60 protein-coding genes (1 of these 60 running past the window's edge) are annotated in these 57,671 nt (G+C 44.4%); 24 read left to right on the top strand and 36 right to left on the bottom strand.

What is annotated here, in order from left to right:
* The 8 genes from LN893_RS06265 to LN893_RS06230 form a co-directional block, all read right to left on the bottom strand.
* Window positions 1–80, bottom strand: the 5' end (the start) of a protein-coding gene (locus LN893_RS06265) for a hypothetical protein (protein ID WP_229968946.1). It extends 397 nt beyond the left edge of the window; 80 of the gene's 477 nt are visible here — the first part of the coding sequence; it begins with the start codon at window positions 78–80; its stop codon lies beyond the left edge, outside the window.
* 542 nt (window positions 81–622) lie between these two features.
* Complete coding sequence (locus tag LN893_RS06260) at window positions 623–850, bottom strand: hypothetical protein (protein WP_229968945.1); 228 nt, start codon at window positions 848–850, stop codon at window positions 623–625.
* Between the two features lie 119 nt (window positions 851–969).
* Window positions 970–1,161, bottom strand: coding sequence for a cold-shock protein (locus LN893_RS06255; RefSeq protein WP_229968944.1), 192 nt, complete (start codon window positions 1,159–1,161; stop codon window positions 970–972).
* Window positions 1,162–1,507: 346 nt separating this feature from the next.
* Window positions 1,508–3,517, bottom strand: coding sequence for an OmpA family protein (locus LN893_RS06250; RefSeq protein WP_229968943.1), 2,010 nt, complete (start codon window positions 3,515–3,517; stop codon window positions 1,508–1,510).
* An 11-nt stretch (window positions 3,518–3,528) separates the two neighbouring features.
* Complete coding sequence (locus LN893_RS20685; RefSeq protein WP_229968942.1) at window positions 3,529–5,250, bottom strand: Ig-like domain-containing protein; 1,722 nt, start codon at window positions 5,248–5,250, stop codon at window positions 3,529–3,531.
* Between the two features lie 290 nt (window positions 5,251–5,540).
* The gene (locus tag LN893_RS06240) at window positions 5,541–5,822 is read right to left on the bottom strand and encodes a circadian clock KaiB family protein (RefSeq protein WP_229968941.1); all 282 of its coding nucleotides are present in this window, start codon (window positions 5,820–5,822) and stop codon (window positions 5,541–5,543) included.
* 57 nt (window positions 5,823–5,879) lie between these two features.
* Entirely contained in the window at window positions 5,880–7,343 is a 1,464-nt protein-coding gene (gene kaiC / locus LN893_RS06235; protein WP_229968940.1) for a circadian clock protein KaiC, read from the bottom strand.
* 288 nt (window positions 7,344–7,631) lie between these two features.
* The gene (locus LN893_RS06230; RefSeq protein ID WP_229968939.1) at window positions 7,632–8,198 is read right to left on the bottom strand and encodes a helix-turn-helix domain-containing protein; all 567 of its coding nucleotides are present in this window, start codon (window positions 8,196–8,198) and stop codon (window positions 7,632–7,634) included.
* A 1,085-nt stretch (window positions 8,199–9,283) separates the two neighbouring features.
* Here LN893_RS06230 and LN893_RS06225 point away from each other — a divergent pair.
* On the top strand, window positions 9,284–9,517 hold the full coding sequence (locus tag LN893_RS06225; RefSeq protein WP_229968938.1) for a hypothetical protein: 234 nt from the start codon (window positions 9,284–9,286) through the stop codon (window positions 9,515–9,517).
* 211 nt (window positions 9,518–9,728) lie between these two features.
* Here the strand turns inward: LN893_RS06225 and LN893_RS06220 are convergent, their stop codons facing one another.
* Window positions 9,729–10,148, bottom strand: a complete 420-nt coding sequence (locus LN893_RS06220; protein WP_229968937.1) for a phosphoribosyltransferase — start codon at window positions 10,146–10,148, stop codon at window positions 9,729–9,731.
* A 247-nt stretch (window positions 10,149–10,395) separates the two neighbouring features.
* Between LN893_RS06220 and LN893_RS06215 the strand changes: the two genes are divergently transcribed.
* Window positions 10,396–10,569 carry a hypothetical protein gene (locus LN893_RS06215; protein ID WP_229968936.1) on the top strand — a complete coding sequence of 58 codons (174 nt, stop codon included), beginning with the start codon at window positions 10,396–10,398 and terminating at the stop codon, window positions 10,567–10,569.
* Between the two features lie 54 nt (window positions 10,570–10,623).
* On the opposite strand, the gene LN893_RS06210 is transcribed toward LN893_RS06215, so the two are convergent.
* The 4 genes from LN893_RS06210 to LN893_RS06195 all read right to left on the bottom strand — a co-directional run bounded on the left by LN893_RS06210 (window position 10,624) and on the right by LN893_RS06195 (window position 13,747).
* Window positions 10,624–11,232, bottom strand: a complete 609-nt coding sequence (locus LN893_RS06210; RefSeq protein WP_229968935.1) for a sterol desaturase family protein — start codon at window positions 11,230–11,232, stop codon at window positions 10,624–10,626.
* A gap of 103 nt (window positions 11,233–11,335) precedes the next feature.
* Window positions 11,336–11,839: a shikimate kinase gene (locus LN893_RS06205; RefSeq protein ID WP_229968934.1), complete on the bottom strand. Its 504-nt coding sequence runs from the start codon at window positions 11,837–11,839 to the stop codon at window positions 11,336–11,338.
* Between the two features lie 121 nt (window positions 11,840–11,960).
* Window positions 11,961–13,052, bottom strand: a complete 1,092-nt coding sequence (locus LN893_RS06200) for a BT_3928 family protein (RefSeq protein ID WP_229968933.1) — start codon at window positions 13,050–13,052, stop codon at window positions 11,961–11,963.
* A 149-nt stretch (window positions 13,053–13,201) separates the two neighbouring features.
* Complete coding sequence (locus LN893_RS06195; RefSeq protein WP_229968932.1) at window positions 13,202–13,747, bottom strand: DUF1599 domain-containing protein; 546 nt, start codon at window positions 13,745–13,747, stop codon at window positions 13,202–13,204.
* Between the two features lie 44 nt (window positions 13,748–13,791).
* Between LN893_RS06195 and folP the strand changes: the two genes are divergently transcribed.
* Together folP and cdaA are read left to right on the top strand one after the other, a co-directional pair.
* Window positions 13,792–14,649, top strand: coding sequence for a dihydropteroate synthase (gene folP / locus LN893_RS06190; RefSeq protein ID WP_229968931.1), 858 nt, complete (start codon window positions 13,792–13,794; stop codon window positions 14,647–14,649).
* On the top strand, window positions 14,646–15,491 hold the full coding sequence (gene cdaA / locus LN893_RS06185; protein ID WP_229968930.1) for a diadenylate cyclase CdaA: 846 nt from the start codon (window positions 14,646–14,648) through the stop codon (window positions 15,489–15,491). The genes folP and cdaA overlap by 4 nt, the downstream gene beginning before the upstream one ends.
* Before the next feature lie 314 nt (window positions 15,492–15,805).
* Here the strand turns inward: cdaA and LN893_RS06180 are convergent, their stop codons facing one another.
* From LN893_RS06180 to LN893_RS06160, 5 genes are all read right to left on the bottom strand, one after another.
* Complete coding sequence (locus LN893_RS06180; protein WP_229968929.1) at window positions 15,806–16,534, bottom strand: NIPSNAP family protein; 729 nt, start codon at window positions 16,532–16,534, stop codon at window positions 15,806–15,808.
* Between the two features lie 115 nt (window positions 16,535–16,649).
* Window positions 16,650–16,871, bottom strand: a complete 222-nt coding sequence (locus LN893_RS06175) for a PLDc N-terminal domain-containing protein (protein ID WP_229968928.1) — start codon at window positions 16,869–16,871, stop codon at window positions 16,650–16,652.
* Window positions 16,872–16,919: 48 nt separating this feature from the next.
* A complete protein-coding gene (locus LN893_RS06170) occupies window positions 16,920–17,207 on the bottom strand; it encodes a hypothetical protein (RefSeq protein WP_229968927.1) in 288 nt (95 codons plus the stop codon).
* Window positions 17,208–17,308: 101 nt separating this feature from the next.
* Entirely contained in the window at window positions 17,309–18,499 is a 1,191-nt protein-coding gene (gene kbl, locus LN893_RS06165; RefSeq protein WP_229968926.1) for a glycine C-acetyltransferase, read from the bottom strand.
* Between the two features lie 38 nt (window positions 18,500–18,537).
* Entirely contained in the window at window positions 18,538–19,731 is a 1,194-nt protein-coding gene (locus LN893_RS06160; protein ID WP_229968925.1) for a hypothetical protein, read from the bottom strand.
* A 409-nt stretch (window positions 19,732–20,140) separates the two neighbouring features.
* Here LN893_RS06160 and LN893_RS06155 point away from each other — a divergent pair, with 409 nt between their 5' ends.
* The 6 genes from LN893_RS06155 (at window position 20,141) to LN893_RS06130 (ending at window position 25,911) form a co-directional block, all read left to right on the top strand.
* Complete coding sequence (locus LN893_RS06155; RefSeq protein ID WP_229968924.1) at window positions 20,141–21,118, top strand: NAD-dependent epimerase/dehydratase family protein; 978 nt, start codon at window positions 20,141–20,143, stop codon at window positions 21,116–21,118.
* A gap of 101 nt (window positions 21,119–21,219) precedes the next feature.
* Window positions 21,220–21,861 carry a hypothetical protein gene (locus LN893_RS06150; protein ID WP_229968923.1) on the top strand — a complete coding sequence of 214 codons (642 nt, stop codon included), beginning with the start codon at window positions 21,220–21,222 and terminating at the stop codon, window positions 21,859–21,861.
* Window positions 21,862–21,976: 115 nt separating this feature from the next.
* Window positions 21,977–22,705, top strand: a complete 729-nt coding sequence (locus LN893_RS06145; protein ID WP_229968922.1) for a DUF3891 family protein — start codon at window positions 21,977–21,979, stop codon at window positions 22,703–22,705.
* 157 nt (window positions 22,706–22,862) lie between these two features.
* Entirely contained in the window at window positions 22,863–23,180 is a 318-nt protein-coding gene (locus LN893_RS06140; RefSeq protein WP_229968921.1) for a thioredoxin family protein, read from the top strand.
* Window positions 23,181–23,279: 99 nt separating this feature from the next.
* Window positions 23,280–24,734: a DUF4403 family protein gene (locus tag LN893_RS06135; RefSeq protein ID WP_229968920.1), complete on the top strand. Its 1,455-nt coding sequence runs from the start codon at window positions 23,280–23,282 to the stop codon at window positions 24,732–24,734.
* A gap of 196 nt (window positions 24,735–24,930) precedes the next feature.
* Window positions 24,931–25,911, top strand: a complete 981-nt coding sequence (locus LN893_RS06130; RefSeq protein WP_229968919.1) for a YihY/virulence factor BrkB family protein — start codon at window positions 24,931–24,933, stop codon at window positions 25,909–25,911.
* A gap of 206 nt (window positions 25,912–26,117) precedes the next feature.
* Here the strand turns inward: LN893_RS06130 and rlmN are convergent, their stop codons facing one another.
* Together rlmN and LN893_RS06120 are read right to left on the bottom strand one after the other, a co-directional pair.
* Window positions 26,118–27,191 (bottom strand): dual-specificity RNA methyltransferase RlmN, encoded by a 1,074-nt coding sequence (rlmN, locus tag LN893_RS06125; protein WP_229968918.1) that lies wholly within the window; start codon window positions 27,189–27,191, stop codon window positions 26,118–26,120.
* Between the two features lie 21 nt (window positions 27,192–27,212).
* Window positions 27,213–27,641: an acyl-CoA thioesterase gene (locus LN893_RS06120; protein WP_229968917.1), complete on the bottom strand. Its 429-nt coding sequence runs from the start codon at window positions 27,639–27,641 to the stop codon at window positions 27,213–27,215.
* A gap of 136 nt (window positions 27,642–27,777) precedes the next feature.
* Between LN893_RS06120 and mnmC2 the strand changes: the two genes are divergently transcribed.
* The 6 genes from mnmC2 to LN893_RS06090 all read left to right on the top strand — a co-directional run bounded on the left by mnmC2 (window position 27,778) and on the right by LN893_RS06090 (window position 33,526).
* Window positions 27,778–28,458, top strand: a complete 681-nt coding sequence (gene mnmC2, locus LN893_RS06115; protein WP_229968916.1) for a tRNA (5-methylaminomethyl-2-thiouridine)(34)-methyltransferase MnmC2 — start codon at window positions 27,778–27,780, stop codon at window positions 28,456–28,458.
* Between the two features lie 123 nt (window positions 28,459–28,581).
* A complete protein-coding gene (locus LN893_RS06110) occupies window positions 28,582–29,076 on the top strand; it encodes a glutathione peroxidase (RefSeq protein WP_229968915.1) in 495 nt (164 codons plus the stop codon).
* Between the two features lie 141 nt (window positions 29,077–29,217).
* Complete coding sequence (locus LN893_RS06105; protein ID WP_229968914.1) at window positions 29,218–30,291, top strand: DUF748 domain-containing protein; 1,074 nt, start codon at window positions 29,218–29,220, stop codon at window positions 30,289–30,291.
* Window positions 30,292–30,642: 351 nt separating this feature from the next.
* Window positions 30,643–30,942, top strand: a complete 300-nt coding sequence (locus LN893_RS06100; RefSeq protein ID WP_229968913.1) for a hypothetical protein — start codon at window positions 30,643–30,645, stop codon at window positions 30,940–30,942.
* 250 nt (window positions 30,943–31,192) lie between these two features.
* Window positions 31,193–32,191, top strand: coding sequence for an aldo/keto reductase (locus LN893_RS06095; protein ID WP_229968912.1), 999 nt, complete (start codon window positions 31,193–31,195; stop codon window positions 32,189–32,191).
* 261 nt (window positions 32,192–32,452) lie between these two features.
* Entirely contained in the window at window positions 32,453–33,526 is a 1,074-nt protein-coding gene (locus LN893_RS06090; protein WP_229968911.1) for an endonuclease/exonuclease/phosphatase family protein, read from the top strand.
* 11 nt (window positions 33,527–33,537) lie between these two features.
* On the opposite strand, the gene LN893_RS06085 is transcribed toward LN893_RS06090, so the two are convergent.
* Window positions 33,538–34,110, bottom strand: a complete 573-nt coding sequence (locus LN893_RS06085; protein ID WP_229968910.1) for a 5-formyltetrahydrofolate cyclo-ligase — start codon at window positions 34,108–34,110, stop codon at window positions 33,538–33,540.
* The gene (gene bshC, locus LN893_RS06080; protein ID WP_229968909.1) at window positions 34,110–35,687 is read right to left on the bottom strand and encodes a bacillithiol biosynthesis cysteine-adding enzyme BshC; all 1,578 of its coding nucleotides are present in this window, start codon (window positions 35,685–35,687) and stop codon (window positions 34,110–34,112) included. The genes LN893_RS06085 and bshC overlap by 1 nt, the downstream gene beginning before the upstream one ends.
* Window positions 35,688–36,085: 398 nt before the next feature.
* Here bshC and LN893_RS06075 point away from each other — a divergent pair, with 398 nt between their 5' ends.
* Complete coding sequence (locus LN893_RS06075) at window positions 36,086–36,466, top strand: PH domain-containing protein (protein ID WP_229968908.1); 381 nt, start codon at window positions 36,086–36,088, stop codon at window positions 36,464–36,466.
* Between the two features lie 329 nt (window positions 36,467–36,795).
* On the opposite strand, the gene rimO is transcribed toward LN893_RS06075, so the two are convergent.
* The 8 genes from rimO to LN893_RS06035 form a co-directional block, all read right to left on the bottom strand.
* Window positions 36,796–38,109, bottom strand: coding sequence for a 30S ribosomal protein S12 methylthiotransferase RimO (gene rimO, locus LN893_RS06070; protein ID WP_229968907.1), 1,314 nt, complete (start codon window positions 38,107–38,109; stop codon window positions 36,796–36,798).
* Window positions 38,110–38,266: 157 nt separating this feature from the next.
* Window positions 38,267–38,701, bottom strand: coding sequence for a hypothetical protein (locus tag LN893_RS06065; protein ID WP_229968906.1), 435 nt, complete (start codon window positions 38,699–38,701; stop codon window positions 38,267–38,269).
* 140 nt (window positions 38,702–38,841) lie between these two features.
* Complete coding sequence (locus tag LN893_RS06060; RefSeq protein WP_229968905.1) at window positions 38,842–39,363, bottom strand: carboxypeptidase regulatory-like domain-containing protein; 522 nt, start codon at window positions 39,361–39,363, stop codon at window positions 38,842–38,844.
* Between the two features lie 11 nt (window positions 39,364–39,374).
* Window positions 39,375–40,334 carry a signal recognition particle-docking protein FtsY gene (ftsY, locus tag LN893_RS06055; protein ID WP_229968904.1) on the bottom strand — a complete coding sequence of 320 codons (960 nt, stop codon included), beginning with the start codon at window positions 40,332–40,334 and terminating at the stop codon, window positions 39,375–39,377.
* Window positions 40,335–40,450: 116 nt separating this feature from the next.
* Window positions 40,451–40,603, bottom strand: coding sequence for a DUF4295 domain-containing protein (locus LN893_RS06050; protein WP_229968903.1), 153 nt, complete (start codon window positions 40,601–40,603; stop codon window positions 40,451–40,453).
* Between the two features lie 2 nt (window positions 40,604–40,605).
* A complete protein-coding gene (gene rpmG, locus LN893_RS06045) occupies window positions 40,606–40,794 on the bottom strand; it encodes a 50S ribosomal protein L33 (protein WP_115566930.1) in 189 nt (62 codons plus the stop codon).
* 390 nt (window positions 40,795–41,184) lie between these two features.
* Window positions 41,185–41,424: a 50S ribosomal protein L28 gene (rpmB, locus tag LN893_RS06040; RefSeq protein ID WP_187032041.1), complete on the bottom strand. Its 240-nt coding sequence runs from the start codon at window positions 41,422–41,424 to the stop codon at window positions 41,185–41,187.
* Window positions 41,425–41,549: 125 nt separating this feature from the next.
* A complete protein-coding gene (locus tag LN893_RS06035) occupies window positions 41,550–41,723 on the bottom strand; it encodes a C1orf53 family protein (protein WP_369427658.1) in 174 nt (57 codons plus the stop codon).
* A 100-nt stretch (window positions 41,724–41,823) separates the two neighbouring features.
* Here LN893_RS06035 and LN893_RS06030 point away from each other — a divergent pair, with 100 nt between their 5' ends.
* The 5 genes from LN893_RS06030 (at window position 41,824) to LN893_RS06010 (ending at window position 50,718) form a co-directional block, all read left to right on the top strand.
* Window positions 41,824–42,147, top strand: coding sequence for a hypothetical protein (locus LN893_RS06030; protein WP_229968902.1), 324 nt, complete (start codon window positions 41,824–41,826; stop codon window positions 42,145–42,147).
* A 149-nt stretch (window positions 42,148–42,296) separates the two neighbouring features.
* On the top strand, window positions 42,297–43,538 hold the full coding sequence (rocD, locus tag LN893_RS06025) for an ornithine--oxo-acid transaminase (RefSeq protein ID WP_229968901.1): 1,242 nt from the start codon (window positions 42,297–42,299) through the stop codon (window positions 43,536–43,538).
* 145 nt (window positions 43,539–43,683) lie between these two features.
* Window positions 43,684–45,285, top strand: a complete 1,602-nt coding sequence (locus LN893_RS06020) for a rhomboid family intramembrane serine protease (RefSeq protein ID WP_229968900.1) — start codon at window positions 43,684–43,686, stop codon at window positions 45,283–45,285.
* A gap of 114 nt (window positions 45,286–45,399) precedes the next feature.
* Entirely contained in the window at window positions 45,400–46,374 is a 975-nt protein-coding gene (gene hemB / locus LN893_RS06015; protein ID WP_229968899.1) for a porphobilinogen synthase, read from the top strand.
* 570 nt (window positions 46,375–46,944) lie between these two features.
* A complete protein-coding gene (locus LN893_RS06010; protein ID WP_229968898.1) occupies window positions 46,945–50,718 on the top strand; it encodes a S8 family serine peptidase in 3,774 nt (1,257 codons plus the stop codon).
* Window positions 50,719–51,313: 595 nt separating this feature from the next.
* Here LN893_RS06010 and LN893_RS06005 read toward each other — a convergent pair.
* The 3 genes from LN893_RS06005 to LN893_RS05995 all read right to left on the bottom strand — a co-directional run bounded on the left by LN893_RS06005 (window position 51,314) and on the right by LN893_RS05995 (window position 54,124).
* Window positions 51,314–51,691, bottom strand: coding sequence for a co-chaperone GroES (locus LN893_RS06005; RefSeq protein ID WP_229968897.1), 378 nt, complete (start codon window positions 51,689–51,691; stop codon window positions 51,314–51,316).
* Between the two features lie 17 nt (window positions 51,692–51,708).
* Entirely contained in the window at window positions 51,709–52,239 is a 531-nt protein-coding gene (locus LN893_RS06000) for a hypothetical protein (RefSeq protein ID WP_229968896.1), read from the bottom strand.
* 226 nt (window positions 52,240–52,465) lie between these two features.
* Window positions 52,466–54,124: a S41 family peptidase gene (locus LN893_RS05995; protein ID WP_229968895.1), complete on the bottom strand. Its 1,659-nt coding sequence runs from the start codon at window positions 54,122–54,124 to the stop codon at window positions 52,466–52,468.
* Between the two features lie 448 nt (window positions 54,125–54,572).
* On the opposite strand from LN893_RS05995, the gene ruvX reads away from it, so the two are divergent.
* On the top strand, window positions 54,573–54,992 hold the full coding sequence (gene ruvX / locus LN893_RS05990) for a Holliday junction resolvase RuvX (RefSeq protein ID WP_229968894.1): 420 nt from the start codon (window positions 54,573–54,575) through the stop codon (window positions 54,990–54,992).
* On the top strand, window positions 54,989–55,558 hold the full coding sequence (gene def, locus LN893_RS05985) for a peptide deformylase (RefSeq protein WP_229968893.1): 570 nt from the start codon (window positions 54,989–54,991) through the stop codon (window positions 55,556–55,558). The genes ruvX and def overlap by 4 nt, the downstream gene beginning before the upstream one ends.
* A 204-nt stretch (window positions 55,559–55,762) precedes the next feature.
* On the opposite strand, the gene LN893_RS05980 is transcribed toward def, so the two are convergent.
* The 3 genes from LN893_RS05980 to LN893_RS05970 all read right to left on the bottom strand — a co-directional run bounded on the left by LN893_RS05980 (window position 55,763) and on the right by LN893_RS05970 (window position 57,564).
* Complete coding sequence (locus LN893_RS05980) at window positions 55,763–56,251, bottom strand: GNAT family N-acetyltransferase (RefSeq protein WP_229968892.1); 489 nt, start codon at window positions 56,249–56,251, stop codon at window positions 55,763–55,765.
* A 43-nt stretch (window positions 56,252–56,294) separates the two neighbouring features.
* Window positions 56,295–57,035 (bottom strand): hypothetical protein, encoded by a 741-nt coding sequence (locus LN893_RS05975; RefSeq protein WP_229968891.1) that lies wholly within the window; start codon window positions 57,033–57,035, stop codon window positions 56,295–56,297.
* Between the two features lie 88 nt (window positions 57,036–57,123).
* Window positions 57,124–57,564 carry a hypothetical protein gene (locus LN893_RS05970; RefSeq protein ID WP_229968890.1) on the bottom strand — a complete coding sequence of 147 codons (441 nt, stop codon included), beginning with the start codon at window positions 57,562–57,564 and terminating at the stop codon, window positions 57,124–57,126.
* Between the last annotated feature and the right edge of the window lie 107 nt (window positions 57,565–57,671).

Here is a 57,671-nt window from a genome sequence, read left to right as displayed (position 1 = left end):
AACTGCTCCAAGTCTAGCCAGTTGTGCTGCTCTATGGAGGATACCGTCTGGTTTTCTTGCTGAATAATCTTTTTGCGCATAAAATGTTTTAAAAGTAGCTCCAGGTGAAACTCATCACCGGCAACTGCCTTGTATAATGTCTCGGTATTGCCAACTAAAAAGCGGGCGAAGGAAAAGGAATATCCCTACTATATGTATACGTGAATGTCGATTTTTCAACTGCAATTTTCAGGATATCAATAATTTGTATTCAATCAATATTGCAGGCTACTTGCATGCGCTTTAAGTTTTCGGAAGCGCATGCAAAACATGTTACGTAATGCGCATTTTCCTAGAGCGGTGGTACTCACTTTCAGTGTATATGGTAGCGCTACAAAAAGCAGCGGAATAATCGTGTTTCAGAAATAGTTTTCCAGCTCATCATTCACGCTTCAAACTGTTTCTGATGCTCTTATTCGTTAGCACCTGCTCTCTTACTTCAGATGATCTGATCAGGCCTTCCTCATGTTACTTTCAAAAGAACCTAAAAATAAAAGCTTGTAAGAATAAAGACTCAGGTTTACTCCTGAATACTTATTCTTACAAGCTTTTATTTGGTGCAGCTTAGTATTAAAGGTTACTGCTAATACTGGAACAAAACATTTGTCCCGTTTCGTATCCACTTTTCAAAAAATACATTGTCATTGAATTCACCTGTAAGTAACACCGAGTCGCTTTCTGTTACAGGAGTGCGGGTGCTCATAAAGTTTGGAAGAATATTTTGATTATTAGGAACCCAATCCTGACCTTTTTTAAGGGCTATGCATAGGTACTCATGTGTAGTAGTATCAACAAGGTATTTTCTATTCATCTTTAGCGTAATTAAGATTTACAGTTATTTAAGTGCAGTTATAGGCATGTATAGCTGTAACTACCATAAAAAAAGCCTTACCGTGGAGATAAGGCTTTTTCTGTGACTATAGTTTAAAACTAAGCGCGTTGTACGTTTACCGCGTTCAGTCCTTTTCTTCCTTCTTGTAGGTCAAAAGTAACTTCGTCATTTTCTCTGATTTCATTTACCAAGCCAGATACGTGTACGAAATACTCCTGATCTGAATTTGTTTCTTTGATGAACCCGAACCCTTTCAGGTCATTGAAGAATTTTACTGTTCCGTTATTCATATTGTGTTTGTTATTATACACCTACTACATATCTGCAGGCATATACGTTCATTATTTTCTACAATATACCATAAATAAATTACAAAAGCGACTTTATTTCTTCCATCCTTACCTTATTTTCTCGGGCAAACCACTAACTGCACGGGCATCTAACGCTACTATAAACCTACCTAATATAAGGATGTAGCAGCATAGAGCATGTTTATCACTTATACATCGAGCTACAAATACGGAAATTCTCTCCTTCAAAAATAAAATTCAAATAGGCTGTTATCATCAGGTTCCAAAAGCAAAAAGCTGCCTGAAATAAATTAGGCAGCTTTTAAACCATTGAGTTTACAGGGTCTTATTTTCCTGGGATAATATCGATTATAACTGTTCTGTTATAAAAACGCTCTTCTGGGAATTTATTCTCAAATGGTGCTAGTGTCTGATCTTCACCAAAACCTTGCACTTCAAATGTCACATCATTTCTGCCTGCTTTAGCCAGGCTGCTTTCGATGATTCTTTTCACGTCATTAGCCCGTGCCAGAGACAGGTTCCTGTTCTTCTCCTCATCACCAATTGTATCTGTATGACCATGAATAATGACCTTGCCACCATTGGGGATTTTAGGCGTAACGATTTCGGTTAGGTATTTCTCATAACTGGTTATAGCCTTAGAGTCGTTAAATTCATAAAGCACACTGTAACGCTGACCTTCTTCGTCTTTGGCTGGAGTCCAGAGCACCATGTTTACAGTAGCTTCCTTCTTCTCGATAGAGCCATCTTCTTTCGTTCCCAGCATCGTTACGAGGTAAGTGCCTTTAGGACGATCTCCCAAAATAGATTTGCCTGGTATACTTACACTTTCCTGCATGTAAGGTCCAAAGTTCTGAACGATACCTCTATCATCTGTTATGTTCATAGACCATGATGTATAAGCCTTCTCAGAACCAGCCGACGTAAAGGTAACGTAGCTGTCAAGCGGTGCCTCCTGTATGGCCGTAATTTCCACTGGTTTCAAGGCAGCTTCTGGGCCACTCTGGAATTCCATCAACAAAGCTGGTGAGTTGCTTTCAATAGACACACGACGGTCGCCTTCACGAAGCAACTCCAGCTCTTTTGTGCCACCTGGCTGTTCCGAAGGCAGCTTTGGTTTGTTACGTCCCTCAACTAAGATGCGTGAAGCATCAATGCTGAACGTATTGACAAGGTAGCTCTTTACAGTTTCAGCCATTACAGTACCTTCCTGCGGGCCATTTTCAGACGAACCCACCAATGTTATACTTGCTGCTGGATTTTTGCCCAGACGGTCTCCCAAAATATTGAGTACATTATAGTACACTGTCATTTCGCGTTCCGAACGGCCAGCCATTGTTTTAGGAGTAAACACCTCCAGTTGATCTTCTTTAAAATCTTTTACCTGGTCCTGCTCTAACAGCACATAACGATTTGGAATGGCAGTAGAACCCTGGTTAAAGAACACATAATTACGCAGCGGGAATGTTTCTCTTATCCTGCGATCGGCCGTAATGTTGGTTGGCGAATCAACGGAGAACTGCACATCGTTGGCAGCTATCGTAGCGTTCGGCTTTCCGCGTCCAAATTTAAGGGCAGCTCCAAGTCTCAGTGTGTTTACCGTCATCGTCTCGATGCTGCGTGGCGACTGACCAAAGTATGGCTGGTACGTCACGAAAGGAGAAAATATGAGCTGGTTACGGTTATTTTGTGAGTTAAGCGGGATATCATATCCTGCGCCAACCTGCATCGAAAGAAGCCTTTGCTTTACATCACTCAGATCACCATTAACCACAGGGTTCATTTCCTGATCTGGGTAAGCTGGGTTAACGCCTAGTTGGTACCTAAACTCCTTCTTCACATTAAAAGCCAGTCTCGGGCCACCCATCAGGTATAAACCCGATGATTTGAAAGGAGTGAAACGTAGGCTTGGCTCCACTATGATATAGCTAAGCTTCGTGCTTAGATCTGTAGGGCAATCACACGCGGTTGTTTGTTGATCAAAGGCACCTCTGCGGCTGTCATAGCCTGTTTGCAGCATAAGCCCCCATCTAGATTCTGGACGTCGGTATTCTATAAGCGGTGCCGCGAAAAGACCAACGCCATTGCCTTCATGAAACGCTACTGACGGTGTTAGCTGCCCATTCAGTTTTTGAGTAGAACCGTTGTAGAAGTTAAAGTTTGCACCAGCTACTGCACCAAACCACCACGATGGCTTCGTAAACGGCGTATCCTGCGCCTGTGTTTGTGCCTGTATTCCCGTGATAAGTAAAGTACTTAACGCTAAACTTGAGAGCGTAATCTTAGAGGCAGACCACGCTTGGCGCGATCTGGTATTGTTATTTTTAATGGTCATTTTCGTATTGATTAAGGCTTCTCGATGATGTTGGTGTTGGTCATTACTACCGCGCCATTCAGCGCCAGCATTCTACCTACTGCTTTGGCACCTGAGTTCATGGTGATAGAAGTCAGGGCAAGCACATTTCCTTTAAAGGATGTGCCGTCGCCGATGGTAGCAGAGCTGCCTGTTTGCCAGAAGATGTTTTTGGCTTGTGCGCCGCCCGTAAGTATAATGTTACCGCCTGCTCCACCAACTGTGGTAAAGTCTGAAGCTATCCGGAAGATCCATACTGCATTCGGATCGCCTTTTGCATCCAGTGTTAAGTCACCAGCTTGTATCAACAGTGTTGAGGTTGATTTGTAGATACCTGGAGCAAGTGTTTTACCACCCTGATCGCCTGCTACTGTGGCTGGTGCAGGAGAAGATGCGCCTTCAGCATAAAGATAAGCTTCTAGTAAATCCTGCTTCGCCTGTAGCAACATGGCTGCAGTGCCTGGAGGTGCAATATCATCGGAGGCATAAATGGCACCGTTCACAATGATAGCTGGCGGAAATCCCGTTACAGAAGAGCGAACACCTGGTGTTATTCCTACATCCAAGTTTCTGATCTCACTAAACCCTGCATTATTACTGATGCCAACGCCTGCAAAGATGCCGAAGCGAGCCGCCGTTTTTAAATCTACCCCCATAGCTGGAGTACCTGGTTGGGTAGTAGTGTTGGCTACCGTAGTAAAAATCCATGCGTAGTTGTCTGCTAAGGCTACACCGTTGGTGCTCTTGGCTGCCGTAGTAATGGTAGCCGTATAGGTTGTGTTAGCAGCCAGGTTGTTGACAGGTGTAAAGCTTGCAGTAGTGCCAGTGTAGCTAATGTCGCCAGCCACTGTTGTTGTACCTGTTTTTAAAGTAAAGGAAGTTGCCGTGATCGTTGAAGGATTCATCCCTTCGCTGAAGCTTGCAGTGATCACTTTCGTAAGAGCCACACCAGTAGCCTGGCTAGCAGGGTCCGTAGCGGTAACGGTAGGTGTTGTATGCGGTATGGTTGTAAAGGTCCATTCGTAGTTGCTCACCAATGGGTTACCTTCCGTGTTTTTGGCACCAGTTGTGATAGTTCCAGTATAAACAGTGTTTGCAGTCAGGTTGGCAGTTGGCGTAAAGACAGCCGTTGTGCCAGAATAAGTTATTGTTCCTGCAACTGCTGTTGCACCTTGCTTTAGGGTAAAAGTCGTGGAGTTAAGCGTCTGCGGATCCATGGGAACACTAAAGGAAGCAGCTATTGCCTTACTCAGCATGACACCCGTTGCACTGTTGGCTGGGTCAGTAGAAACAACCACAGGCGATACAAGTGCACCGGTACTGAATGTCCAGACGTAATCTCTTTGCAGGGCATTGCCCAGCATGTCTTTTACGGACGTAGTTACTCTGCCGGTATACGTTGTGGCGTATGCCAGTTTTGTTTCAGGCACAAAGGTTAGTGTGTTGGTTTTTGTATCAAAAGATATCTGTCCTTGTACTCTTTCCGTTCCTGATAAGGTGAAGGATGTTTGGGTGATAGTCTCAGGGTTCATCTCCTCGTTAAAAGTAACAGTAACCTGAGATTCGCGAGGCACGTCAGTGGCTCCGTCTATAGGAGTGGTACTTAAAACAACGGGACAAACCCCAAATTTTTCTATGAATGTATCTTCCTTACATCCGGTAATCACGACAACCGATGCGAACGCAAGGGAAGTCACTAGTTTTCTTAAATTCACTGGGTCTTTGTTAATTCTCCGTTACTGGCGGGTGCGTGCATCTTATATTAAGCACGGCAGTATTTGATGTTACAAAGATGAGGGTTTACAGATCGTGAAGTGTTACATACTTAATATAGTATGTTATATATATCACATGTTTTGAAAACAACTTTGGTTTATACTTGGCTTGCCCTAAAGCGAAAGAAGGCACAGAAACAAAGAAGTTTAGATCTTTGTTTCTGTGCCTTCTGTATATATTACAGGCAATGTTATACTTTAAAACTGTATGTATGCTTAAAGTAGAACCTTTAAGAATACATGCTCGGAATTCCTAGTCCGGCTAACACACGGCTTCTAACATTTAAGGCGCCTATAATACGGTTAACTGGCTCTGGATACATTCTGATCAGGGTAGGTATAGCTATAATCCCTGCTTTCTCCGCCTTATCAGGATCTTTCTGAATATCAATTATTTCAAGATTGTAATTGTCATTTAGATTTTCCTTGCAGATCTTAAGTAGAGTGTCCACGGCCTCTATCGAGTTTGGGCTGTGTCCATTAATAAAGAGCTGAAATTCATGCTTGCTCATCTGTTAGTTTGGCTAAAAGTTCCAGTATATACCGGTATGGTGTGCTACTACTAAATGCTACTTATGCTTAATAAGCATTGGGTTGCCTGTCATTATGCCGCTAATGCCAGCGAAGTGGCTTCCTATCTCGGCCCCCTCATCTGAGATAGAAAACTTTCGAATAGAAAAATCGTGTTTGGAACCGCGCATTTTAAGCACAGCTATACTGCGTTGCATTTCCCCATTCATTTCTACATAGCGCAGCAGTATAATCGAATCTGTGATGGGTGAAATATTGCCTTCCGTATCAGATGTGCCGCCTGCAAGAAGGGGCGTGTTAGACGTAAACATGCCTGTAATTTCCAGGTGCTTGAGGTACGAAGTAAAGGCAATGATAAATTCCCTAAATCCTTTGTCAGAGGATGTGCGCGACAGAGCAGATAAACTATCGATAGCAATCCTGTCGGGTTTGAAAGTTTTTACAAGTTCCTGAATGTTTATAAAATGATCTTCCAGCGAAGAAATCTCAGGATAAACACATAACACCTTCAAGAGCCCTTCTTCTTCCAGTTGCTTAAAATCTATGCCCCAGTTTGCAGCGTTACGGTAAAGCTGCTCGCTGCTTTCTTCAAAAGCCATGAGCAGGCAACGTTCCTTGTTCTGCCGTATACCGTTTATAAAGTTGGCTACAAGCAATGTTTTACCAGCCCCGATTGCCCCAGAAATAAGGTTAATGGAGCCTTTGTAAAAACCTCCGTCAATCATTTTGTCCAGTGCTGGTATACCAGATGTTACCCGTTCGTTCAAAGAGGCATGCTTCAGGCTCATAGCCGAAAGCGGAATAATAACAATGGCCTTTTCAGGGTTTATGGTAAACGGGTTTTCGCCTTTCTCGTGGTTGCTTCCCCTGAACTTCAGAATCTCGATGGTTCTTCGGCGCTTCTCGTTCTGTAGCACGTTACGAAGTATGACCACGTTATCCGTCAGAAACTCTTCTACTCCAAAGCGTGTGATCCTACCATATTCTTCCAGGCGTTCAGCCGTAATGATAGAGGTTGCACCTAATCGCGACAGGGTCAGGGCTACCTGTATCAGCTCCCGACGAATGGCATGCATCTCTTCGTGAAATTGCATAAAGATGCTGCCTATCGAATCTATAACCACCCGTTGCGCCTTGCTTTTCTGCACCGCTCTCTCTAGCCTAATCCTAAAAGCGCTCAGATCGAAATCTCCAACAGCTATTATGTTTTCCTCTTTGGGGGCGGCATCTACAAATACCCATTTGCCTTCTTTTTCCCAGGTATCAATATCCCAATTAAAGCTTTTAAGGTTTCTCCGGATATCGTCTATCTGTTCTTCAAAGGTGACAAATACTCCAGGCTGATCGAACAACTGAATGCCCATTGCTAAAAATTGTGCGCCAAACAGCGTTTTGGCACTGCCAGAACTGCCTGCCACAAGTGTTGTCCGGCCTAATGGTAATCCGCCATGTGAAATATGATCAAAGGAAGTGTTTCCTGTTTCTAGTTTTTGAAGGTTCATAGGCAAACGTAAGCGGTTTTGGAAGTGGAAGTATGGTTTTGGACTTATAGGTAGAGGTACTCTGGCGGCAGGCTTTTTTAATGAGCTTTATGAAGCATGCTTGCAAACCTCTATTTAAAAATTCAGGCCAAGGCCTCTATACACCTGTGGGGATAATGAATGATGAATTAAAACTTATACATAATAAAAGCACACTTTAAGCATGAAATACTTATACCTTAAGAGTGCACAAAATTGAGGCAAACAAGAGAGAAAACTTTACATACTTATTCAAGTATGTTTCAAATTTTACAGGTTCTCGAGTACGCCTTCGCGCTTATCTTTTATCTGCTTGTAAAACGAAGGCGAAAGCCCCGTTACCTTTTTGAACTGGCTGGATAAATGGGCGACACTGCTATAATGCAGGCGATGGGCAATTTCGGTCAGATTAAGTTCATCATAAAACAGCAGCTCTTTTGCTTTCTCTATCTTATGGATGATGATGAATTGCTGAATGGTAATGCCTTTGACTTCGGAGAAGAGATTGGCCAGGTAATTATAGTTGTAGCCAAGCTTTTCGCTGATGTAAACGGAGTAATTCACCTTCGGCTGTTCTTCCGAAGAGTGGATCATATCTGTGATAAGCGCCTTTATTTTATCAACTAGTTTGCTCTTGCTGTCATCAAGTAACACCAGACCGACTTTGCTCAGGTTTTCATTTAGCTGTTCGAGTTGTATGTCGGTAATATCTTTGTGTATTTCCACCATACCCAAATCCACCACAACATATTCCGATTGCAGTCCGAGACTTATGAGTTCTTCCTGCACCAGTGTCTTGCAGCGGTTACTGACCATGTACTTAATGTATAGTTTCATTTGTGTTCGTAAAGTGCATACTCAAATCCGGGAGTATGATACGGCGCTGCTGCTAGCAAAGTGATTAGAACCTGGTGCGAGTGATGAGCAATGAGATCAGGGGTTTTACAAGTAAGTGTAAAACAGGTTCTGTTATTTATACTTACGACGTTTGGGATAGAATATTAATTCATTAAGCCGTAAAGTATAAATTCATAAAGAAGCCTATGCCGCGTTAAAAACAGTAATACCAGTTAGTTAAAACAAAAAAATCCATCCTGTTACTAACAGCCCAAGTTTAATCTGGAAAATTAGTAACAGGACAGATTATAACTTACCTGTTAAGCTTGACCTATAGTAGATACACCTGTAGAAAGATTGAGGAAGGCACTGGCCAAACAGCAGGAGATTGTTTTTCAGTAATGTACGTTGTTTCAGTGTTATGTTTTCAAGCATCTCAACGGTGCCCAAATCAACCATCACATACTGCGAGCCCAGGTTGTCAGTTCTTTCTTCACCATCATTTTGCTGCGCAAGCTAACCATGTATTTGATGTACAGCATCATACCAATCCATTATAACTCGTAAATATACCTGTTAGCCTTTCAAAACAAACCTATATCTTCAGCTTTTACCTCTTTCGATACGCTGTCATCTCAAAGAACTCACCCCCAGATTGTTCCATAGCTACAGCGGCTCATTGTCCCGGCAATAGACAGAATTGAAGAAAGTCGTTAAGGCCTATAGCCATCAATGTCTATCCTGTGGAAAGAGGTTGTGATGGCGTGACTACACCATGCGCAGCATCATTAGGCGCTGCTGTAGAATATTGGATTCGTACATTTTAAAACTTTCTTATTTCTAAAAATACTATTTCCTTAAAAAGAACACGCTATATATAGCTATAAAACAATCTTATCACCATAGGGCTATCACTGCCGAAAACAAGAGGTTTTGGTAATCTTGCCAGGAGAGAAAAGAAAGACTTGCAGGAGGCTGGCAAATTCCATAACCTAAAAAATATGCAAAAAACTTTAACGTTTAAACAGATGTTTTAAAAAAAGCTATTAAGTTTGCATTCCCATTACATATTTATAGTGCTTGAGATGAATACATTAACTGATTTTTATGATAAGCTCGATAACTGTGATGTTATCGCTTTAACACTGATTAGCTCAGACAGACTATATTGCCGCTTTTTTAAAGATAATCTATACAAGTCTAGAGTTTTTGTTTCTGACCCAACCTTAATAGCTGAGCTTTCTCAGTTATGCGGTAAAGGCGAAATTGTAGACACGAAAGGAGTTGCCAAACTAAAACAAGCCGCTCTTACTGTATAAAACAAAAGCCGCTCACCCAAACCAGGTGAGCGGCTTTTTTAAATGTACAAGCTAGAAGTCGATTTGCTCTTTTGCAGCTCCTTAAATTTTCAACTGGCACACGGTATTAAAAAGCCCCTGAAATCATAAAAAGATCTCTTATTTCAGACAACAAGCTTACATAGCCCCGCTACTACCACTCCTCTTTAGCAGCCTGATTTTCACACCTATTTTAGCGACCATCGCTCACCTCCCATGGCATTTTGGGACACTCGCCTGCATAACTACAACCTACAAAATCTGGCTTGTTCCCCTGGCTGTCTTCTGCACAGAAAAGCACAGCTACCATAGCAGCGTTACCATAACGTGTTCTGACAAAGTCCATCGTGCCACCAGTTTCCGTTGCATCATCAATAAACAACACATCATCAAACTGTAAGCGCCCCGTAAGGCTATCACCCAAGAAACCATTTTCTCGGTTATAGTTAACATAGTCTACCACATCAATACCTAGCTTATGAGCTACCAGCGCTGCTGGTATGCAACCTCCACGGCCTACAGCTGCTACACAGGTAATTCCCTTGTCCTGCAGAGCCTTAGATAACTGATCAACAGCAAACTCTACCTCATCCCAAGTATACTTATCCTTCATCTTTTTCCTCCTCAAACTTATAATACCTTACCTATAAGCGGCCAAGCTAATGAAAGTTACAAAGCTATCACAAATCTCTCCTCCATAGCTTTAACTAATACATTTACAGGGCCATCCATATTAACCTTTTCGTTTGAAAGCGAGTATCAGATTATACATGGCAATACTTTCATATTAACGAAAGCGGATGCTTGTTTATCTAAAAGTGCCATGCATAAACACGCCGCGAAACAGACAAGATAAAACTATGAACAACTTCAGACTATACCTATCGATGCTTTTTGTGCTACTGGCCTTTACGATGAGCAGTTGTGAGCTGGTAGGAGACATATTTAAAGCAGGCATGTGGACCGCGCTCATTATCATCGTAATAGTCGTGGCATTGATCATTTGGATATTTAAGAAAATAACCAGAAGATAGAAACAGAAAAAGGAGCCTCGCGAGGCTCCTTTTTCTGTTTTATTCGGTAAGCTTTTATTTTGTTTTCTTAGGCATTGTGCCTAAAATATGGTCCCACAGCGGCGAAGACACACCAAATGCGGCATCATGGTCTTTGTAATGATGAATGCTGTGATGCACCCATAGTACCTTTAAAAAGTTTTTAGGCGGAGCATAAGCATGCACGGCATAATGCACATACAGGTACATAGCGTAGCCGAATAACACCCCAGCCACAACACCAAATACAAACTGCCCAAAAATCAGCTTAAAGAAAAAGAAGAAAGCCGAGGCGTACAGAATACTTACAACCGGCGGCATAGCCAGTCGCTTCTTGTCTTTCGGAAATTCGTGGTGGTTGCCATGGAAAAGGTACTGCAAGCGTGCCTTCAGCGGCGTGTCTGTTTCCATATGGAACACGTAGCGGTGCGCCAGGTACTCTATAAAAGTAAAAATTAACCAGCCTAAAAAGAAAAAGCTAACCGCTTCTAAAATATTAATAAAGCTGTGGGTAACACCATAATAAATTAATCCGATAGCGATAATGATAAAAATGGAGATCGGAACAGCAACATTTGTTCGGGTGAGTTTTTCTAGAACTGGGTTCTGAAAAAGTTGAGCACTTCCTTTATGATTCGGTTTCATATACTTTCTAGCTATATACTTTTTTCAACTGCAAATATTAGATAAAATATTAGAAGTTGCTACACGCGCTATGAGGGACGGCAACAGCGTGCAGCCTTATATGCTATTGGAATAACGTAAACAACGTAGGCATGTTATTATTTTCCCCCGATAAAATATGATGTGCTTGCAGGTAAAAAGGTCGTCGTTGCTCTAAAACCTTAGCTATAAAAGCCTTAAGTTCATCTTCTGTTTTTCCTGCTATAAGCGGCCGCACGGCCATATCCGAATTGTAGAGCCTGCGCGTAATTTCACCAATGGGCACATCCAGAAAAACGCTTTTCCCGTGTTGGTTTATAAACTCCATATTGTCAAAAAAGCAGGGTGCTCCGCCACCCGTAGCCACTACAGCCTGTTTATAATGCTGCACTACCCCCATCAGGTGCTCACGCTCTAACTCTCTGAACCTATCCGCCCCCTCCTGCTCAAAAATCTGGGCTACTGTTCTCCCCTCCTGCTGCACAATGTACTCATCCAGGTCCACAAAAGTATAGCTCAGCTGCTCCGCCAGCTGCCGCCCCATCGTGGTTTTGCCACTACCCATCATACCGACTAAGAAGATTAACACCTTTCTTGAGAATTAAGATTTATAAATCATGAATGGAGGTAACGACATTTTAGAACACCTCGCCCCAAACTCCTCCACTGCTAACTGTTATGACACCTGAACCGACACATACTGATAACGCTTACAAAAACTCCTGCACTTCCTCTATTCCAGGAGTATCGTTGTGGTGCCATTTGCCTTTTACAGTACCGTCCTGCAACAGCAGTATGCCTGGGTTAGAACGAATGATGGTTTTAAGCACAGTGCCATCGCCGTAGTAATAAGGCACGGCTAAATTTACCTCGTGGCGGAAAATTTCAAAATCCTGGCTGCTGGAAGAGGTAACTACCATTGGAGTAACACCACTTTGCTCTGCCGCTGTTACCAACTGGTTTATTTTATCGAAATTTTCCTGGCTAGCTTTGGCAACACTTTGTATGATGATGATAAGTTTATTTCCTGCCAGAACTTCCTGTGTATAGTCACCTTCGTCGTTCCACACATTAAAGTCAGTGATCTTTGGCCCATCCTCAGGGTTTATGGCTACCATTTCTTTAAACTTATAGCTTTCGTCCATCGGGTACTCCTCAAACTCCTCTTCCTTACCATCCTTTTCCATAATGTACTTATAGCGGAGCGGAGCCGATGCCTGCATCAGCGCTGGAATATTATTACCTTCTTTATAAGCTCTGAAATCGATGTAAGGCAGGTGTTGGTACGCGTACCAGCCAATCACGACCGAAATTACGGCTGTAAGTGCTGTAACAGTAGCACCCACTGCTGGCTGCACAAAAGGCCTCAGGTAACGCTGCGTAAACAGCAGTATAATAATCATGACCAGCAGCACCAAATCTTTTGTAAACGACTCCCATGGCGTCAGTACAATGGCATCGCCGAAGCAGCCGCAATCGGTTACTTTGTTAAAGAAGGCCGAATAGAAAGTCAGGAACGAGAAGAACACGATAATCACGAGCAGTGCCACCAGAATAGCTTTCAGTCGCCAGCGAATTAGAAGTGCCACCCCCAGCACAATCTCCAGCGAACTCAGGAAAATAGACAGGAACAAGGCATAAGGCTCGAAAGCCTTGAAGAAAGGCGCAATGTCCTGCGAGAACACCTCGAAGTATTCCTCCAGCTTTATGGCCGTACCAACAGGATCGTTTATCTTGATCAGGCCTGAAAATATGAAAAGCACACCGACAAAAAGCCAGCAGAACTTACTTATGAACTTCATCTTTTATAGTTAAAGAGTTAAAAAGTTAGAGGGTTTGAGAGTTTTTTCCTGCCCCCTTTGGTCCCTGCTTGTCTACAGCGAGGAGCTTTTACCACAGCACAAACAGCAGTCGCAGCTTCCCTCCTGTTTTTAGGAGGGGCAGGGGGAGGTTATTTCCCAAACCCCATCTTTATCAAACAAAACACGGCATAGTTGATCATGTCGCGATAGTTGGCTTCCACGCCTTCCGAGATCAGCGTCTGGCCCTGGTTATCTTCTATCTGCTTGGTGCGATACAGCTTCATCAGGATAATGTCGGTGATGGAGCTTACCCGCATATCGCGCCAGGCCTCGCCATAGTCGTGGTTCTTAGCATTCAGCAGCTTAATATTCTCCTCTATGTGCTGCGCGTACAGACGCTCCACCTCTTCGGCTGGTAAGTTAAGCTCCGAATTCTCCTGCAAACCCAGCTGCATCAGAGCAATAACACAGTAGTTGATAATACCTACAAACTCAGAAGAGATATCATCCTCCACCAACTGCTTTCCTTTCTCCTGTATAGAACGAATGCGTTGCGCTTTAATGAAGATCTGATCGGTAATAGAAGGCAACCGCAGCACACGCCAGGCCGTGCCGTAATCTTTTGTTTTTTTTACAAACGTGTCTTTGCAGCGGTTTACTACCTGATTATATTCCTGGAGGGTTTGACTAATCAACTTTTTAGCTTTAATTTTAAAAATAATTGACTCAGAAGCCAACATTGGAATCGAAAGATAGCTTTTTTCGACATAAAAGTACACTTAACTGCCGTGGAAAAATCCTCTCGCTAGACACGCCGCTAGTGATGGGAATTCTGAATGTTACCCCCGATTCCTTTTATGCTGGCAGCCGCCTTAGCTCAATAGACGAGGTACTGCAGAAAGCCGAAACCATGCTGGCCGACGGAGCCGATGTATTGGATGTTGGCGGCTACTCCTCCAGACCTGGCGCTGACGATGTAAGCACAGAAGAAGAACTGGCTCGCCTTATACCAGCCACAGAGGCTATCATGAAAGCCTTTCCTGAAGCCGTTCTTTCTGTTGATACTTTCAGAGCCCGTGTAGCAGAAGAAGCAGTAGCGGCAGGAGCTTCCATTATAAACGATATCTCAGGTGGCAACTTGGACGAGACTATGTTCGAGACGGTGGCGAAGCTGCAGGTGCCTTACATTCTGATGCACATGCGCGGCACTCCCCAAACCATGAACTCGCTCGCAAAATACGACGATGTGGTACTAGAGGTGCTGGATGAGTTGCAAGTGCTGGTAGCTAAGCTAAAGCAACTTGACGTAAAAGACATTATACTAGACCCAGGCTTCGGCTTTGCCAAAACGATAAACCATAACTTTGAGCTACTAAATCGCTTAGAAGAATTACGTATCTTAGAACTTCCTATACTGGCAGGCATGTCGCGTAAATCCATGGTTTATAAAGCCTTAGACATAGGCCAGGCTGACGCATTGGTGGGAACAACTGTTGTAAACACCATTGCTTTGATGAAAGGCGCCGCCATTTTGCGGGTACATGACGTAAAAGAAACTAAGCAGACGATAGAACTTTACAAGAAAACAACACATTGACTTTCTTATTCAACATAGGGTTTTTAGAGATTGAGCTTCTCGATATCATCGATATTCTGCTCGTAACAGTGCTGCTGTACCAACTGTACAAGCTGCTGACGGGTAGTGTGGCGCTGAAGATCTTCTTGGGCTTGCTTTCTGTTTACCTGCTTTACCTGGTTGTAAGGGCCGCAGGCATGGAGCTGCTCAGCATTATACTGGGGCAGTTTATGGGTGTGGGTGTGTTGGCAGCCATCATTGTATTTCAGCCCGAAATCAGGCGCTTTTTGCTTCTTATTGGTAAAACAACAGCTTTTAACAACGATCGCTTTTTCCGTAGTTTCCCGTGGCGACGCGAACAGGCCGAAAAGCTTAGCCTTACGCCTTTTATAGAAGCCGCTAAAACATTGGCAGGCAAAAACACGGGGGCACTTATTGTATTTGCTAAAAGCTCAGAACTGAAGTACTATGCCGAGTCTGGTGATTTGATTGATGCCGTGGTATCGAAACGCTTGCTAATGTCTATTTTTAACAAGTACAGCCCGCTTCACGACGGTGCTGTCATTATTTCAGGGAACCGCATTAAAGCTGCACGCTGTATCTTACCTGTTACTGAGAATAACGATATTCCTGCCTCTATGGGCTTGCGCCACCGTGCTGCCATTGGCTTAACAGAAGTAACCGATAGCATTGTGCTGGTAGTGTCGGAAGAGACTGGACAGATTGCCTTGGTGCGTAATGGTGAGGTATTCCGCAACCTCTCTTCTGCTGACCTTCGTGTAAAGCTCAACCAGTTCCTTTTCGATGCTGACCAGCGCTCCGCAGCACCTACTGCTTCTGAAAAGTCTGTTAATGCAGCTTAAAACCCTCTGGTGCCCATTTCCAAATTAGGGATTGAACAGAACTGGCCGAAATCGTTATCATACACATGTACATCCGCTACTGCAGCCTGAGCTTATGCACTATACAAGTAGCATCATTCCCACATAAGGAGAAATTGTTATAGCTTACTTCAAATTTTTAAACAAAGCCATAACAACAAACGCGGCTAAGCTTGATCAAGCTTAGCCGCGTTTGTTGTTATGGCTCGGTCATGTCCTAAGGTATGAGAATGGCTTCCGCACCTATAAAGACAAAGTAGTACAAGCTACATCTACCGCATACAAAACTCAAAATGCTAGATTTCTGAATATTCAGTGGGGCGTAGGAAGATGATATCTGCGTGAGAAACGTTATTTTGATATTCCTCCATAGAACTCAGCTTTTTCCACTCTGGATCTGCACCGAATGCTTTCCAGTGCTCGTCTCTTGAAGCTCTATTTTCAAAAGTTGTCATGTACATTAAGTTTGGCATTTTGCTACCAACCAATACATCCGCATAAAAAACAGCATTAAATCCTAACCGCTTAAACAGCTTTACTTCACCGCCTTGGTTAAACATCTGTACCTTGTTCTGATAAATTTTTTCGGTAGGTCCTTCGTAACTTCTCAGCTCATAAACGCGCTCAGACTTTGGTGCTTTCAGGTTAGGCACCTCAAACTGCGGCATGTCTTCAAACGCTCTTAACAGCGTAGATTCAATACGCTCAAAAGGAGCGTTGTTATGCGCTGCTTCCAAGTATTCTTTTCCGTCGGCGGCATACTTTTTATCCTGCTGTAGCTTTTGCGGCAACTGTAAAAACTGCGACATAGAAGTATAGGGAACATATACATAGATAAGACGCTCATCCTTCGCTTCGACAGGTTTAAAAACACCAACTTTTTTCACACCCGCTCTGTGCAAAGCAGGAATATAAGCTTGCTGCAGGAACTTATCTACACGCGCTTCTTGGTCTGCATTTTTCAGATGGTAAACTTTTAATTCATATAGTTGCCGCTCGGGCGCTTTACTTAAAGCGGCGGGCATGGTAGCACAACATAAAACAAGCAGGAGCACAAGGCTTAACGGTAATAGGCGTAGGCATTTTTTCATTACAATTTTAACAGTTAGTTATAATTTGAAAGATACAATTTCTAAATGATTAAGCGCTTCTCTTGTTCCACATTACCCAGTAAACAATGGCACCGATTATTGGCACTAGCCATAGTACTAGCATCCAAAGCAGCCTTTCTTTAAGGTTATAATTTGTTTTAAAGATAAGGTGCACCAACGACACCAGCACCAGTGTGTAATAAACAGCAACAACTGCTAATAGACCAGAACCTCCGAATAAGGATCCGACGCCAGGAGTGATAAATTCCATAAAAGTTTGAAAGGGTTAGAAAAAAGCAACGGCAGCAATGGTGGCCAATCAAAAGAGAAGTTGACAAAGGAACCACACCAGGTATATGAGGGCAGGTGCACAGAGCAGCAGAATAATGCCCAGGTTTAGGCGTGTCCACTGCGGGTTAAGCAACATACTAATATAGGCCTCTACCGATAATAATAAGGAAAAGTAAAAGGTTATCTGGAGTAATGTAGCCGTCACATTTGCTTCATGACGCATATCGGCAGTTGAGTAAGCCAGAAAAGAAACTACCAGCCACGACAGCACCGTACCTAGCAGCATTTGGCCTGCTTTTATTTTTATGTTGTTCATTTTGCTTCTGATTGCTGAAACTTCACATCAATATATAAAAAAATGAGTCGCTACCCAAGTGTGCAGCGACTCATTTGCTCTTACTTAACCTCCTGATTGGCTTATTTCAGTACGCCAAGCTCTTTACCAACCGCGGTAAAAGCCTCAATTGCCTGGTCGATATGCTCTTTATCATGCACTGCCGATAACTGCACACGGATACGCGCCTGGCCTTTTGGCACCACTGGATAGTAAAAACCAATTACGTAAATGCCCCTGTCGAGCATACGGGCGGCAAACTCCTGCGCAAGCGGTGCCTCATACAGCATAACAGGTACAATTGGATGGTCGCCTGGCTTAATATCGAAGCCTGCGGCTGTAATCTGCTCACGGAAATACTTTGTATTCCACTCCAGCTTGTCGCGCAGCTCGGTAGTGGAGCTTAGCAGGTCTAGCACAGCAACTGAAGCCCCCACGATAGAAGGAGCCAGTGAGTTGGAGAACAGGTAAGGACGTGACCGCTGGCGCAGCATATCAATAATCTCTTTGCGGCCTGAGGTGAAACCACCCATTGCACCGCCCAAAGCCTTACCTAAAGTACCTGTTATGATATCGATTTTACCCATCACGTTATGGTACTCGTGCGTGCCGCGGCCCGTCTTACCCATAAAGCCCGTAGAGTGAGAATCATCTACCATCACCAGCGCCTTGTACTGATCTGCCAGTGCCACTATTTTGTCTAGCTGCGCAATAGTACCATCCATCGAAAACGAACCGTCGGTAACAATGATGCGGTGCTTGGCGTTCTGAGACTCCTGCAATTTAGCCTCCAGGTCGGCCATGTTATTATGCTCGTAGCGGAAGCGCTGCGCCTTGCACAAACGAACACCATCTATGATCGAGGCATGGTTCAATGCATCCGAGATAATAGCAGACTCGGCATCAAACAAAGGCTCGAATACACCACCATTCGCATCAAAAGCAGCGGCATACAGAATGGTGTCTTCCATTCCTAAAAAATCCGACAGCTTTTTCTCCAGCTCTTTGTGTATATCCTGGGTTCCGCAGATAAAACGAACAGAGCTCATTCCGTAGCCATGGCTATCTATTGCAGCTTTTGCCGCTTCTATCACACGTGGGTGTGCCGATAGGCCAAGATAGTTATTGGCGCAGAAGTTTAGCACATGCGGCTGCTGCACAGTGTCTATAGCAGCACCTTGCGGCGTTGTGATAATACGTTCTCTTTTATATAAACCCGCCTCTTGTATTTCGGCAAGCTGTTGCTCCAGGTCTGGTTTTAAAGTTTCGTACATAGTCTCATGTTTTGTTATCGTAATGTGTTTTACGGTAGTTATAAGTTACTTGGTCCCCCATCTTCCGACTTAGGCGGTGGGCGGCGCATAATAGGGCGAGGTCGCGGCGGTTTGGGCCGTTCCTCCGATGCTGGCTGCTCCTGGCTTGGCCGTGGTGCATCTTCCTCTTTTGGAGGTGTGCCCGCCTCCTGGGGTGCTTCTGCTGAGGGAGCTGCCGTTGGTGGAGCAGTTGGCCTTTTCATAATTGGCCGTGGGCGCGGCGGCTTGGGCTTCTGCTCTGCATCCGCGCTTGGCTCCGCCTCTTTAGGCACTTCCCCAGGTTTATCTGCCACTGGTTTGGCGTCTTCTGCAGCAGGCTTTGTTAGAGCAGCAGGTCGTTTAATTACTGGTCTTGGGCGAGGGGGCTTAGCAGGCTCTTGCGCTGGCGCTGCCTCAGAAGGGTTTTCTTCTGGGGCTGGTGCTGTTGGCTTCTGTTCCTCCGCAGGCTTTTGTAGAGCTGTAGGTCTTTTAATTATAGGCCGCGGGCGGGAAGGCTTCGGCTTTTCTGCACCCTCCGCAGAAACCGATGGTTGTTCTGTTGGTGCAGTAGCAGGTGTTTCTGTCTCCTCGCTGGCAGGCACCTCTGGTTTCTTGAGTGCTGCAGGTCGCTTTATAACAGGTCTTGGCCGTGCAGGCTTAGCAGTTTCTCCTGTAGTTTCCGTAGCTCCTGCATGCTGTTCTTCAGCACCGGCTTTAGGTGCTGCTGGTTTAGGAATAACAGGGCGTTTTATAACTGGCCGAGGTTTGGCCGCTGCAGCCTTCTGTTCTCCTTCTGCTGTAGTGTTCTCCTGCTTTGTGGTTTCGTTTTCTGTAGGCTGCGGCTTTTCAAGCGCTGCTGGTCGGCGCACCACAGGTCTTGGCTTTGGTGCAGTGGCTGGCTTTTCCTCTGATGTTTCCTGTGGAACAGCAGCGGCTGATGGAGAAGCTGCAGCAGGTTTTGAGGTAGCTGGCGCAGCACGTTTGGCAGCGGCAGGTCGTGCAGGAGCAGCGGCTGGTGCTGCTTTTGGCACATCTTCTTCCCGTAGGTGGTATCTAAGCCGCACATTGTTCAGCACCATCTTTGTAGCCACATAAAAGCTGTTAGGGTGCATCTGGGCATACATTTCCTGCCATGCTGCAAAGCGCTCAGGGTCCTCTGCCTCAAAAACGGCTTTATTTACTCTTTTCTTGATCAGGTATTCTTCAAACGTCATGCTTTGCTGGCATTTAGCCTAATCTGTAACTCTTACGATCTTTTGAACAGGAAAAGGCCTGCACCTAATGATGAAACACATATAATACTTCTACAAATGTACTAAAAATGCTTGCCAGAACTAAACAGGCGCTACATCAATACATATAGCATTATTTAATTATTAAATCTGCCCTTATCTATTTCAGAGCCTATTAAACGGACATACCTTTGTTGCAGTAATAATTTAGTTAAAGTTAGATTAGTTTGGTGAGGACGCTTGCAGTGTGCAGGCGTTTTCTCTTTTACGGCAGCCACAGCCACAAAACATTCCAGCACCTCCCCTACTCCTCCCTATCAATATTCTCCTCTATCGATATTTTCTGGACTGCATTGAAATGACTTACTTTGCGGCGGAATTTATCTTTACTATGGCAAACACCGGCGAAGCGGTATTGGTTATTGGCGCTTGCGGGCAACTTGGTTCGGAACTAACTCTTGAGCTACGCAACATGTACGGAGGAGCAAATGTAGTTGCGGCAGACATATCTGCTCCCAAACAAGCTGCCTTACAAGAATCTGGTCCCTTTGAAAAGATTGATGTATTGGATACACAGAATTTAAGAGAACTGGCTTCGAAATATAAATTTACGCAAATATACCACCTCGCAGCGGTGCTCTCGGCTACTGGCGAGAAGAACCCGAAGTTTGCCTGGCGCCTGAACATGGATGGCTTGTTTAATGTGCTGGATATGGCACTGGAGCAAAAAGTAAACAAGGTGTACTGGCCTAGTTCCATTGCCGTTTTTGGTCCCAACACGCCACGCCACAACACGCCCCAGCTTACTGTAATGGACCCGAACACGGTGTATGGTATTAGCAAACAGGCTGGTGAACGCTGGTGCGAGTACTACTTTCTGAAGTACGGTTTGGATGTGCGCAGCTTGCGGTACCCTGGCCTGATCGGGTACAAAGCACTACCTGGCGGCGGCACCACCGATTATGCCGTGGACATTTACCACAAAGCACTAGAACAAAAAGCGTATGAGTGTTTCCTGGGCGAAAATACTTACCTGCCCATGATGTACATGCCTGATGCTTTGAAAGCAACAATAGGATTGATGCATGCACCAGCAGAACAAATAAAGGTCCGAGATTCTTACAACCTGAGCGCCATAAGCTTTTCACCAAAAGAAATCGCGGCTTCTATTCAGAAGCATATTCCTGATTTTAAGATAACCTACAACCCCGATTACCGCCAACAAATTGCCAGTTCCTGGCCACAAACAATAGACGATAGTGCCGCCAGGCAAGACTGGGGCTGGCAACCAAACTATGATTTAGACGCCATGACAGAGGACATGCTGGCTAACCTGAAAAAAATTAAGGCGGAGGCAATAGTACGCTAAACCTTTACAGGTTAATCAGGGCTTGATAAATATAAAATGCCTGCTATATATATTATAGCTTTTTTTATATTTTTACCACCATTAAACTAAATCATAAAAGCATGAAGAACACCTTGATTGTACTAGCAGTACTGTTAGTATCTGCTCTCACTGTACAAGCACAGAATGGTAGCACTACCTATAAGCCTACTGCTGGCAACATTACAACAGAAGTTCTATTTAATTATTTAGGTAACATCAGCTTAAATGATGGTTTCATTCGTGGCCGCTACTTTACAAGCGATGCCACAGCTTTAAGGTTAAGTGTTGGCATTCACTACAACCACGATAAGCTTGACGATGATGCATTCAGCCGCACTGCAGGCATTAGCCTTGCTCCTGGCATCGAAAAGCATTTTGCTGGAACCGAAAGACTCTCCCCATATATAGGTGCTGAGCTTCCTATCAGTTTGAGAGGTGCCCGTTACGAAAACGACGGTACAGAAGTAAAAGGTGCAATAACTCCTAATGGCCTCAGCAGAGGCTCCTTGAGCGTAGGGTTGAATGCAGTAGCTGGTACAGATTTTTACTTTGCACGCAATTTTTATGTAGGCGTTGAAGCTGGTGTGGGCATCCGCTACAGAAAAGATGCTGACATTGAAATTAGAGGCGGTAATATAAGCGAATCAACTACAGAAGGCTTCCACAGCGTGAACTTTTTTCAGTTTGTGAACGGCGGCCTGCGCATAGGCTTTGTCTTCTAAGGAGCCCAAACCCTAATAGAGCCTTCGTTGCTATAATTCGCAGCGGAGGCTTTTTTATTCCCTGACCTTAACCTTCTGCTCTATCTGTAGTTTAAATTATAGCAAAACAGAAGCTATGATCGTAAACGCTACACCTGAAGGCTGGGAAGTAATCTACCAACAGGCACATGGGCTATTGGCTGCACAGCTTGCTTATCATTTAAAGCCTGCGCTGCAGTGCCAGCACTGGATAGACACCATTATCGCCATTGCCAACCATGATAACCGCCAAAAGACCTGGCACGGAAGAGACGGACTGACTCCTGCAGGAGCACCAGCCGATTTCACGTTGTTGCCCACCACACTGGAGCAGGCAAGAGAGTTAATGCATGCTGTTCGCTTCCAAAGCCGCTGGGTTACCATGCTTACCTCTATGCACATGAGTTACCTCTATGAAGAAGTACGTGGCCAAGACAAAGCAACAGACACTTTTCTGGATGAGCAGCAGCAGCTACAGGAAAGCTGCAAAAAGAGCTTACAGATAAGCCCAGAAGAAGCCAAAAGGGCTTATGCCATTATGCAATGGTGCGACAGGCTTTCGCTTATACTTTGCCGCAACGAGCTACCTGCCGATGAACGTGCGCTTGAAATAACCGCTGGCCCAGATGAGCAGGTTTATTTTGTAAAGCAGCTAAAAAACAAAACTATCCAAGTAGAGCCTTGGCCTTTTGCTCAAAATAAACTGACACTCCAGGTAGAGTATCGCGAGTTAAAGCAGCTTCAGTTTAAGAATGAAAAAGAGCTGGCAGAAGCATTAAAGAAATCAGCTGTACTTTGGAAAAGCTGGAAGATAGTTCGCAATTGATCCGCTAAGTAACTAAAACTGTGGAATTATGGAGCAGCATCGTGGGCCACATAAAACTCTCTAGCTTCCCAAACTCTTAGGGCTTAACTAACCAATTCAGTTGGATTTCGTCTTTATAAGGGGCAGTGGCCGCATAACATTACGTACTAAAAGAACAATGACGATCATAGAATCTAACGATAACGAACTTAGAAAACTAATTTTTGCAAAGGAAAAGGTAATTGTAAAATTTACCGATAAAGACTGCCCCATCTGTAAGGTATTGTCCCCTATATTCAACAGATTTTCCGCCGACCCAACTTATGAAGCAATAACTTTTGTACGTATGAGCGCCAAAGAAAATCCTGTATCCAGCAAGGAGGTAAAAATGTCAGGCACTCCCTTCTTTGCCATCTATAAAAAAGGAACGTTACAGGATTGTGGTATTGTTGCAACAGAAGAAGGCCTCCGCAACATGTTACAGAAGCTTCTTTAGCAGCCACATTAAGATAAATATTTTGTCTAAAACACAACCGACTGTAGCTGATATGAAAAAGCCGATGTAACTTGCGCCGCTTTTTTAAACCAGCTAAACGTGAGAAAGTTATCTTTAACTAAAGTAGTATTTACACCGCTTGCCTTTGCAAGTTTTTTAACTGTACAGAGCTGCTCCAGCACCGAGAAGCTAAACACCTCTGCCCCTGCCTCCACAACGGCTGTCGCACCTGTTTACCAGCCTAAGCTTTCTTCTGTCACCGTACCTATTTCTGTTTCTATAGCGGCCATAGAGCAACGCCTTAACCAGGAGGTAAACGGCGTACTTTACAAAGACGACAAGCTGGAAGGCGACAATGTGGCTGTTACTATTTCGAAGAATGGTAAAATGAACGTTCGTGCTGATAAAGACAAAATTTACTTTAGTATTCCGTTACATATTTATGCTAAAGGCCGCTGGAAGTGGGATCCATGCAAGTTCTGCCCTGCCATAGACAAAACCGAAGACACCAAATTTGATATGGTGATCAAAACGGAAAGTAAAATCAGCCTGACGGAAGACTACAAAATAAACACTATTACCAGCGGCGACTTTGAATGGGGCAATACCAAGCCTACGTTGCAGCTTGGCCCGCTTACTATTGGCCTGGCCCGCTTTGTAGAACCTGCCATGCGCAGCCAAATGACTACTCTAACAAAGCAGCTAGACAAAGAACTGCAAAACCACCTCGACCTACGCCAATATGTGGCACAGGCCTGGCAAATGATGCAGGAACCCGTTAAACTGGACGATGACATGAATGCCTGGCTTACCATTGTACCGAAAGATGTACGCATTGCTCCTCTTCTGGCCAAAAACGGCATTTTAAGCACACGCCTCGGCATTACCTCCTACATCTCAGTTACTACAAACGGGAAACCACAGGTACAACTTAATAAAAACCTGCCAAAGCTAATAGTAGACAATCGACTGACGGATGATGTGCAGGTTGGCCTGACTGCAACTATACCTTATGCGCATGCCAGCAAAATGCTACAAGAGCAGGTGGGCAGGCAAACCTATACCTTCGACGAAGGTAAGAGCCAGATTACAATAAACGATGCTTCTATTACGCCAGGTGGCGAACAGTTGGTTTTAATGCTTGATGTAAACGGCAAAACGAAGGCTGGTATTTTTACGAAGAAGATTGTGGGCAAAGTGTTCCTTCGTGGCACACCTTATTACGATGCGGCAACAGCCTCTATAAAAGTGCGCGACGTAGACTTTGACCTTGATACAAAGGACAAACTATTGAGCACTGCCAGCTGGCTTGCCAAAAATAAGTTTAAGGAGATGATCCAGCAGCAGGTAAACATACCTGTGCAAGGAGAACTAGACAGCGCCAAAAAGATGCTACAGTCTACTTTAGATCAATCGGGCAGAGTGCATGAGTCGGTGATGCTACGCGGCAAGATTGTAGATATTACACCAGACAACATCTACCTGACACCAGAAGGTATAAAAGCAGTTATCAGCGCCAAGGGCAACCTTACTGCCACCGTAGATAAATTGTAAGCATCATTTCATTCTAAAATGCAGGGGCAGCCACTACAATGGCTGCCCCTTTTGCTTTTGCGAACGACTCTGCGTTGTCAGAACTAAACATTTAGGGTTGATAACAGTTCTTCTGTAGTGCAACTTCTGTTATTAACCTATAGTAGAAGCATACCGTACTGAATTCTGACACAATTGTAAACCAGAACTATAGCCTATGGCTGCGTCTAAAACAAGTAAAACGATTTCTATTTTAAAATCGACCTTTTCAGAGTTTTCTGACAATAACTGCATGTTGTTGGCTGCTGCGCTGGCGTTCAATGCTATTTTCTCTATTCCACCTCTTTTAGTGATTATAGTACGGGCTGTTTCCTTCTTCTTTCGGGAACAGGTAGTTTCTGGAGAGCTCTCAGCAACTATATCGAATGCTGTTGGCCCAAGTGCGGCCCAGTCGGTGGAAGATATCTTGCATAACGCCCAGATGAGCGACACGGGTGGAATTGCCTTCTGGATAGGCTTAGGAACCCTAATTTTTGCATCCACTACTTTTTTTGCCACTCTACAACAGTCTTTAAATACTGTCTGGAACCTGAAGCCTAAGCCTACGAATGGTATCCTTAAAATGCTGCAGGTACGCTTATTCTCCTTTGGCATTGTGTTAAGCATGGCTTTCCTAATGTTGCTGTCCTTGGTGATAAGTACGGTGGTCTCCATCTTAAGCGAGTACATCACCGACATGATTCCAGACATCAGCATGTTTTTGATCTGGTTGATAGACTTCACCATCTCGGTAGGTATCATCACCATACTGTTTGCTTTAATTTTTAAGTACCTCCCAGATGCAATTATTCGTTGGAGAGACGTATGGATAGGTGCTTTAATTACAGCCTTACTCTTTGTGATAGGTAAGTTCTTGATTAGCTGGTTCATCGGCACCAGCGACCCTGGCTCTGCCTATGGTGCAGCAGGTTCTATTGTAATACTACTGATCTGGATCTACTACTCTTCTGTGATTGTGCTTATAGGAGCCGAACTGACACAGCAGTACTCTACTACCTTTGGGCATCGTATTTTACCGAAAGCACATGCTGTATTCTATAAAGAGCAGGAAGTACCCGTACACCCCAAGCAGGCCATAGATCGTGAAGCAACAGGCAGGCCGCCATCAGAAGGCAGATTCAATAACGAGGAAGGGTAGTATAGTTGTTGTTTGTTACAAACTTGAGGCGCGCCTGCGCCAGGTAAGCTATACTTGTAAGTAACTATAAAACGACAGCGCCTGCTCTTTTTGGAGCAGGCGCTGTCGTTTTATAGTTGTTGTAGCTAGACATCTAACTTTTTTTCCTGCTAACTCGCTTGTTGGTCAAAAGACACAACAAGGGCTAAAAGTACTGCATCCTTTTGTTATGCAGGCTGCTTTTCCTTTACGGCCAGCTGACCACAGGCAGCATCGATGTCTTTGCCACGGCTGCGGCGCACATTTACCTGCACCCCACGGTCGGCGAGGTAATAGATAAACTTGTTCCAACGCTCGTCGTTAGTGTTCTGGAAATCAGCGTTCTCAATCGGGTTATACTCAATGAGGTTGATCTTGCACGGGATAATCTTAGAGAACTGTAGCAGTTCCTCTGCATCTTGAAGCGTATCGTTGAAGTTCTCGAACACAATATACTCGTATGTTACCTTGCGGCCTGTTACCTCATAGTAGTACCTCAGCGCCTCCGAAAGTGCCTCAATAGAGTTCGTCTCGTTGATCGGCATGATCTGGTTTCGCTTCTCATCGTTGGCCGCGTGCAGCGACAATGCCAGGTTAGCTTTCACGCCATCATCTGCCATCTTCTTGATCATTTTGGCAATGCCTGCTGTACTTACCGTAATACGACGAGCTGCCATGCCCAAACCATCGTGTGCTGTAATGCGCTCAATGCTTTTCATAACGTTGGCATAGTTCAGCAACGGTTCGCCCATACCCATGTACACAATGTTTGTAAGCGGTGTGCCATGTTGCTTCAGGCTTTGCTCGTTTATGCGCACCACCTGGTCGTATATTTCGGCAGCATCTAAGTTGCGCACACGATCCATGTAGCCTGTGGCGCAGAACTTACACGTAAGCGAGCAGCCCACCTGGCTCGAAACACAGGCTGTTTTACGCTCATCGTGTGGTATCATTACACCTTCCACAATATTGTTATCGTAAAGCCTGAAAGCAGACTTTATAGTGCCGTCGGAGCTAAGTTGCTGCGTAGCTACTTGCACCGCATTAATGGCAAAGTGCTGCTCCAGCTTTTCGCGCAAAGTTAGGCTCACGTTGTTCATCTCCGCAAACGACTGTATAGAATGCTTCCACAGCCACTCGTAGATCTGCTTGGCACGGAACGGTTTCTCGCCCTGCTCTACCAGCCAAGCCTTCAAGTCGTCTAAAGACAGCTTACGGATGTCTTTCTTATTCAGTATATTTATGTCAGCAATCAAAGTCATACTGCAAAATTACAAAAATCCTCAGGCTTTAGTTTCAATCCTGTCCTTTACTTCTGCAGGCAGCGACATTAATTTGCGTTCTTTGTAGTTAAAGCACAGCATCCCTGTTTTGGCACGCGCCACTTCGCCGCCTTTCTGGTTCAGAACATGGTACGTAATATCGAAGCCATACTTGCTCAGGTCAGTAAAAGCCATGTTTATAGTTAGCGTATCGCCATAAAAGCTTTCGCCTTTGTATTCGATGGCGACATCGGCCATAATCAAGCTGGCTCCACCTAGGTTCATCTCGCTGTACCCATAATTTTGAAGCAGTTGCACACGCGCCTCGTGCAGTATGGAAAGAAGTGCATCATTTCCGAGGTGCGCTCCGTAGTTAAGGTCTGTTATCCGAACAGGAACATGGCACACAAAGGCTGTGTATTCGGGAATATCAACTTTTATTCTAGGCATTTTTTAGAAAGTATAACACAGCATACGGTAAGTAAAACCGCTTTATGCTGTGTAGGATAATATTATAAAAACAGTATTCGCGCTATTGCAGGCAGGCATACGGAATGCTTACCTTTGTAAAGTAACATAAAAAACGATGCACCTCGAAATCAAGCAGACCAAAGATGGTTCTAACACCCTGTACGTGCCTGAACTGAATGAGCACTACCACTCGGTGCATGGTGCCATGCAAGAGTCGCAGCATGTTTTTATTAAGCACGGTTTAGAGCACATGCTCGAAACAAAAAAGGACATCAAAATTCTGGAAGTCGGTTTTGGAACTGGCCTGAATGCCATTCTTACTTTTCCTGTGGCGCTGGCCCAGAAAGCGTTTATTCAGTACGACAGCCTGGAGAAATTTCCGCTGAGCGATGAGGTAGTAAAATTACTCAGTTTTGAGCAGTTTATACTCAACCCAGAACTACTCGATTACTTTTACCAGATGCACAACTGCGACTGGAACTTGCCATGCGACATTGTTCCGCACTTCACGCTGCAGAAGATAAGTGAAACTTTAGAGGAGTTTGTTTCGCCAGATGCCTATTACGATATAATTTATTTTGATGCCTTTGCCCCCGAAAAACAGCCTGAGCTTTGGACGGAAGCCATTTTTGAAAAGTTGTTTAAAGCCACACGCCCAGGTGGGGTATTGGTAACCTACTGTGCTAAAGGCTCCTTTAAACGCAGCCTTAAAGCGGCAGGCTTTGAAGTTGAAGCATTGCCAGGTCCTCCTGGTAAAAGAGAAATGACACGCGGTGTAAAACCTGTGGTGGAGTAAAGAAAGCTAATTTCCACAGCGCCACCTCTGTTCAAGGCTCAATGCGCTTCCTTATTGTTGCTTTATATTGCGCACCTATCCTTCGGCCTCCGTACAATAAGTATTAGCAACAGAAAATTAAATATGGCATCAGAATTCTATAACCTATCGGCAAAAACACTGCAGGGCAAGGAGGTGCCGATGGAGGAATATAAAGGTAAGGTAGTTTTAGTGGTAAACACAGCTAGCAAGTGCGGGCTAACGCCGCAGTATGAAGGCCTGGAAAAACTGTACCGAGAGCATAAAGACGAAGGGCTGGTTATACTTGGTTTCCCGTGCAACCAGTTTGGGAACCAAGAACCTGGCGGTAGAAAAGAAATAGAAGAAGGCTGCCTGATCAACTATGGTGTCAGCTTTCCGATGTTCGATAAAGTAGATGTGAATGGTGATAACACGCACCCTGTATTTAAGTACCTTAAATCTAATTTAGGCGGTTTATTTGGCAGCAGAATTAAGTGGAATTTCACTAAGTTTTTAATAGGCCCAGACGGCAAGCCTGTAAAGCGCTTTGCCCCTATCACAAAGCCAGAGAAAATAGAGCCTTACATTGAGAAGCTGCTGGCAAAGAAGAGCAGTTAGAAGAGAAATAGCTGTACAACTACTAACGCTTCTTTTGGAGCAAACTTCCCTTACAAAATCTTGGACGAAGGCTTGCGCTATACGTATTAGTTACAGCTTTTATGGAGCATCCATTCATATAAAGCTGTAACCAAGACTGCCATGCGTTTTAAAAAGCCATACATCATAGTGGCTGTGCTACTGGTGCTGCTAATCGCATTCAGAATCGCGCTGCCCTACATCGTAAAAAACTATGTAAACAAGTCGCTCGATGAAATGCCAGGTTATACAGGGCACGTAGACGATATTGACCTGCACCTGTACAGAGGTGCCTACACTATAAAAGGGCTGGTGCTAGTAGAGGAAAAAGGCAACCCTAAATACCCGCTGCTGAATATTCCAGTGACAGACCTGTCAGTAGAATGGAAATCGCTCTTTGAAGGGAAGCTTGTGGGGGAGGTAGTTATGCAAGGGCCTCGCCTTAACATACTAATTGCACCAGCTTCTGAAGAAGCAAGGCAAGCAACCGAGCAGGACGATTGGACAAAAGTAGTGACAGACCTGATGCCTATCACGATCAACCGCTTTGTGGTAAACAACGGCAGGCTGGCTTACCTTGATTTCAGCTCCAAGCCCGATGTAAACCTGTACATCGAGAACATGCAGCTGGTAGCCCTGAACCTAGCCAATGTCGAAAATGCCAGCAACCCACTACCCTCTCCTGTCACTATTTCGGGCACATCGGTTGGCGGTGGCCAACTGAAGGTAGATATGAAAGCGAACCTGCTGAAAGAGATACCAGACATGAACCTGAACATGCAGCTTACGCAGGTAGACCTTACCAGCTTAAACGATATGATAAAGGCTTACGGCACCTTTGATGTGGAAAGGGGGCAGCTGGATATGTACAGCAAGGTGAACGTAAAAGATGGACAGCTGGACGGGTACATGAAACCCTTCTTTGAGAACATAAAAATTCTGGATTGGAAAAAGGACAAGGAGGAAGATGGTTTCCTGCACGCTGCCAAAGAAGCTGTGATCGGTTTGTTTGCAGAAGCCGCCGAAAACCAGAAGCGGGACCAAATAGCTACTGAGATACCCATTACAGGCAGTATACAAGCTCCTAACACAAATAACTGGAAGACTTTTATAAATGTACTTCGTCATGCTTTTATCAGTGCTTTCCAGAAGGGCCTGCAAGCAGAGGCTACAGGAAACCAAGAGAGGAAGGAGTAAAACTGCAAGGGTTCATCCTCCTCTGTAGCTGCTAAAAGGTAGCCATAGCTAAGGACAAATTGTTCAATAATAAGTATATCCAAAGCATTAGCTTGGAACTCGACACACCTTTAATTATACCATTTACAATAGCACTAATTTGCTCAGTTAGGCACAATATATTATAACTTTAATTGATATAATTTGCTGTTTTTAAAGAATAAATGCAATTCTAACTAAAGTTAAGGCAAAGCTGTAAAGTTATATTTTAAAATCTCTTCAACTTGTAAAATTCTGTCTCTCAGATGCTTTGTTTTCCAAAATAATAATCTAATTTGCACGTTCACGGAGCATCAAAACAAACAGAAATACATGAAACGCATCCTAAAAAAAGTTATCAAGCCCTTTCTGCCAAAGTACGAAGTAGTTTGCACAAATTATTACCTTATTCCTGGTCAACCAGTAAATAAAAACCAGTCGACGCATGCTTTTGAAAGAGGAGCTGCAGCTGAAGCAAAAGCTTTTTACGGCAAGGTTATTTCTTCTGAATTCACTAAAAACATGGCTCCAGTAGAAGTACAACTGAGAAAGATCTATTTGAAGAAAACAACCATAGAGCAAGCCGAATTTGGCCCTATTCACGAGCTGAAAAAGTTTAAAATGAATAACTAGTAGAGCTTGATTTCTACACCTCGGAAAGCCTCTCCTGTAGCATCAGGAGAGGCTTTTTGTTTATAAGCTGCTAGAGTAAACTACCTTTGTTGCCACTGCTCTCTTATTATTCCGAGCTAAAACAATAGATAGTTAAACAAATCTTCCCACAAACCACACATAAACCTATCGTGCTGCCTGCCGTTTTTAACTAACCTGAGGCTCTTTCTTTGAAGGAGCAGAACAATTTTTAACCATCACAAAAACAAACATGGAATACAGAAAATTAGGCACATTAGACTTAGAGGTATCAGTAGTTACTTTTGGAGCATGGGCAGCAGGCGGTTGGATGTGGGGCGGCACTGAGCGTAAAGACGCCGTGGAAGCCATCCGAGCATCTTACGATTTAGGCGTTACTTCTATTGACACAGCTCCTATCTACGGACAGGGCACAAGTGAAGAGATCGTTGGCGAAGCCATTAAAGGCCTGCCACGCGACAAAGTGCAGATATTGACCAAATACGGCATGCGCTGGGACCTGAACAAAGGAGAGCTTGCAATGAAGAGCAAAGACAACAATGGCAACGACATTGATGTGCATAAGTATGCGGGCCGCGACAGCATCATCAAAGAGTGCGAAGACAGCCTCCGTCGCCTCGGCACCGACTACATTGACCTGTACCAGATTCACTGGCCAGACGTAACAACGCCTATCGAAGAGACAATGGAGGCTGTGGCACAGCTGATAAAGGAGGGAAAAGTACGCCAGGCAGGTGTTTGTAATTACGATGTGGCGCAGATGCAGGAGGCTGAGAAGTATGTAAAACTGGCCTCGAACCAGGTGCCTTATAGTATGGTGAAGCGTGATATTGAGGCTGATGTAGTGCCTTACTGCCTCGAAAACAATAAAGCTATATTGGCTTACAGCCCACTGGAGAGGGGCTTATTAACAGGTAAAATGAAGCCAGGCTATACGTTCAGTGAAGGCGACCACCGGGCCAACATCTACTTTTTCAACGACGAAAACCTAAAACGTACAGACGATTTCCTGCAAAAAATAAAGCCATTGGCCGACGAGAAAAAAGCTACCCTGGCCCAACTGGTAATCCGCTGGACAATTGAGCAAGCAGGTATAACCATTGCCTTGGTAGGTGCCCGCAACGCCGATCAAGCTACACAAAATGCCAAGGCTATCAACATAAAGCTAAGCCAGGATGAGATCAGCTTTATCACAGACGAACTGAATAAGCTGGAGCTGGTAAAACCGTAAGGCATATTTATACTTTGTGCAAAGGCAGCTGCTAGAGTTTAGTGGCTGCCTTTTGTTTGCTCTAATACAGGCGTGAACGTTTGTTTACCAAACCATGAAGCTAAATATGAAGCACACATATTCTGACAAAACAGTCGTAGATTCAGGTATAAAAATTTCAAAAAAGTAAATACTGCTAATGTCTAGCTATATTGTAGAAAACAGATAAATAATACAAACCTCTATGCATTTGCTGCCATCCACAGCCCACCATCCGCAAACATGAAGAAAGCCGCTGTTACATTAGTACAGGCAATAGCATCTTTCTCTATACTTGCCACTGCATTGCCCCTGCTCACTTTTGAAGCATGGTACGTACGCGTTTTCGATTATCCGCGTCTGCAACTCTTGTTCATTGCCTTGGTAACCTTCCTGCTTTACCTGTGGCTGGGCACCAGACACCGCAAACGCGACAAGCTGCTGCTAGTTGGGTTGCCCATTGCTGTTATCTACCAGGCCATCAATATTTACCCGTATACCTTTTTTGCTCAAGAGCAGGTAAAACAGGCTTCTGGCCAGGGAACCGAACTAAGTATTATGGTTTCTAACGTATTCATGAAAAACGAAGCGTACGGCAAACTGATTGCGCTTACGCAGGACAGGAACCCTGATGTTTTACTGTTGCTCGAAACAGACTCTGTTTGGCAAAAAGCTATAGAACCCGCTACTCAAAAATACCCTTATCGTATTGAAATACCTTTAAGCAATACCTATGGCATGCACCTGTACAGCAAACTGCCGCTGCGCCAGAAAAAAGTAAATTACCTTCTTGATAAAGATATTCCTTCTATAAAAACGTATGTTAAGCTCCGCAACGGTATTTGGGTAGAGCTACATGCGGTGCATCCCAAACCACCTGCGCCTGCCGAATCTGCCAATACCAAAAAGCGCGATGCCGAAATTGTAATGGTTGGCAAAGATGTTGCCGACTCAGAATACCCTGTGGTAGTAGCAGGCGATTTTAATGATGTGGCCTGGTCGCGGAGCACCGAGTTGTTTCAGGAAGTGAGCGGCCTGCTGGACCCGCGCATTGGCAGAGGGCTTTACAACACGTTCAACGCGAACTACTTGCTGCTGCGCTGGCCCCTGGATCATGTTTTCCATTCAGATCATTTTAAGCTGATCCACCTTGAAAGGCTGCACGATATTGAGTCGGATCATTTCCCTATTTACATTAAGCTGAGTTTTGCTCCAGAAAATAAGTATGAACAGCAGGAGCCAAAAGCAGATGAAGATACAGCCAAAGAGGCAGCCGAGACTATACAGGAAGGCAAAGAAGAGGCACAGGAAGATTAAATTGGCTATAGTTAGTCAGGCCAAATACCCTGTGGCGTGATAGCAAAATCCAGCGGCACATCAAACGGGTTAGGATCAGTGATACTTTCTACTGGAGGCTCTAAGGATAAACCGACCTTCAGTACATCAGGGCGGCAATCTGCCAGGAAGCGGTCGTAGAAGCCTTTACCGTAGCCTACGCGGTGCCCTGCTTTATCAAAAGCGAGTAACGGAATCAGCACCACATCTACCTCCTGGGCATGTATAATGTGAGCATGCTGCGGTTCTGGAATTCCCCAGGCATTCTCTACCAGCACTGCCTCATCTGTTAGGTGGTGGTGCGTGAGCACATTTTGAGCTACATCCGTTACAGGCACCGCCACCCGCACCTCAGGGTGCCCCTGTCGCAGCTGCTCAATAATGTACCAGGTGTTTACTTCGTTATTTTTGATGATCGGCAGGAACACATGCACCGTTTGCCCCTCTTGCAGCGGAAAATGCCTAAAAAACAGATCCGTAATGCGTTGGCTGCGCTGCTGTACTTCTTCAGCTGGCAACGCACGCCGCTGCTGCAGCATCTGTTTCCGTAGCTCCGCTTTCAGCATTACTCCTCCTCCAGTATCGTGAACTTCAGGTCGAAAGGATCGAAAGCTTCTACCAGAGCAGGTATAAAATCAGGGTTGTTAGTTTTATAGGTGAGTAGGTTGTCGTGGCGTTCCTGCAGGCTGCCGTTCGGGAACAGTTTATCTTTCAGGTTCTCCAGCTGCTTAAACGTCTGCTCATGCTTGGCGTCTCTGGCTTTGGAAATCTTCTTCTCCAGCATCTGCAGGGCATTATGCGCTTTTTGTGCCTCAGCTCCTACCGATTTTACTAAGGTTGGATCAATTTCCTCGGCAAGCTTTTCTACCTCCGCAAAAGCGGCAGCTATAGTGTCGCGCTGCGCCTCCAGGTTTATTTCTTCTTCGTGTATCTGGCTCGAAAGCTGCTTTTTCAGCTCCTGGTAATCCTGAAACAGCTCCTCTGGTTGCAGTTCTAACTTATGCATACGGCTAGCATTACCACGGTTTATGTACAGCGCCGAGTTGCGCAGCATCAGCACAGGGAAAGCCACTTCATACGCCTCAAACACCTTCTTTAGCTGGAACCAATACGCTACTTCTGCCCCACCACCTATGTAAGCTAAGTTCGGAAGTATAAGCTCTTCGTACAGCGGGCGGAGTATTACATTTGGGCTAAACTGCTCAGGGTGCTCCTGCGCCAGTTTCAGCACTTCTTCCTGCGTAAAGCTAATGTCGGTATTCAGTACTTTATTTTTACCATCTTCCTGCACGATACGCTCTCGTAGCCCATCCTGCAAGTAAAACAGGTTTATTTCGCGAGAGAATACCTGTGGCTTGTACCCCAGCTCCTCCAGCTGTGCATTCGCCTCTCCCACCAGCTTATTCGAGAAGTTTTCGGTCAGCTCTTTTTCTATAAAAGGCGTTAAGGCTTTCTTTAAAGTTGCATCGTCGCCGTCTATACTTACCAAACCATACTCGCCCAGCAAAGCATGCGTGATGGCACGCGTAGCATCTGCTAAGTTCTTGCTATTGCGGTAAGCTTCCTCAAAAATAGGATACGCCTCTGGCAATTCCTCCAGTACCTTTTCCAATCCTTCAGTTGTAAATCTTCCTACAGCACCTTTTTGTTCCGTCTCCCAGCTATACTTCTTCCCAAACAGGCTGAAGTGGTTGATCTCGGCAAAGTCGTGGTCTTCGGTGGCCATCCAGTACACGGGCACGAAATTGTGCTCTGGGTACTTCTCCTTCAGCTGCGTGCAGGTGTTTATAGCCGTGATGATCTTATAAACAAAATATAGCGGCCCTGTAAAAATATTGAGCTGATGCCCCGTGGTAATGGTATACGTGTTCGGCTCCAGCAGCAAATCGATGTTCTGCTGCACCTTCGGGTCTATCTCGGTGAGGGAAGTATACTGCTGCAGTAGGGCCTGGTGCAGCACCTGTCGCTGTTCCTGGCTAAAGCTTTTCTCTTTTATCTGGGCTTCAAAAGCCTCCAAAGTAGGAAAGTGGTTGTAGAATGGCTGTAGTTGCGGGCTACGAGAAAGGTAATCGCTTATAGTTTGGGAGAATGCGCCTGTAGCGGCGTAGTCTATTTTGGTAATTTTCATGTCTGATACTTCCATCTGCAAGGTTTCTGAAGATGCGTTTTAAGCCTCTTAAACAGCTGAGGCCGCTTTAGGGTTTTACAGCAAAGAAGAAGCCTTTGCCGCCACCCCACAAAAGTAGTTGTTTATTTTCGGTTTCGCAGATGCTACGATAGAAAGCAGGTATAGCAGGGTGTATGTCTGAGTTAGGATTTATTAGATTAGTGGGATTTTCTTGGTTAAGCTTCGTGAAGTTGCTGCACCTTTATATCAATTAGAAATTCAAAATTAGATTGCACCATTAGGACTTACGGTATACAAGTCATCTATCCTGTTAATCTGTTAATCTGTTAATCTTTAAATCTTGGAAATCCTGATTCAGACAACTTCTTCACAGCCACCGTATACAAGTTTATACTATCAAATCAACTACAACTATGGGACTATTAAATGGATTAATGGGGCATGCCTCCGAGGTTTCCATCGAAAAGGTAAATAAAGAATTTCAGCCAATCTTGCTGGCTGACGAGCAGATTGAGAAGGCCTTCAAGCTCATCCGCGATATGCTGGTGTTCACGAACAAGCGCCTGATTATGGTGTACAAACAAGGCGTTACGGGTTCTAAAATCGATTACCAAAGCATACCTTACTCCAGCATCAAGATGTTCTCAAAAGAAAGTGCAGGCATGATGGATTTTGATGCCGAACTGAAGATTTGGCTTACAGGAGAAGCGCAGCCAACTATAAAGCAGGAATTCCGCAAAGGCGATAATGTGAATGAGGCGTATAAAGTGCTGAGCAGGTATGTGCTGAAATGACCTCCTGAATATCCAACCACCCCTGCCCCTCCTTGTCTAAGGGGGGGAGCACTACTACTAATGCTTCTTCCTTACATTGAATAGCAGCTATTTAGGCTTCAATACAGAGATCCTATCAAACTTATTCTGTTTAGAATGATAGCATCCATAAAATTTGTGACAACTCCTTTAACAATAGCACAAGTGATAAAATGAAGAAATTACAGGCTCCCCTCCTTAGACAAGGAGGGGCAGGGGTGGTTGGACTCAACAGTTTTAGCAAAAAGCAGAAAGCCCTGCAAGCTTCACTTGCAGGGCTTCTTAAAAGTCTCATATTTGATACGGGAGGTCTACTTCACCACTTCCCCATACAAATCAAAATCCGAAGAATCCGTAATCTTCACGTTAGCGAAGTCTCCAATGCGCACATACGTATCGGTAGCTGGTACCAGTACTTCGTTGTCCACCTCAGGAGAATCGTATTGGGTACGGCCTACAAAATAGCCACTTTCTTTGCGGTCGAACAGCACTTTGTAGGTATTGCCTACTTTTTCCTCGTTCATCTCTACTGAGATGCCCTGCTGCAACTCCATAATAGCATCGGCACGGTCCTGCTTCACCTCGTCTGGCACGTTATCCTCTAACGTGAAGGAGTGGGTGCTTTCTTCGTGGGAGTAGGTAAAAATACCTAAACGGTCGAAGCGGGTTTCTTCTACCCAATCGTATAACTCCTGGAAATCCTGGTCGGTCTCGCCTGGGTGACCAGCAATTAAGGTTGTTCTTAAAGCGATATCAGGCACGCGCTGGCGGATAGAATCTACTAGCTCTATGGTTCTGCGCTTGCTGATGCCACGGCGCATGGTCTTCAACATGTTATCTGAAATGTGCTGCAGCGGCATGTCTAAGTATTTACAGATGTTCTCACGCTCGTTCATCACATCAAACACCTCCATAGGGAACTGCGACGGGTAGGCGTACTGCATTCTGATCCAGTCGATGCCTTCCACATCCGACAGATTGCGGAGCAGGTCAGCCAACTTGCGCTCACCGTAGTGCTGCAGACCGTAGTAGGTTAAGTCCTGCGCAATGAGTATAAGCTCTTTCGTGCCCATACTTGCCAGGCGCTTCGCCTCTTTCACCAAGTCCTCAATTGGGCGGTCTACGTGCTTGCCGCGCATCAAAGGTATGGCACAGAAAGAGCAGGGGCGGTTACAACCTTCAGCAATTTTAAAGTAAGCGAAATGCGAAGGTGTCGTGATTAAGCGTTCACCGATCAGCTCGTGCTTATAGTCTGCCTCCAGCTTCTTCAGCAGTTGCGGCATCTCCATGGTACCAAAAAAAGCATCCACTTGCGGAATCTCAGCCTCTAAAGAATCTTTGTAACGCTGCGACAAACAGCCTGTCACGTATAGTTTATCAATCTGCCCAGCTTCTTTGGCATCGGCGTAGCGCAGAATGGTATCTATGGATTCCTGCTTGGCGTTATCTATAAAGCCACAGGTATTCACTATAATGATGTTGGAATCGTCTTTATCAGACTCATGCGCTACGTCCATGGCATTGGCACGCAACTGGCCCATCAGTACTTCGGAATCCACCAGGTTTTTAGAGCAACCCAATGTGATGACGTTTACCTTATCTTTTTTAAGTGTTCTTACTTTCACTTACTTATATCTATTTAATGAAATGCGCTTTGAATTATAAAAACCTTTATCAAGCCAGAATGGTTCGTTTTGAAAACCAGCTTGCAAAGGTACAATATGTTTGGCAAATAAAAGAGGGACTCTAAGTAACTATACCTGCCTCTGAGCAAAGCTAGAGTTACAATGGATTTGTATTAGCAGAAAGCATTTCCCACGATTGGGAAAACCACTCAAGGCAATCAGCTTGTGACTTCAACAACTTAACTTTGATCGGTAGTTGATAATTAGATATCAGAAGTTGAATAACCTGGTACAGATTATTGTCCCATAGGTAATCAGGAGATTCCAGAATTGCGATTTTTTGGAGAGGAGTGTTGGAAATATGCTTAACAAAATAATGTAAAACCTCCTCGGTTAGCACACCACCTGCTGGAACACCAGAATCCACTACTAGATTGGCAACATTTCGTTCTTGAACGACTTTGAATAAATAGACGATGGACTGTAAAAACTGAGCCGATTCTACACTTAAATCATCCGACCACTGAGCACTTAGCATATTAGAGTCTGCATCGTGTGCTAACTCCATCAAACCAAACTTAATTACATCCACTGTAGGTAATCTTATAGGGCAAATCCGTCTATAACGTATAAGTTAGCGTAAACCAGCAAGGGCAGAAGGATTTCACACTTTCTCCAACGCCATAGTATGTTGCGTAACCCCACTTTTTTTGAAAACCTTATCTCAGCTTACTAATAATGGGCGTTGTAGTTTATCAGGAACTCCACGTTTGTCAACTCCCCTTTCTTCACCTCCACAGGAAAAATGTTGTTTTCTCCGTCGAAAAGGTTGGCGTAAAGTCCATTTTCTTCTTTAGTGAAAAGGCTGTACCTGCCAGGCTTCAGACTAACCGTAAAGCTGCCATCTGCTGCTGTAGCAACCTGAGTGACTAAATCTGTTTGAATATTGGTGTGAAAAACACCATCTGTTGTGGTGGTTTGCGAGCTATTGGTTAGTTCGTAGATGTAAAGCGTGCGCTGTACACCTCGTTTGCTGCGGCTCTGTGGTGCATCGGGCGATGGCATTTGGTTACCCGACTGCCACAGCACTTTGCCTGTTATACCTTCCTTTACTGCCATTTGCTGCTCCTGCTTTTCTACACCAGCGGCTGCATTTGTTTGCTCCATTTCATAGTGCGTTTCTTCCTGAACAGCTTTAGAGCCGTTGCAGCCAGAGAGTAGCAGCGCCAACGGTAACAGCAGGAGCTTTGCCATGCCAACTATACTTACTTGCGGGAGAAGAAAGAGTCCACGAACTCGTGCTTGTCAAAAAGCTGCAGGTCTTCTATTTTCTCGCCTACCCCGATGTATTTAACAGGAATTTTAAACTCATCTGAAATACCGATCACTACACCTCCTTTGGCAGTACCGTCTAGTTTTGTAATGGCAAGGGCGGTAACATCGGTGGCTTTAGTAAACTCACGGGCTTGCATTACGGCATTCTGACCAGTGCTACCATCCAATACCAGCAGCACTTCGTGTGGTGTATCAGCCGTTATTTTCTGCATCACACGCTTTATTTTCGAAAGTTCGTTCATCAAGCCCACCTTGTTGTGCAAACGGCCAGCAGTGTCAATGATTACCACATCGGCATTCATTTCAACGCCTTTTTTCACGGCATCGTAAGCAACAGAAGCAGGGTCAGTGTTCATGCCATGCGATATCACAGGCACTCCTACACGCTCTCCCCAAATGATAAGCTGATCTACGGCGGCGGCACGGAAGGTATCGGCAGCGCCTAATACTACCTGCTTACCAGCCTTATGGAACTGCGAAGCCAGTTTACCAATAGTAGTAGTTTTACCTACGCCGTTTACACCCACCACCATAATTACATATGGCTTTATATTGGCAGGCAATTCAAAATTAGCACCGTCTCCAGAGTTATTTTCCTCCAGCAGGGCGGCTATTTCTTCGCGCAAGATGCGGTCTAGCTCGTCTGTACTTACATACTTATCACGAGCTACACGCTTTTCAATGCGGTCTATAATCTTTACCGTTGTGTCTACACCGACGTCAGCATGTACCAGAATTTCCTCTAGCTCGTCAAGCACATCTACGTCTACCGTAGATTTACCCATTACGGCTTTACTCAACTGGCCAAAGAAGTTCGACTTCGATTTCTCTAACCCCTGGTCCAGCGATTCCTTTTTCTTTTCTTTGCTGAAAAAGTCAAAAATTCCCATTTATGTAGTTTTAAGTAGGATGAAGACTATCTCGGTGATACGGTAATATACTAAAAAAGTCCCAATTATGGGACTTCTTCATGTATTGTATCTATATAAATGTAGAGTAGGCTGTATTATTTTGCTAAGTACTCTTGTACTTTGTCAACAGGTATCATTTCCTCTCTAAAGGTGTAAGCACCAGTTTTTGGAGACTTAACAGCCTTGATAACTTTTGCCCAATCTTTACCTGTAGCGGTCTTTAGGGTTGCAACTACCTTCTTAGCCATGGTTATTTAATTTCTTTATGAACAGTAACTTTCTTCAAATTCGGGTTATACTTCTTAAGCTCAAGACGCTCAGTCGTATTTTTTCTATTCTTGGTAGTGATGTACCTTGAAGTTCCAGGTATATCAGTAGTCTTCTGCTCTGTACACTCCATAATAACCTGGATTCTATTACCTTTTGCTTTTTTAGCCATCTCAACAGTAATTTTTTATTTTGGACTGCAAATATAGCAGCTTAAATCATTAACTACAAACAAACTATAGTTTTTTTTCGAAGGTTCACAACGTAACCTTCGCTTTCACTTTAAATCCAGCAACTTTCTAATGTCAGAGATGGTTTCTAAAGCTTGGCAACACTACATGTTCTGCACTGCTACCACTCTCCGCTTACAGAAATATACACCCTGCACAACGATTTCGGCAAAAAAAGCAACGGAGCGAGGCAGCAGTTTTAAACAAACACCTCTCTCCGTTGCCAGTGAAATCTTATCTAAAGTACCAGATGGCTTGCTAAGGCTATGGCTTTTTAATGCTTAAACATCCGTTAAGGCAGCTAAGCAAGCAGCACAATAGCCAAAGGCTAGTTAGTAAAGGATATAACCTTGCTCTACCGCCTTCTTCAATACCGCTGTGATACCATTCTTGTTGATGGTTCTCAGTGCCGAAGTAGAAACTTTAAGTGTAATCCATGCATCCTCTTCAGGGATGTAAAAACGCTTCTTCTGAAGGTTTGGATAAAATCTACGCTTAGTCTTGTTATTAGCGTGAGATACGTTATTACCTACTTGTGGTCTTTTTCCTGTTAAATCGCAAACTCGTGCCATCTTGTATTTTCTTCTAAATTATTTCAATAGGGGTGCAAATATCCGTAAAAAGATACAGAAAGTCAAAGCAATAGAAAATATTTTTAAAAAGCGGCCTCTAAAACTCCTATAGCCCCCTCTCCTCCTTACTTACTTTTCCCCTTCTCTGCTTCCCGCTTTTTCTTGTTGAAGCCATAAGGACAATGCCTGCATCCGTTCTGGCAGCAGTATCCTCGCTTTAGGTGGTACTTGGCTGTAAACACCATCAACCCCTGCTCGTTCAGGTAATAATCTTCTCCTTCGGTTAGAATTTGGCTCACGATTTAGCTTTCTGAACTACAAAGTAAGGCAATTATACAACTACAGGCAAAACAGGATAGCCTTTGTAAACACTAACGTATGGCTCTCGTTATAGATAAAATGTCAAATGTTAAAACGCCTATGGTTACCTACCAAACATTTAGCGAGGCTATACAAGATATGCGTAGCCGAGGCTTTATTCACACCCTCAGCATACAGCAAAACGAAATTGTATGCCCTGAGCTAGACACGACTCTAGCTCCCGAAAGCATCACGATTGTGGAACGGCACCTGGTGCAAGCTCCAGACACAGTGGCAGGCGAGCGTGAGGTTTTTGCCTGTAAGACCGATAGCAACCATTTGGGTATCCTAACCAACACCTACGCCTACTATGACCCAGAAGGCTTTGCGGCTATTTTTAGCCGCTTCCGACAAATGGCATAGACGATGGAGGTGGGCATAGCTGCTTTTTTTGAAGTATGCCCTGTTTCGCTACTTTTACAAACAATACATTTTTTTCCGTTAAGAGAAAACTCCTTATTAAACACGATCCGTTTTTCAGGCGCTTCTTTTATATAAACCCATAACGAACTATGAATAAATTAACTATTTCTTCCAGCCAACAAGCTATTGACATAGAGCACAAATACGGTGCGCACAACTACCACCCATTGCCAGTGGTGCTTTCGCGTGGCGAGGGCGTGCACCTATGGGATGTGGAAGGCAAACGCTACTATGATTTTTTATCTGCTTACAGTGCCGTTAACCAAGGCCATTGCCATCCTAAAATTGTAAATGCGCTGGTGCAGCAGGCTCAACAGTTAAACCTGACCTCACGCGCTTTCTACAACGATAAACTTGGCGTAGCGGAGCAATACATCTGCGAGACCTTTGGCTACGACAAGTCTTTGTTCATGAACTCAGGCGCCGAAGCTGTGGAAACAGCCATCAAACTCGCTCGCAAGTGGGGCTACATGAAAAAAGGAATTGCGCCTCATAATGCCGAGATTGCAGTGGTAGACCACAACTTTCATGGCCGTACCACGGGTATCATTTCTTTCTCCACAGACCCAGATTCTACGCATGGCTTTGGCCCCTATATGCCAGGCTACAAGGTTATTCCTTACAATGATATTGATGCGCTGGAGCAAACCCTGCAAGAAAACCCGAACACCTGCGCCTTTATGGTAGAACCTATTCAAGGCGAAGCAGGCGTGGTAGTACCAGACGAAGGTTATTTAGCAAAGGCTCAGGCGCTTTGCAAACAGTACAACGTATTGCTGATAACCGACGAGATACAAACAGGTATTGCCCGCACCGGAAAACTACTGGCCAGTTACTACGACGATGTTAAAGCAGACATCTTGGTTTTAGGAAAGGCTTTATCGGGTGGTGTGCTGCCAGTCTCCTGTGTGTTGGCCAACGACGATATTATGCTGTGCATACAGCCTGGCGAACATGGCTCTACCTTTGGCGGCAACCCTATGGCAGCCGCAGTGGCCATAGCAGCCTTGGAAGTTGTGAAAGAGGAGAACCTGGTGGAAAATGCCCACAGACTTGGCGAAGTGTTTCGTGAGCGCATGAACCAACTGAAGGCCAAGCGTCCTGAACTGGTTACACTAGTGCGCGGCAGAGGCCTGTTAAATGCCATTGTTATAGAGCCAACTGATGATGAGCGTACCGCTTGGGATGTGTGTGTGGCCCTGATGGAGAAAGGTTTGCTAGCGAAGCCAACCCACGGCGACATCATCCGTTTTGCGCCACCACTGGTTATCACAGAAGAGCAACTGCATGAGTGCTGCGATATCATCGAGGAGGTTATACTTAACTTCTAGTAATCCCGACACACTTACTTCAAGAGCCGAACTATAGCTATAGTTCGGCTCTTGTTCTTTTATGAAAACTATGTAACACCAGATGCATTGCAAAAATCAGAGTTTTGCTATATTTTGCCTCCATTTTTTACTCTGACGAAGCAGCATGAACAACTTAATACTGAAGCTAAAACTTCTTTTTCTACCTTTTGTACTTTGGGGCATCGGTTTTACAGCCACCTATACTTTCCTGCACTGGCTTCTGATACTGGAGTACAGAATTTTAGATTTAAAAAACATTGTTGTTGAGTTTGTACTGCCAGCTGTTTTTACAGGTCTCTTTGTGTTTATCTGGCTCCGAAAACGCCTTAAGCTGCTAAAACTTAAAACTAAAACTGGCGATTTGCCAGGCTTCTTTCAATTCATTGCGCTTATTGCCTTATGTATTCCAGCTGTAGTTGCACAGCATTACATAGTTACTGCCACCGGCAAACTGGTACAAGTGGAAAACATTAATCAGATCGGTCAGCAGAAGCTCTCCCGCTACTATACAGTAGAAGATTACTATCTGGATAAGGCTAATGTTCAGATATTTCCTTATTCTGAAGTAAGCGGCAAGAACAACCAGTATCTCAACTTTTATTTACATGCTGTTGTGCCCATCTTAGGCGCTGCTGCCGATACCATCTCCACACAGCCCATACAAGGTTGGCTGGGCGTCAAGTTTTCTCACCAGGTCAGCAATAGGTTGTCGCCGCAAGGAAAAGAGGCAGCTTACCAGAAGTTTATGCAGGAATCGTGGGAAGAGTTCCAGGTTCAGAACACAGCGCAGTTCCAGTACCTCGACAGAATTGGCAGCAGCACTGATCTGGATAAATACCGTACAGCTGTAAAAGGGAAAAGCAGCTTTTATACCACCTCCGAGCCAGTTATTCTGGTACCTGTGCACCAGCCTTATGCCGCAAGAAACGGGAATAAGCTTTCCTGGATCTTCGGCTCTTTTGGCATCGGCTCCGCAGTATGGTTACTGATGATCTCGCTAGCAAAGTTTCGCCCGTTTCAGCTTAAAAAATTCTTAGCAGGGAAACCACAAAAAGACACCGAACTACAGGAGTTCTTCTCCATCTTCATCCCTAAAAAAGATTACGTTGTTACACCACTCATCCTAGACCTAAACCTACTCCTTTTTATTTTGATGACATTATCAGGAGCTGGGTTCTTGACGTTTGAAAGCGAAGACTTGTTAAGTTGGGGAGCTAACTTTAAACCGCTTGTGCTGGAGGGTGACTGGTGGCGCCTGATGACCAACGTATTTTTGCACGGAGGCATTATGCACCTTGTTATGAATATGGCGGCGCTACTGTTTGTAGGGAGCTTGCTGGAGCCGTATCTGGGAAAAGTAAAGTTTGCGGTTTTATACCTTACCTTAGGTTTAGCAGCAAGCTTAACCAGCATTTGGTGGTACGACAGAACAATCAGTGTAGGTGCTTCTGGGGCCATTTTCGGCTTGTACGGTTTTGTTATTGCCTTACTAACTGTTAAAGCTTTACCTGGGCAAATGAATAAATCTTTGCTGATTACCTCTGGCTTATTTGTCGCTATAAATTTAGTGATGGGCTTAGCAGGCGCAGGCATTGACAATGGCGCACACATAGGTGGCCTGGCAGCAGGCCTTACTGCTGGTTTCGGTTATTATCTTTCCATTTATAACCAACATGAGGACTACCTGGAACCAGAAGAGGAGCAAGAGAAATATACCTCGGCTTAGGCCAGAGTACCTGAGCCACACCAATAAACCCCATACTTCATTTCAATTCCACTCCTTAAGCCGTACCTTTGTCTTAACATGATTTAGAACAATTTCTGTAAAGAATTTAAAGGCATGATCAGAAGACCAAGACGTAACCGCCAGACGCAGGCGATCCGAGATATGGTGCAGGAAACAACCTTAGACCTGCAAGACTTAATTTTCCCGCTTTTCATCATCGAGGGCGAGAACCAGAAACAAGAGATTCCTTCTATGCCAGGCATCTACCGCTACTCCATCGATACTTTAGTGGAGGAAGTTAGAGCCTGTGTGGAGTTAGGCATCAAGGTATTTGCTCCTTTCCCGAGTATACCCGAAGAGAAGAAAGACAAGTACGCCAAAGAAAGCTATAACCCCGAGGGACTTTTTCCGAGTGCCATTCGTGCCATCAAAAAAGAATTTCCTGATGTGGCCCTGGTAACTGACGTAGCCATGGACCCTTACAGCTCTGATGGGCACGATGGCATTGTAGAAAACGGCGAGATTCTAAATGACGAAACGCTGGAAGTACTAGGCAAAATGGCTCTGGTGCAGGCACAGGCTGGCGCCGACATTGTGGCTCCTTCCGATATGATGGATGGCCGTATTGGACATCTCCGCAAAGTACTGGATGAAAATGGCTTTCAGAAAGTGGCGATCATGTCCTATACTGCTAAGTATGCCAGTGCCTTTTACGGTCCGTTCCGCGATGCTTTAGGCTCTGCTCCAAAAGCAGGCGACAAGAAAACATATCAAATGAACTACGCCAACAGCCGCGAAGCCTTGATCGAAGCAGAGTTGGATACCCTTGAAGGTGCCGATTACCTGATGGTGAAACCTGCGCTGTCTTACCTCGATGTGATAAAGCTGCTTCGCGACAATTCTAACCTGCCAATAGCTGCCTACAACATCAGTGGCGAATATGCCATGGTAAAAGCTGCGGCTCAGAATGGTTGGGTAGACGGCGAAAAAGCCATGATTGAGATTCTGACAAGTATAAGACGTGCTGGCGCAGACATTATTCTTACCTATTTCGCCAAAGAATACGCGCAGTATCTGAGTAAAAAATAATCAGATACACTACCACTATAAGAGGCCTTTGCAAGCGTGTTCTTACGCTCTGCAGAGGCTTTTTGCTTTCTTTATCCGCTATTGCTTGGCAACACATTAGCCACAGCTTTCTGTAGCTTCGGCCCCACAATACCTGTTTCTCCTATCATCTCTTTTAGATAATACCTTCTTCAGGTTTCAAAATGAACTGACTTTGAGCAGAGGTGTCAGAAGAGCTTAACTGCTTGCACTTTTGCTCCTGCCCTAGCGCTGCTCCTAATACCAAGCTAAGACACAAGAGCAGCGCTATAAGGAGGGGTTACTGTTTCATAGTTTTATTTTGTAGCTGTATCACAGCCCAAATGTAAACCTTATAGCCACACACTTTTGTTAAGAGAAAGTTAAAGTATAAGGAAACGAAATTCTTTGTTCTCTGAACCAAACCGGTGAGATATTTTCCGAATTCGAAACCAGCTCCAGAACGTTGGTTGTGCGGTTTCCTTTGCAGCACATTTAGTATGATGGCTGTTATTATCAGATTTATTTATAACTTGTTCAGCACTACGGTAATAAAATATTCCGCTTACATATATGAGGATTAAAAGCATTTGCCTCTTTGCTTTTGCTCTTGCTGCTACAGTAACAGCACATGCACAGCAAGATATTACACCCATCAAGGCAGATAAGGCAGCGCTATCTCGCATTGCTGTTGATGCTGAAAAAGATTTTAAAGCCAACTATAGCAAAGCCCTTGTGCTTGCAAAGCAACATGGATGGGTTGTAGAAAAAACCTATTCAGACGGAAGCCATGTTTCTTTACAAGGAATAGACAGCCAAGGATTGCCGATCTACTATATTACGTATAACAACTCACGTGCAGCAGCCACTACCAGAACAAACCAGGTATGGGCAGGCGGCTCGCTTGGCTTAAATTTAAGCGGAGCAGGCATTTCGGTAGCGCAAAAACTGGCTATGTGGGATGGCGGAGGCGTAAGAAGGACACACCAGGAATTAAGAGACCGTGTCATTCAAAAAGATAACCTTGAAGAAATAAGCGACCATGCAACACACGTAGCAGGCACATTGATAGCAACAGGCTTAAACCCATTAGCTAAGGGAATGGCGTTTGGCGTAACAAAGCTTGCAGCCTACGACTTTACGAACGATGTATCGGAGATGGCTGCTGCGGCACCAAACTTACTTGTTTCTAACCACTCTTATGGCTCTATAGCAGGCTGGCGCTATAACTCCGACCGTGAAGGCACTGAAGAAGATCCTTACTGGGAGTGGTGGGGAAACACCGACATCAGCAAAACAGAAGATTACCGCTTTGGCTACTACGACGATGCCTCCTCTAAATGGGACCATATTGCTTTTAACGCCCCTTACTACCTCATCGTAAAATCGGTGGGTAACAATCGTTCTGAAAACGGACCCGAAGTGGGCAAACCATACTTCCAGCGTAATAGCTCTGGGAAGTTCGACCTTGTAAGAAGCAGGCCAGCTACTATCAGCAATAACAACAGCTATGATATTATTCCTACTTACGGAACAGCTAAGAATGTGCTTACTGTAGGAGCCGTCGAGCCGATTTCTAACGGTTACGCACAAAACTCAGACGTTAGGATTTCTATCTTCAGCGCCTTTGGCCCTACAGATGATGGACGTATAAAACCAGACATTGTCGGAAACGGTGTCTCTGTGCTGTCAAGCTCTAGCGACAACGACAGAGCCTATAAAACTTTAAACGGTACCTCCATGGCCACCCCGAATGTGGCAGGTTCTATGCTTTTGTTGCAGGAGCACTACAGCAATCTGAATAACGGTGGGTTTATGAGAGCTGCTACGCTTAAAGGTGTTGCCATTCATACAGCAGATGAGGCTGGCGACCACCTTGGCCCTGATTACAGGTATGGCTGGGGGTTGCTGAACGTTGAGCGGGCCGCCTCCTTTATCTCTACGGTTGGTGGGGCTACCGCCATACAGGAACGCAGTTTGGCGCAGGGCCAAAGTTACAGCATGGCGGTAGTGGCTTCCGGAGCTAGTCCGTTAACCGTTACTTTATCCTGGACTGACCCAGAGGCCACTGCTGTGGCAACAGGTACTACTGCTCTTAATAACCGTACTCCTAAGCTTGTAAACGATTTAGATGTACGCCTCTACCATAAAGGCACTCTGGTTAAGTCGCCTTGGGTGCTTACACCGCTTAACCCTGCAGCTCCTGCCCAGCAAGGCGACAATGTGCTGGATAACGTTGAGAAGTTCGAACTAACGGCTGTAAAGCCTGGAGAAACATACACGGTAGTTGTTACGCACAAAGGCACACTGCAACGCGGACCACAGCAATACTCTCTGCTCCTGAGCGGAATTGGCGGTAGCACCTACTGCGCCAGCAATTCATCGGCTGAACAGGGCGCCAAAGTACAGCAACTGAGTTTTGCTGGCTTCAACTACAGTAATACCCAAGGTTGCGGCAGCAACTTTCAGGACCAGACTGCTATTGTTGGCATGGTTGAGCCAAACCAAACGCTTCCTGTCTCCTTGAATGTAGGCTTCTGCAACGGCACACCTGCTCCCACAGCTTTGAAAGCTTTTGCAGACTGGAATAACGACGGAGACTTTGACGATGAAGGCGAAGAGCTAATCAACTCAGGAGTACTTGATGCCACTGGCAATTATACAGGCACAGTACAGGTACCTAGCACTGCAGTGCCAGGTCAGTTTGTGCGAGCCCGATTTGTAGCACAGGAAACGTCAGTTCCTACACAAGTAAGTGCTTGCGGCACATACGCGCGCGGAGGCACTGTCGATTTTTCTCTTAGAGTTGTAAGACCAAGTTACGATGTAGAGGTATCAGCTATTGTGTTGCCTCCTGGCGGCTTTTGTGTTGGCGCTGAACAGAATGCTGCCATCCGATTGAGAAACAACGGCACCTCCCCTGTCAGCAACGTACCCGTAACCATAACGGTAAGCCGTGCTGGCACAGAAACTATTGTGCTAAACACTACTTTTACAGGCACCTTGTCGCCTTATACAGAGGGCGAACTTGCTTTCAGCCTTGATGCTCCGCTGGCAGCAAACGCAACGTATAGCCTAGAGGCTAGCACTTCGTTACCGCAAGATGCCAGAGTAGCGAACAATAACCTGTCCCAAACTTTTGAAGTTGGAGGTAGCATCGCAGCACCAACCACTGCGGCAGCTTTCCGTTGCGGTTCCGCTGCACAGTACACGCTTTCGGGTGAAGAGAATGGTACTTTATTTTGGTACGACTCGCCTACCGCAACACGGCCTATTGCCGCTGGCAACCTAACACAAATTCCTGCAAGCCCACAATTAGGAAGCACCTTATATGCAGCTCTTAATGATTACACAGGAACCATAGGCCCAGCAACTAAAAACTTTGCTTCAGACGGCGGCTATAACCAGTTTACTCCTTCGGTGTTGCTCACGGCTAAGGCTCCGATGCTGCTAGAAAGTGCTCGTCTGTATATTGGCCACGAGGGCAAAATAACGTTTACTGTAATCAACGATAATGGAGCACCAGTATCTTCGCGTACGCTTTATGTGCAGCCTACCCGTACAACGCCTGCAGCAGGCAACGTGCCGAATGACCCTAATGACCAGGGAGCTGTTTATTATTTAGGACTGGAAATTCCTGCAGCAGGTGATTATAGTATATCTATTGCTTATGAGAATGGCGCCACCATTTTCAGAAATAATTCTGGTGTAGCAGGTTACCCCTTCGGTTTGTCTGATGTGTTAACCATAACAGGAACTACTGCAAACCCCAACCCGCAAAGCTATTACTACTATTTCTACGACTTGAAAGTCCGTGGTTTAGGGTGCCAAAGCCCGAGGGTAGCCGTGAACATTGTTTCAGGACAACCCATCAATGAACCCACTATTTCGCGCAACGGCCAGACTTTAGTCTCTAGCTATGCCACCGGCAACCAGTGGTACCTTGATAACAGGCCTATAGCGGGCGCAACAGGCCAGGTTTATACACCAACTGAAAGTGGCAACTACAGCGTTATGGTGGTGAAAGATGGCTGTATTTCAGATATGGCAATGACGTATACTTTCTCCTATAAACCAGGCATACGAGAGCTAGGACCTGAGTTGGTTGTTTCGCCGAACCCAAGCAGTGGCCGCTTTAGAGTAGAGGTTGAGACAAGTGCAAAAGAAGATATTACGTTTGAGGTAACTGACCTGATGGGCAAGATCCTTACCACAGGAAAAGTAACAGAATACTACGGCCAATACGAGGGCTTTATCAACTTATCTGATAGAGCTAACGGCGTGTACATACTGCGTGTAAGACACGGCGACAAATCGTACTCTAAGAAACTCCTGGTGCAGCACTAGGAGTTTGGCGGCTCGCTTTGGTGTAGACACTCATATTCCCTTTATTCTGTAAGAATGATAGGTTTTGAGAATATCTACGGCCTCTGTATCTAACTACCCCTCCTTGTCAAAGGAGGGGAGCTTTTATTCTTCATTGGCAGGAAGTCTAAGTCTAGCAATTTTTGGTAAAGTAGTAAAGCGAGATAAACCTAAACAGCTGTAAATGCCTTTTGATACCAGTTAGTGTTTAGTAGCTTCCATATCAGTATAACAAATAAGGTTTTACCTTTCTCCTACAGAGCATAAAGCTTTTGCCAGGTGCACCAACGACGATTTTTTGTTTGAGCGTTCAGCGAGTTCAAAATCTTCTTGATTCTTTTGCTTACTTTTCTCATCAAGGAGAAAAGTAAGGGCCCGCTGGCGAGGCGAAAAGCCAGCAGGGAGCAGTGTACTTCACCAGTTGCAGAGGGACTTTTAGTTTGTAGAATGTTTAGAGCAATGGAAGCTCCTTTATACGATTTGATATAAAACAACAGGCTCCACATCCTGACTTGGATGTGGAGCCTGTTGTTTTACTGATACTGCCTTAACTGCAGCTATTCTCTGCGAAAAACGATTAAAGATCCTCTTCGCGCACCAGCATAAGTACTGCTGACTGCGGCACAATGTAGTATTTCTCGCTGAGGTAGTTTATCTCAATCGCATCGCGTTGCAGGTAAATAGCCAGATCGCCTTCTTTGGCCTGAAGCGGTATATAGCGCACCTCCTCCTCTTCCTGCTCCCAAGACTCATCGTCGAAACCATAGTCTGCTGGTATAGGATAACCAGGGCCTACTTTCATCACGTATCCCTCCTGCACCTTTTCTTTTTCCTGTACGCCAGGTGGCAGGTATAAGCCGCTCTTGGTTTGGTCCTTCGCCGACTTTGGCTTTATCAGGACACGGTCACCAACTATGATAATTTTCTCTAACTTATTCTTTTCAGAAATCCTCATGGGTAATGTATGCATAATTATAATGGGTCTGCGGTTACTTTAAACCACATATTCGCGTTAATAGACACATCCCTTGTTATTGCTTTAGCAAGTTCGGCCATCGTCCGGATGGTGTATCTATCGCTTTTTATATACTTGTCTAGTTTAGCATTGGTAGAAACAAGTTGAATGCTACTCTTTCCCTTCGGGACCTCCTCCAGAAAAGCAATCATAACTTCTTCCTCTCCTTCGCTGCTGATGTAAATTTCAATCTTTTTCAGAAAATCAAAATTCTCGTCCTGAGGGTTAGAAATGCTCAAGGTCAGCTTGTTTAACGAAACATCTTTTACTAACTCCGCACGTGTGTTATTGTTCTTAAAAGTTTCTTCTGAGTTTGTAGGAATTGCTATGGGGGACAAAGGAGTAACCACGCCTACAGGAAATTGAGAATTTATTTCTATCGTCTCTTCCTCCTCTATGTAAAACGTAAGGAGCTTGTCTATTTTCTCACACGCTGTGCCTACTAACACGACCAGCACCATAGCTACAAAAAATAATCTCTTCATCATAAGGGTAATAGTAAGGGTAAAAATTAGCGAAAAGCTACTAAAGTATAGTATAACTCGGACAACAAAGATAATGATACGCGCGGAGAAATACTGCGTTGAAACCCTTAACTTAGTCGTGGCTCTGGAAACAGCAAGAGGAGGCAACTTAACTAATTGCCTCCTCTTGCTGTTAAACCTACTAGCATTCAACTATAGACTGGCAGCTGCAAAACCGAAGTTTAACGGTTTAAGCGCCTCCTTTCGCCAACCTTTCAGCTCTTCTAAACTGTTTCAGAGCTTCCTGAAACTCTTCATCTGCTTCGTGTAAAACAGGATAAAAGCCTTCGTTACCGTAAATGCTACGTCCAATAAAAGCCTTTACATTATTGCGCAACAGGTTTTTAGAACGGTTGTATTCTTCTTCCTTATACTCTACGCCAGCTTTTGTAGCAAGTCTTATCACCTCTTGCAGCATTTTATCAGATACCTCAAAGTTCTTTTTAAACTGCTCAATAGGCATCTGCTCAAGGTTCTCGCGGTTACCCTGGTAATGATCCAGCGCATATTCCCGAATTACATTTTTGTTGTACAACTGGCTCAGGTAGCCCGACAGCTCAGAAGTGTCGCGAGGCACAAATACATCTGGCATAATACCGCCTCCGCCATACACTACTCTACCCCTGGCCGTTTTATACTTTAGCGAATCTACAAACAAGCTGCTGTCGGGGTGGAAGTATTCGCCGCGCTCAAACCTGTTCATCATATCCATCTGGTACTCTTCGGCACCTTTTTCATAAGATTTTTGGATAGAACGCCCGCTTGGGGTGTAGTAGCGGGAAATGGTCAGGCGAAGCTCCGAACCATCGTTCAACGGAATAGGCATTTGCACTAAGCCTTTACCAAAAGATCGGCGACCAACAACTAATGCCCGGTCGTTATCTTGCAGGGCACCCGCTACAATTTCAGCGGCGGAGGCGCTGCCCTCATCTACCAGCACAATTAGTGGCCCGTTTTCGAAAGCACCCTTGGTACGAGCCAAAGACTCGGAATCATACTTCGTGCCTTTGCCATCGGTGTAAACAATCATTTTTTTGCCAGACAGAAATTCATCAGCCATACGGATGGCGTGATCCATGTAGCCTCCTGGGTTTCCACGAAGGTCCAGGATCAGTTGGCTCATGCCTTTCTTTTTCAACTGTGTCAGGGCTTCCTTAAATTCTTCGAACGTATTGGCAGAGAAGCGGCTAACTTTTATATAACCCGTATTCTTGTCTACCATATAGTTCACATCTACCGAGAAAGTAGGAATCTTGCTACGCTTTATGGTAAAATGAAGCGGTTCTTTCGTCATATTTCGTTGTATGATCAGTTCAACCTTAGAGCCACTCGGGCCACGCAAGCGTTTAAACACGCCTTCGTTGCTGATGTTGATACCTGCCACATCCTCACCATCCACTTTAATTATTTTATCGCCTGTTTGTATACCTGCCGCTTCCGAAGGCCCTCCGCTAAGCGGCGTTACAACATAAATAGTATCGTTGAAGATGTTAAACTCGACACCTATTCCGTCAAAATCACCCTCTAAGTAAGACCTTGCCATGGCCATATCCTCGGCGGGTATGTAAGAGGTGTGCGGGTCCAGCTTTTTAAGCATTTGGCTGATGGCGTAGTCTGTGAGTTCCTCGGTATCCACGGTATCAACATAGTCGCGGTCTATGTAGCTGAGTATGTCGCGGAACTTAAGGTAACTCTTTGCAGTGCCCTGAGGATTTATACTAGACGGAGAAAATGTGGTAGCGCCTAGTAACACACCCACCACCAAAGCCAATGCTATAAACAATGGCAGCTTTACCTGAAAAGGAGAATTCTTTACCTCTCTTTGCTCTTCTATATCTTTATTTTCCATAGTCAGTTCTGTGGTAAATGATCGTTAAATTTCTCTACTGAGTGCAGGCATGGTATTCCTACAAAATTATTTCGATCTGATTACACCACTAATACAAGTGCTAAATACCGAAAGTTACATACTGCCCGCCACGCTTTTGTCTATCTTTTCTTCATAATTGCACTGATTTAAAATCAATTTAGAAAAAGTACCTTGTTGCTGGCAACGGCTAATTGATCTCGTGTTCGCTGATTCCTTCATATTTGAGGAAGAAAAAAGTGGTTCTCTTTCAAACTTACCCTTACCTCCTACTATACAACTGCAATCTCAATTTAACAGTTTCTTAGCATAAATTTTACCTTTTGTTTAAAACTGTAGCAGGCAAAACTTTCTTGGCTCCCAGTTTACGAATTAATAAGCTAACTTTGTAGCTACAAATGCACTAAAGCGCGCGCTATAAGACAGTACAATGGGTAGAATTTTAGCAGTTGATTACGGAAACAAGCGTGTGGGTCTGGCTGTAACAGATACGTTGCAGATAATAGCTTCTCCGCTCGAAACCGTTCATGCTAAAGATGTGTTGACTTATATTAAGAGCTACATGCAGCGCGAACCTGTAGAGGCTATTGTGGTAGGTATGCCTCGCCGCCTGAGCGGTGAAGCAACGGATGCCACGCCACATGTAATTGGCTTTGTGCGCAAGTTGCAGAAAGATTTTCCTGGTGTGCCAGTACATACCGTTGACGAGCGTTTTACTTCCAGTATGGCTCAGAAAGCGATGTTGGCAGGGGGCTTAAAGAAGAAGGCCCGCCAGGACAAAGCCACGGTAGACCGCGTGAGTGCTGCCATTATTTTACAATCGTATTTAGAAAGCAGAAACATATTATGATTTATCCTATTACCGCCTACGGCGACCCTGTTTTAAAAGAGCCTGCCCAGGATATACCCCAAGATTTTCCTGACCTGAATGAGCTGGTGGACGACATGTTTGCCACCATGTACCACGCGCACGGTGTTGGCCTGGCAGCTCCGCAGATTAGTAAAAGTATTCGCCTTTTTGTAATTGATTCTGAGCCGATGATGGATGAAGAAGACAAGGGCAAAGGCGTGAAAAAAGCTTTCATCAACCCAGAAATTATAGAGGAAGATGGCGAAGAGTGGGGCTTTGAGGAAGGCTGCCTAAGCATCCCTGGTGTGCGTGAGGTAGTGTATCGCCCTGAGCGCATCGTGATCCGCTACTTCGATACTGATTGGAACGAGCATACCGACACCTACGATGGCATGACAGCCCGTGTGATTCAGCACGAATACGACCATGTGGAGGGTATCCTTTTCACAGATTACCTGTCTGGCCTGAAGAAGCGCCTGATCAAGAATAAACTGGCAAAAATAACGAAAGGTGAAGTGGACTCTGACTATCGCATGAAGTTTCCTGCACTGAGCAAGAGACGATAGCCTATACGTTTTGAACTGTACCAAAAGAGCCTGCTACTGTAAAGTGGCAGGCTCTTTTGTATTTTATAGTTATAGATTAGGTTGTAGCTGATGCCTGTAGCAGAGCAAGCGTTAAGGCAGCAATAGACTAGCATTTGTTTTCTTTCATGTTAGCATCTACGTGAGGCTTATACTTACTAATATGATCAAATAATGATAGCCTGCTTATAATTTTTTGAACATAATGTACGTGTCCACTAATCCTAATTCTTTGTGCCGAAAACCTTTCGGAGTTGTACCTATGATTTCGAAGCCATACTTTTTCCAAAGGTTTACCGCCCCTGTGTTGGTGCTGACGACGATATTGAACTGAATACCGAAATACCCCTTTTGTTTAGCAAACTCAATGGAATGTTCACACATAAGTTTGCCAATTCCTTTGCCCTGATAATTGGGCTTTACCATATAGCTGCAATTAGCTATGTGGTTACCTAAGTCAACCTGGTTAGGTTTGATGATATATGTTCCTATTACCAAGTCATTGTCGTCAACGGCAACAAAGGTGTCCATGTAGTCTGCAAGCCAATACTTGTCTAACGCCTCTTTTGAGGTATTTGGGTCAAATACATAGGTGTCTCCTGTTTTGATAACCTGAAAAAAGATGTCCCATATTTGTTCATAATCCAGTACTTTATCTGCTTTTCTGATTTTCATATTACCTCGTCTCCTTTGCCTTTTTTGAATGACGGTGAGAGTATTATTCAGGATATACTATAATTGAAATCTTTCGCATTATTTCATTCTTATATTCAGAATCAGGAGTGGATACTTTTACTAAAAGCAATGTATTCTGTCCTATAAGTTCCTTGCCAATTTGAAAGATAAATCTATTGGATTCTTGTTTTAAAGAAAAGTTAAGTCCTAGTGTTAGTATTTCATATTGTATTTTCCTGTCTTTGGGGTCATTCGCCTCAATAAGGAGCTCATATTGGTCACCAACTTTTAAATTTGGTTTTCCACTTCTCTCAAATACAGATTTACCCCAAAAGTTTCCTAGATTGTCAGAAACTTTTATAAGTTCAATGAAATAATCATCTTTCATATGATTTTTATTGTGGAATATTGTTATTGCGTTTTTTAAATCCATCAAAATTCCTGATAGGAGACTTTCTTGACTTGCAATCAGTTTTCTTCCGTGAGCAAGCGTATTTCTAAATTGTTCTATTTCCTTGAAGAAAACTGAGAACCGTTTCTTGTCATTTAGAATAGGTGAAAATATGTCCCAATTTTTCTCAATTATTGTATTTATATCATAAAAATCAGAATAATAAATCAGTCTTGGCTCTAGCAGTATCCCTTTATTTTTCTTTTTTTCTATTTCCCGTTTCTCCTTCCACTTTTCTATTCTTTCTGGTGATACTTTGTAGTTAGATGTGTCACTACTACCAATCAAAGAAGTGATTAGTTCTCGTAATGTATTTTCGTATTCGTTTATCATAGTTCAAGTTACTGGCAACGGTCTCGTGTATGAGATGTGCAAGGCCATCGGCCTTAGCATGACTTATGCACAACGTTGGCAATAGTATTTATTTAGTTACAATTTTGAAATACTTCATATTATGAGTAAGTACTTCTCCAGGAATGATGTCCTTACTGTTATAAATTATTGAATCGTATTTACAGAGATTTGTACTTATAATTCTGTAAACTATGTTGAAGCCATTCTTTCGTTTGTTCTTATCAAGAACTACTCCCTCTATCAGGCACTTAAAATCACTCCCATCTACAACATATGAAAAAACAGTCAAACTAGTTCTATCTGTTCCGTCACTACGGAAAGTGCCACCAAACGGAACTCTTATGGTATCCCCAATTGCCAGGGCTTTAAATCGTTTTTTGTTTTCTTGCCTTTTTACCTTTAGATGCTTACTGATTGCGTCAAGTTCTGATTTAATTGGTTCAAATTCTCTTTGGTAACATGGATACTCTCTAACGAAAAGGCCCTTGTTCTTTGCGGCTCTATGCAATTCAGGAAGTCCATCGAATCTTTTTTTACGAAGACGGTCTATTTTTTTATTGGACCTGTAGTGATAGGTGTGACCTCCCCCCGAAAAACTGGACCGCTGTTAAGTAG

This window comes from Pontibacter harenae (assembly GCF_020907245.1).
In the GTDB taxonomy this organism is placed as follows: Bacteria; Bacteroidota; Bacteroidia; order Cytophagales; family Hymenobacteraceae; genus Pontibacter; species Pontibacter harenae.
The sequence above is the reverse complement of the archived record's forward strand: the minus strand, read 5'-3'. Positions and strand labels throughout refer to the sequence as shown.

Coding starts and splice junctions, on each gene's coding strand:
- LN893_RS06130 (WP_229968919.1), top strand. CDS start 24,931: ATGGCTGCGTCTAAAACAAGTAAAACGATTTCTATTTTAAAATCGACC.
- LN893_RS06155 (WP_229968924.1), top strand. CDS start 20,141: ATGGCAAACACCGGCGAAGCGGTATTGGTTATTGGCGCTTGCGGGCAA.
- LN893_RS06100 (WP_229968913.1), top strand. CDS start 30,643: ATGAAACGCATCCTAAAAAAAGTTATCAAGCCCTTTCTGCCAAAGTAC.
- LN893_RS06140 (WP_229968921.1), top strand. CDS start 22,863: ATGACGATCATAGAATCTAACGATAACGAACTTAGAAAACTAATTTTT.
- rocD (WP_229968901.1), top strand. CDS start 42,297: ATGAATAAATTAACTATTTCTTCCAGCCAACAAGCTATTGACATAGAG.
- LN893_RS06145 (WP_229968922.1), top strand. CDS start 21,977: ATGATCGTAAACGCTACACCTGAAGGCTGGGAAGTAATCTACCAACAG.
- LN893_RS05980 (WP_229968892.1), bottom strand. CDS start 56,251: ATGAAAATCAGAAAAGCAGATAAAGTACTGGATTATGAACAAATATGG.
- LN893_RS06215 (WP_229968936.1), top strand. CDS start 10,396: ATGAACAACTTCAGACTATACCTATCGATGCTTTTTGTGCTACTGGCC.
- LN893_RS06250 (WP_229968943.1), bottom strand. CDS start 3,517: ATGACCATTAAAAATAACAATACCAGATCGCGCCAAGCGTGGTCTGCC.
- kaiC (WP_229968940.1), bottom strand. CDS start 7,343: ATGAACCTTCAAAAACTAGAAACAGGAAACACTTCCTTTGATCATATT.
- LN893_RS06225 (WP_229968938.1), top strand. CDS start 9,284: ATGAATACATTAACTGATTTTTATGATAAGCTCGATAACTGTGATGTT.
- mnmC2 (WP_229968916.1), top strand. CDS start 27,778: ATGCACCTCGAAATCAAGCAGACCAAAGATGGTTCTAACACCCTGTAC.
- bshC (WP_229968909.1), bottom strand. CDS start 35,687: ATGGAAGTATCAGACATGAAAATTACCAAAATAGACTACGCCGCTACA.
- LN893_RS06200 (WP_229968933.1), bottom strand. CDS start 13,052: ATGAAGTTCATAAGTAAGTTCTGCTGGCTTTTTGTCGGTGTGCTTTTC.
- LN893_RS06020 (WP_229968900.1), top strand. CDS start 43,684: ATGAACAACTTAATACTGAAGCTAAAACTTCTTTTTCTACCTTTTGTA.
- kbl (WP_229968926.1), bottom strand. CDS start 18,499: ATGTACGAAACTTTAAAACCAGACCTGGAGCAACAGCTTGCCGAAATA.
- LN893_RS06160 (WP_229968925.1), bottom strand. CDS start 19,731: ATGACGTTTGAAGAATACCTGATCAAGAAAAGAGTAAATAAAGCCGTT.
- LN893_RS06180 (WP_229968929.1), bottom strand. CDS start 16,534: ATGCCCGCCGCTTTAAGTAAAGCGCCCGAGCGGCAACTATATGAATTA.
- LN893_RS06050 (WP_229968903.1), bottom strand. CDS start 40,603: ATGGCTAAGAAGGTAGTTGCAACCCTAAAGACCGCTACAGGTAAAGAT.
- LN893_RS06010 (WP_229968898.1), top strand. CDS start 46,945: ATGAGGATTAAAAGCATTTGCCTCTTTGCTTTTGCTCTTGCTGCTACA.
- LN893_RS06240 (WP_229968941.1), bottom strand. CDS start 5,822: ATGAGCAAGCATGAATTTCAGCTCTTTATTAATGGACACAGCCCAAAC.
- LN893_RS06175 (WP_229968928.1), bottom strand. CDS start 16,871: ATGGAATTTATCACTCCTGGCGTCGGATCCTTATTCGGAGGTTCTGGT.
- LN893_RS06220 (WP_229968937.1), bottom strand. CDS start 10,148: ATGAAGGATAAGTATACTTGGGATGAGGTAGAGTTTGCTGTTGATCAG.
- LN893_RS06110 (WP_229968915.1), top strand. CDS start 28,582: ATGGCATCAGAATTCTATAACCTATCGGCAAAAACACTGCAGGGCAAG.
- def (WP_229968893.1), top strand. CDS start 54,989: ATGATTTATCCTATTACCGCCTACGGCGACCCTGTTTTAAAAGAGCCT.
- ftsY (WP_229968904.1), bottom strand. CDS start 40,334: ATGGGAATTTTTGACTTTTTCAGCAAAGAAAAGAAAAAGGAATCGCTG.
- LN893_RS06255 (WP_229968944.1), bottom strand. CDS start 1,161: ATGAATAACGGAACAGTAAAATTCTTCAATGACCTGAAAGGGTTCGGG.
- rlmN (WP_229968918.1), bottom strand. CDS start 27,191: ATGACTTTGATTGCTGACATAAATATACTGAATAAGAAAGACATCCGT.
- LN893_RS06005 (WP_229968897.1), bottom strand. CDS start 51,691: ATGAGGATTTCTGAAAAGAATAAGTTAGAGAAAATTATCATAGTTGGT.
- LN893_RS06105 (WP_229968914.1), top strand. CDS start 29,218: ATGCGTTTTAAAAAGCCATACATCATAGTGGCTGTGCTACTGGTGCTG.
- ruvX (WP_229968894.1), top strand. CDS start 54,573: ATGGGTAGAATTTTAGCAGTTGATTACGGAAACAAGCGTGTGGGTCTG.
- LN893_RS06085 (WP_229968910.1), bottom strand. CDS start 34,110: ATGCTGAAAGCGGAGCTACGGAAACAGATGCTGCAGCAGCGGCGTGCG.
- LN893_RS05995 (WP_229968895.1), bottom strand. CDS start 54,124: ATGGAAAATAAAGATATAGAAGAGCAAAGAGAGGTAAAGAATTCTCCT.
- LN893_RS06090 (WP_229968911.1), top strand. CDS start 32,453: ATGAAGAAAGCCGCTGTTACATTAGTACAGGCAATAGCATCTTTCTCT.
- rpmG (WP_115566930.1), bottom strand. CDS start 40,794: ATGGCTAAAAAAGCAAAAGGTAATAGAATCCAGGTTATTATGGAGTGT.
- LN893_RS06120 (WP_229968917.1), bottom strand. CDS start 27,641: ATGCCTAGAATAAAAGTTGATATTCCCGAATACACAGCCTTTGTGTGC.
- LN893_RS06170 (WP_229968927.1), bottom strand. CDS start 17,207: ATGAACAACATAAAAATAAAAGCAGGCCAAATGCTGCTAGGTACGGTG.
- LN893_RS05975 (WP_229968891.1), bottom strand. CDS start 57,035: ATGATAAACGAATACGAAAATACATTACGAGAACTAATCACTTCTTTG.
- LN893_RS06075 (WP_229968908.1), top strand. CDS start 36,086: ATGGGACTATTAAATGGATTAATGGGGCATGCCTCCGAGGTTTCCATC.
- LN893_RS06260 (WP_229968945.1), bottom strand. CDS start 850: ATGAATAGAAAATACCTTGTTGATACTACTACACATGAGTACCTATGC.
- LN893_RS06030 (WP_229968902.1), top strand. CDS start 41,824: ATGTCAAATGTTAAAACGCCTATGGTTACCTACCAAACATTTAGCGAG.
- LN893_RS06000 (WP_229968896.1), bottom strand. CDS start 52,239: ATGATGAAGAGATTATTTTTTGTAGCTATGGTGCTGGTCGTGTTAGTA.
- hemB (WP_229968899.1), top strand. CDS start 45,400: ATGATCAGAAGACCAAGACGTAACCGCCAGACGCAGGCGATCCGAGAT.
- LN893_RS06150 (WP_229968923.1), top strand. CDS start 21,220: ATGAAGAACACCTTGATTGTACTAGCAGTACTGTTAGTATCTGCTCTC.
- rpmB (WP_187032041.1), bottom strand. CDS start 41,424: ATGGCACGAGTTTGCGATTTAACAGGAAAAAGACCACAAGTAGGTAAT.
- LN893_RS06095 (WP_229968912.1), top strand. CDS start 31,193: ATGGAATACAGAAAATTAGGCACATTAGACTTAGAGGTATCAGTAGTT.
- LN893_RS06210 (WP_229968935.1), bottom strand. CDS start 11,232: ATGAAACCGAATCATAAAGGAAGTGCTCAACTTTTTCAGAACCCAGTT.
- LN893_RS06230 (WP_229968939.1), bottom strand. CDS start 8,198: ATGAAACTATACATTAAGTACATGGTCAGTAACCGCTGCAAGACACTG.
- LN893_RS06060 (WP_229968905.1), bottom strand. CDS start 39,363: ATGGCAAAGCTCCTGCTGTTACCGTTGGCGCTGCTACTCTCTGGCTGC.